Consider the following 57671-nt stretch of genomic DNA (forward strand, 5'->3'; position numbering starts at 1 on the left):
CTCCAGTTCGTCCCCGGTGAGCCGGGCGACCACCAGGGCCTCCCTGCCGTCCTCGGAGCGCAGCGCCCCGGAGCCGGTGTCCCAGTAGGAGGTGACGCCGGTGACACCCCGCTCGTCGGCGAGCCGGGCGGCCAGCTCCCGCCCCTGACGCGCCACGTCGGCGTCGTCGACACCGGCGTCGGCACGGGCCAGCAGCACGAGGTTGGGGCGGGCCCCGGGGAACTCCCGCTCCAGGACGCCCGCGGCGTACGAGGACTCGGAGGAGGGGTCGACGACACCGCCGCTGCCGCCGCTGCGCAGCCGGTCGGCCACGCCGCTGCCGAGGACGACGGCCCCGGCCAGCAGGACCACGGTGAGCACGAGCAGCAGACGGGCACGGCCGGCGGCCAGCCGGGCGAGGGCGGTGAACGCCCCGGAGGGCGGGGCGGTTTCGGGGGGCTGGTTGTCTTTGGTCACTGAGGTCATGGGGGCTCCCGGGACGTCGGGGTGGGTGAGGTGCGTGCCGGGTCGGCTACGGCACCCGCGGCGCCGTACGCGGCCCCGGACGCCCGGGACGCCGACCGGTGCCGTCAGCGGCGGCGCAGGTGGAACTTGCCGGGCGTGGTCGAGGGGACGCCGGTGAGGATCTCCCGGAGTCCGCCGCTGACCACGTAGTCGCCGTACGGCGTCACGGCGACCGTCGTGGGGTCCTCGTGCGGCCAGGTCTGGTCCTGGACGGTGCGCGCGGTGCGCCAGCCGTCGGTGGAGCGCAGCACCAGGACGGCGTCCCGGCTCTGGCGTCCGCCGGAGAGCGACAGGTCGTTGGAGACGACGACCAGCGAGCCGTCGGGGCGCAGGGCCATGCCGTCGAGGGAGGGCGGCGCGCCGTCCAGACGGACCTCGCTGACCTTCGGCCGCGCCGAGCAGGGACGGTCGATGCGGAAGAGGCGGCCGCCCTCGTACTTGCCCATGAGGAGGAAGCCGGCGGGGTGGTGGACGATGCCGTTGGGGCCGGTGTCGGCGGTGGTGAAGCGGTCGTCGCGGAGGATCTGGAGGACCTCGCCGTCGCGGCTCACCGTGGTGACCGTGTCGACGCCGGTGTCGGTGACGTGGATGGTGCCGTTACGGTCCACGGTCAGGTCGTTGGCACGCGGCAGGGGCTGTCCGTCGGACACGTCCACCAGGTGCTGTACGGCGCCGGTGGCGAGGTCGAAGACACCGACCCCGGAGACCGGGGGCAGCGAGGGGTCCACGATGCCCATCAGCCGGAAGAAGTAGTCGGTGTAGGCGGCCAGGACCCGGCGGCGGGGCGCGTCGACCGTGATGCCGAGGACCGACGCCCGGGCGAAGGGGGCCACCAGAGGGGTCACGGTGCCGTCCGCCCGGACCACGGAGATCGTGCCCTGCGCGCTGGACCCCACGAGGAACGCCTTCCTCGTGGGGTCCCAGGCGACGCCCTCCGGGTACAGGCCCGGGGCGGTGACGGTGAGGCTGCGCGGCAGCGGGCAGCGCGCGGGTTTCGCGAACGCCGGCACGGGGGTGGCGGCGAGCGCCCCGCCCAGGCCGGCGGCGGTGGCGACTCTCAGCAGGGTCCGGCGGGAGGCCGAAGCTGACGCGTCCAAGGGGTGCTCCTTCGTACGGGGCGAAGAGGGGAAGTCGGGCAGGCCGGTGCGCGGTGGCGGCGGGCGGGGGCCGTGGGTGCCCCGCCGGGGCAGAGAACGCCGAACCCGGCTGTCCACCGGCCGTGGACAGGGTCGCGAGCCGCTCTGGAGAACCGCTGAACCTCCGCTGAACCGGCGGCGGGCGGGCGGCAGCGCTAGCCGGAGGCCCGCGCGGGGCGCTTTGGCCCGGCGCAAGGCGGCCTGCCTAGCGTCCCGGTCAGGCAGGTCCTGTCGGCACGTTCCCGCCCACCGGGACGACGGGGGCGCGGCGGCAGGGCCCGGCCCACGCAGCGGCGCCGGACAGCGGAAAGCCAGAGGAGACGAGACGCGTGACGGTAGACACCGTGGACATCGAACAGGCCGAGCCGATGCCGGCCGGGATCCGCACCAAGGACGTGCGCCGCCTGGACAGGGTGGTCATCCGGTTCGCCGGGGATTCCGGTGACGGGATGCAGCTCACGGGTGACCGGTTCACCTCCGAGACGGCGTCGTTCGGCAACGACCTCTCCACCCTGCCGAACTTCCCCGCCGAGATCCGCGCCCCCGCCGGCACCCTGCCCGGCGTCTCCAGCTTCCAGCTGCACTTCGCCGACCACGACATCCTCACCCCCGGCGACGCCCCCGACGTCCTCGTCGCGATGAACCCCGCCGCACTCAAGGCCAACATCGCCGACCTGCCCCGCGGCGCCGAGATCATCGTCAACACCGACGAATTCACCCCACGCGCCCTGCACAAAGTCGGCTACACCACCAGCCCCCTCGACGACGGCCAACTGGACGGCTACAGCGTCCACCCCGTCCCCCTGACCACCCTGACCGTCGAAGCCCTCAAGACCTTCGACCTCAGCCGCAAGGAAGCCGAACGCAGCAAGAACATGTTCGCGCTGGGGCTGCTGTCCTGGATGTACCACCGGCCCACCGAAGGCACCGAGAAGTTCCTGGCCGCCAAGTTCGCCAAGAAACCCGAGATCGCGGCCGCCAACCTCGCCGCGTTCCGCGCCGGCTGGAACTTCGGCGAAACCACCGAGGACTTCGCCGTCAGCTACGAAGTCGCCCCCGCCGCGACCGCCTTCCCCCCCGGCACCTACCGCAACATCAGCGGCAACCTCGCCCTGTCCCTGGGCCTCATCGCCGCCTCCCGCCAGGCCGACCTGCCTCTCTACCTCGGCTCCTACCCCATCACCCCCGCCTCCGACATCCTCCACGAACTCTCCCGCCACAAGAACTTCGGCGTCCGCACCTTCCAGGCCGAGGACGAGATCGCCGCCATCGGCGCCGCACTCGGCGCCGCCTTCGGCGGATCACTCGCCGTCACCACCACCTCCGGACCCGGCGTGGCACTGAAATCGGAGACCATCGGACTCGCCGTCTCCCTCGAACTGCCGCTGCTCGTCGTCGCCATCCAGCGCGGCGGCCCCTCCACCGGCCTGCCCACCAAGACCGAACAGGCCGACCTGCTCCAGGCCATGTTCGGCCGCAACGGCGAAGCCCCGGTACCCGTCGTCGCACCCAGGACCCCGGCCGACTGCTTCGACGCCGCCCTCGAAGCAGCCCGGATCGCACTCACCTACCGCACCCCCGTCTTCCTGCTCAGCGACGGCTACCTCGCCAACGGCTCAGAGCCCTGGCGGATCCCCGACACCGACGAACTCCCCGACCTCACCGTCCAGTTCGCCCAGGGCCCCAACCACACCCTCGACGACGGCACCGAAGTCTTCTGGCCCTACAAACGCGACCCCCACACCCTCGCCCGCCCCTGGGCCATCCCCGGCACCCCCGGCCTCGAACACCGCATCGGCGGCATCGAGAAACAGGACGGCACCGGCAACATCTCCTACGACCCCGCCAACCACGACCACATGGTCCGCACCCGCCAGGCCAAGACCGACGGCATCGACGTGCCCGACATCAAGGTCGACGACCCGCACCACGCCGACACCCTCGTGCTCGGCTGGGGATCCACCTACGGGCCGATCACCGCGGCCGTCCGGGAACTGCGGACGGCGGGGGAACCCATTGCCCAGGCCCATCTGCGCCATCTCAACCCCTTCCCCAGGAACCTGGGCGAGGTGCTCTCCCGGTACCGGCAGGTCGTGGTCCCCGAGATGAACCTCGGCCAACTCGCCCTGCTCATCCGGGCGAAGTACCTGGTCGATGTGCAGTCCTGCACCCAGGTCACCGGTTCACCGTTCAAGGCGGGCCAGCTCGCCCACACACTGCGGGAGACGATCCGTGGGAACTGAACTCCGGCTCCAGCCGAAGGACTTCAAGTCGGATCAGGAGGTGCGCTGGTGCCCCGGCTGCGGTGACTACGCGATCCTCGCCGCCGTCCAGGGCTTCATGCCCGAACTCGGCCTGGCCAAGGAGAACATCGTCTTCGTCTCCGGCATCGGCTGCTCCTCCCGCTTCCCGTACTACATGGACACCTACGGGATGCACTCCATCCACGGCCGCGCCCCCGCCATCGCCACCGGACTCGCCACCTCACGACGCGACCTGTCCGTCTGGGTCGTCACCGGCGACGGCGACGCCCTCTCCATCGGCGGCAACCACCTCATCCACGCCCTGCGCCGCAACGTCAACCTCAAAATCCTCCTCTTCAACAACCGCATCTACGGCCTCACCAAAGGCCAGTACTCCCCCACCTCCGAAACCGGCAAGATCACCAAGTCGACGCCGATGGGGTCGCTGGACGCGCCGTTCAACCCGGTGTCGCTGGCTCTGGGCGCGGAGGCGTCGTTCGTCGCACGGACCATCGACTCCGACCGCAAGCACCTGACGGAGGTGCTGCGGCAGGCCACCGCACACCCCGGCACCGCGCTCGTCGAGATCTACCAGAACTGCAACATCTTCAACGACAACGCCTTCGAGGTGCTCAAGGACCGCGACTCGGCCCAGGACGCCGTGATCCGGCTGGAGCACGGGCAGCCGATCCGGTTCGGGGCCGAGCGCTCCAAGGGCGTCGTACGGGACCCGGCGACCGGAGATCTGAACGTCGTCGCGGTGACACCGGAGAACGAGGGGACGATCCTCGTGCACGACGCCCACGCCACCTCCCCCACCACCGCCTTCGCCCTCTCCCGCCTCGCCGACCCCGACACCCTCCACCACACCCCCATCGGCGTCCTGCGATCCGTCCGACGCCCCGTCTACGACACCCAGATGGCCGACCAACTCGACACCGCCATCGACCAGTACGGCAAAGGCGACCTGTCGGCACTCCTCACCGGCAAGGACACCTGGACGGTCGGGCGTTCCGCCCGGCCCGCCGCATCCCCCGCGGCCCATTGACCGCGACCACCCGACCACGACCGTCCGACCACAACCGCTTCACCGCACGATCCCGGGGAGGGACAACATGACGTACGTGATCGCTCAGCCCTGTGTCGACGTCAAGGACCGGGCATGCATCGACGAATGCCCGGTCGACTGCATCTACGAGGGACCGAGGAAGCTCTACATCCAGCCCGACGAATGCGTCGACTGCGGTGCCTGCGAACCCGTCTGCCCGGTGGAGGCGATCTTCTTCGAGGACGACGTGCCGGCCGAGTGGAGCGGCTACCGGTCGGTGGACGCGGAGGTCTTCGCCGACCTCGGATCACCCGGCGGAGCCAGCGCGGCGGGTCCGCTCGCCGCCGACCACCCCCTGGTCTCCGCGCGGGCCGCGTAGACCTCGCGCAGGCCTCGCGCAGGCCTCAGGCAAGCGTCGCACGGGCCTCACGCAGGCCCGCAGTGCCCGGTGTTCGGCCCCTGGATGGCCCGATTCCGCCGTGATACAGCCCGGTTCCAGGCCAGGTACAGGCCGATACCAGTGATCCAGGACACCGTGGAGGCGGTGGCGGAATCTTTTCGCCACCGCCCTGTGGCGTTGTGCGCGCCGGCCTCGTCGGCCGTGCCCCGCGCCGCGCGCACCCCGGGCCATCTCAGAAGGAGCTGCAATGGACATCACCTTCACCTCCCAGCCCGCCGCGTCCACTCCGGACTCCAGAGGTCTCGCCGCACCGCTCCATCTGCTGCACAGACCCGTCACACCGGAGGGCTTCCTGCTGGACGCCACCGCTCCGGTGGAGCAGCACTTCGCTCTCTCCGCCGAACTGCCCACCGGACACGGCACGTTCAACGACGGGCCGGGCACCTTCCACGATCTGCTCTTCGTCGCCGAGACGCTGCGCGAGGCGACGCACTTCGTCGCCCACCAGTACTTCCGGGTCCCCGCCGAGCGCCCCGCGGTCTTCGTCTCCAGCGGGCTCGACGTCCTCGACCTCACCCCGTGGCGTCCCACCGGCGGGCCCGCCCATCTGACCCTGGACATCACCCTGGTCCCCGTGGACGTGGTCAACGGCGTCCCGCGCGGCCTCGACTGCCGTGGTGACGTGGCCATCGACGGTGTCGGGTGTGGGAGCGCTTCCGCGCGGATCCAGTTCCTCATGCCCGGGGTGTACCGGTCGCACCGCGAGGTGGGGCGCCAGGAGAGCCTGCGGAGCACCGCCCCGGTGGTGCGCCCGCTGGCCTCGATGACGGCGGCCTCCCAGGAGGAGCCGCCCGCCGTGTCGCCCGGGTCGGTCGGCCGCCAGGACCCGCGCAATGTCGTCGTGGGACCGCCGCTGCGGGCGCCCTACGGGGAGTTCGTCCTGCCCGTGGCCTGCGATCCCGGTCACGAGGTCTTCGCGGCCGTACCCGGCGACCACGTCCCCGGTCCGGTGTTCCTGGAGGCTTCCCGGCAGGCCTCGCTGCTCGCCGCCGAGGAACTGCACGGGCTGCGTCCCGCCCACGCCATGCTGACCCGGTGGCGGGCGTCGTTCCGCGGTTTCGGGGACGCCGACCTTCCGCTGACCTGCACGGTCGTCGCGGACGAGCCGGTTCGCGACGAGGCGGGCCGGCCCACCGTGCGGTCCCGGCTCGCCTTCAGCCAGGGCAGCCGCGTCCTGTGCACCGCCTCGGCCGTCCTGCTGCAGGACTGCTGACAGCACGCCGCCGCCCGGACCGGCCGACGCTCTCCCCTCCCATCCCACTCGTTTTCCTGATCAAGGAGCTCTCCGATGCGTTTCCGGGTTCTGGGGCCGGTGAGTCTGTCGCCCCGCACTCCCTCCGCGGCGAAACCGCGCGCCCTGCTGGCCACCCTGCTCGTGCAGGCCGGTGAAGTGGTCCCGGTGCACAGCCTGATCGACGAACTGTGGGGGACGGAGCCACCGCGCACCGCGACCACCACCCTCCAGGTGTACGTGTCCCAGTTGCGCAAGGTGCTCGCCGACGGCGGCAGTCCGGCGCCCGCAGGGGAGCTGCTGACCCGGGCTCCCGGCTACCTCCTGGCGGTGCCCGAGCGGGAGTTCGACCTGCCCTGCTTCGAACAGCTGCGGGCCCAGGGCCGCACGGCGTACCAGGAGGGGGACTTCGACGGCGCCTCCCGGCTGCTGCGCGAGGCGCTCGCCCTGTGGACCGGCCCGGCCCTGTCGGGGATCCCGCACGGTGTGCGGCTGGAGTCCGCCGCCATCCGGCTGGACGAGCTGCGGATGGAGGTCCTGGAGCAGCGGATCGTCGCCGACCTGCGGCTGGGCCGCCACCAGGAACTCGCCGGGGAACTGCTGGCCCTGGCCAACGAGTACCCGCTGCGGGAGAGCCTGCACGGACATCTGATGGTGGCGCTGTACCGGACGGGCCGCGGATCCGACGCGCTGAGGGTGTACGGGCGGCTGCGCCACTCCCTCGTGGAGGAACTCGGCGTCGAACCCGGCCCGGGCCTGTCCCGGCTGCACGAACGCGTCCTGCGCCGGGACCCCTCCCTGGACTGGCAGCCACCCCGCGGCACGCGGGACACCGGCCGCGTCGACACGGGCCGCGGGACCGGCGCGCCGGTGCACCCGGGTACGCCCCGGCGTGCGGCGGGGACGGCCGGCGGACCGCGTCCTCTGCCCGGTCCGCCTCCGGCGCTGCCCTCCGCACCGCCCGGGTTCGTCGGCCGGCACGAGGAACTCGGTTACGGGGAACGGGCGTTGCGCGGGAGTGCCGGCAAGCCTCCGGCGCGGGTCCTGGCCGTCTCCGGGCCGGCCGGCGTCGGCAAGACCGCGCTGGCCCTGCAGCTCGCCCACCGGACGGCGGACCTGTTCCCGGACGGCGGGCTGCTGATCGGGCTGCGCGGACCGCAGGGTCGTCCGCTGAGCGCCTCGCAGGCGGGAGCGGCCCTGCTGCGCCGCCTCACCGACGACGTCTCCGACGCCCCGCTCACCGACCCCGAGGAGCTGACGGACCGGCTGCGGCGCGCCCTCGGGGGACGCCGGATGCTGCTGATCCTGGACGACGCCGCCTCGGAACAGCAGATACGACCGCTGCTGCGGGCCTTCGCCGAGGGCACGGTGATCCTCACCGGCCGGCGCCGGGCCGCCGCCCTCGACGGCGCGGAGCATCTGGGGCTGGACGCCGTACGGCCACAGGAGGCGGTGGAACTCCTGCTCGCCGCCGGTGGCGAGCGGATGGCGCAGGACCCGGTGGCGGCCGCCGAGATCGCCCGGCTGTGCGCGTGCTTCCCGCTGGCGCTGCGCGTGGCCGCGGCGGCCCTGACGGCCCGGCCGCACACCACGCCCGCCGCACTGGCGGGCCGGCTGCGCGACGAGCGGACCCGCCTCGGCGTGCTGCGCGAGGGCGATCTCGATCTGCGCTCCAGCCTGCTGACGGGGTACCAGGAGGCCGGGCCCGCGCTGCGGCGCGCCTTCCGTCTGCTGTCGCTGGCTCCGGCCGCCGACTTCACGGGGTGGACCGTCGCGGCCCTGCTCGGCACCGGGCCGGCGGAGGCGGAGGAGACGGCCGAGGAGCTCGTACGGGCCCAGCTGCTGGAGGCCCGGACCGACGGGCAGTCGGTCCGCTACGGCTTCCACTCGCTGCTGCGGGTGCTGGCCACCGAACTGCGGGAGGCGGAACCGGACGCCGCCCGGACGCGACGGGACGCCGTAGAGCGGCTGGGCCGGGCCTGTGTCGCACTGGCCCGCCACGCGGACGGGCGGCTCACCCCGGGTCGGGACTGGCGGTCCCACCCCCTCGACGCGGCTCCCGGGTCCGACGCCGCCGCGATCGTCGGCGCGAGCCCCCTGGGATGGTTCCGCGAGGAGGCCACCGGCCTGGTGGAGACCGTACGGCAGACGCACGCGGCGGGGCTGTGGTCCCTGGTGTGGCAGCTCGCGGGAAGCGCCGCCGGATACTTCCACGCCCGCGCCGCGTGGGAGGAGTGGGAGGAGACCCACCGGCTCGCGCTGGACGCCGCGCGGCGGGCCGGGAGCGTCGAGGCGGAGGCGGTGGTGCAGTACTCGCTGGGCGACCTCGCCTGGCAGCGCCGCCAGGCCGACCGGGCGCTGCGCCACCACACCGCCGCCCAGCACGCGTTCGAGCTGGTCCGCGACCGGACCGGGGTCGCCCGCTGCCGGATCGGCGCGGCCGACGTCCTGCTCGGCCAGGGTCTGCCGGAACCCGCCGCGCGGCGGTACGGGCGGGCGCTCGCGATGTGCTCGGCGGAAGGGGACCTGCGGGGCGAGGTGGCCGCGCTGAACGGGCTGGCCCTGGTGAACCTGCGGCGGGGCCGCCCGGAGGTGGCCATGCGGCATCTGGAGCAGTGCCGGCGGGCCGCGGAACGGCTCGGTGACCGCCGCTGGACGGAGTACGTCCGTCGCACCGCGGCCCGCCTGGCACCGGACTCCTCCCGCCGCCCGTCCCCGCTCGCGCACGCGGTCGAGGTCCGCCCGGGGATGTGGCTCATCGGAACGGCCGGCTCGGCCCTGACCCCGGCGGGGGCCGCCTGACGTCCTGTCCGCCGGCTCCCGGACTCCCGGGCGGCCGGCGGTGTGCGCGGGCCGCGCGGTGCACCTCTCCGGACACCGCGCGGCCCGCCGTCACCCGGTGGCCCGCCCCTGGAGGGGGTGGGCGCCGCGGTGACGGGCGCGGCGGGTGCGCAGCAGCTGCCGCCACTCCTCGGCGCTGAACCGGGCGGGCTCGGTGCGGCGGATGAAGTCGTGGAGTACGCCGAGGAAGCGTTCCGGGTCGGAGTGGAACGGGAAGTGTCCCGCCTCCTCGAAGATCTCCAGCCGGCTGCCGGGCATGGAGACGTGGCCGAGGCCGGCGTGGAGGGCCGGGACGACCATGTCCCGGCCGCCCCACAGCAGCATGGTGGGCATGCCCTGGGTCAGATAGCACCGGTCGAGCAGGGTGCCGACCTGCCCCCGCCAGTCGACGACGGCCCGGAGGGTCCGTACGAAGGCGCTGCGCGAACTCGCGTCCGGCAGGGCGTCGACCACCCTCAGCAGATCCGGCGCGTCGACGCCCAGGCCGGTGTCCAGCGTCTTCATGATTTTGACGAGCATCTGCAACTGCCAGCGCACCGTGGGCAGTTGGAGGGCGGAGAGCAACAGCTCGGCGCCGGGCAGGGTGGCGGCCCGCAGCAGCGGGGAGACCTGGCGGCCGATGCCTCCGCTGCCGACCAGGACCAGGCGCTCGGTGCGCTCCGGGAACTGGTAGGCGAACTGGGCGGCCACCGCGCCGCCGAGCGAGTGGCCGACGAGGGTGGCCCGCTCGATGCCGAGGGCGCTGAGCAGGTCCCGCAGTCCGTTGGCGTACGCCCCGGGTGAGTAGTCGCCGCGGGGTTTGGCCGACGCCCCGTGGCCGAGCAGGTCGGGGGCGACGACCCGGTGACGGGCGGCCAGGCCCGGGATGATGTCGGCCCAGGTCGCGGAGGAGTCGCCGATGCCGTGGATGAGCACCACGGCGGACTCGCCCTTGCCGGCCATCCGGTAGGCGAAGCGGTAACCGTGCAGGTGGCGGGTGCGGACGCGGACCTCGTTGCGGCCCACCGCACGGGGTCCGGGCCGCCCCGGCTGGTGGCTGGGCCGGAAGGCCGAGCGGGCGGTGAAGGGGGCGTCGGCCATGGTTCAGGCCTCCTGCGGAATCGGGTGACGGTCACGGACGGGGCGGCGCGGGACGGGTGCGGACTCGACGACGTCCGGTGCGCCGGGCAGCTGGGCGACGGGGACGCTCTCGGGGTCGGGTTCGGGATCGAGCCCGAGCGACATCAAGGACCGCCACGGCTGCGCCTGCCCGGGGGTACGCGTCCGCCACGGAGCGAACACCTGGGCCTGCGAGGAGGGAGCGCGGAGGGTGTGCACGGAGGACATGACAGCCACCTCTGGATAGGTGTGCGAGGAGGAAGGCGGGATCGCTGCCGCTCGGCCGGGCGGCGTGCGGCCTGGGGAGCCGGCGGACGGGCGGGGACGCGCGCTCGCCGGGAGCCGGCGGACACGCACGAGACCCTCACCCGACCGCGACCGACACTCGGACGCGGGACGCCCACCCGGCGACAGCCGGTGGTCGGCACGCGGGACGCGCACCCGACGGGAGCCGGCGGGCTTGCGCGGGAGGGTCACCCGGCGGGAGCCGACGAACGGACGCGGGACTCCCACCCGACGACAGCCGACGGACGGGTGTGGGACGGCCACCCGACGGCAGACGAGGAACGGACGCCGGACAGTCACCCGGCGGGAGCCGACGAACGGACTCGGGACTCCCACCCGACGACAGCCGAGGAACGGACGCGGGGCGCCCATCCCGAGGGAGCCGACGGACGGGCGCCGGACGGTCACTCGGCGGGGGTCGGCCGTGGCTGCCGGGGCACGGCGTCGGCGTAGCCGGCCGCTCCGGGACCGGCCGGGATCGTCGGACCGGTGCCGGGCGCGGTGGTGCGGGGCGGAGCGGCCACGCCGGCGCCGACCCCGACGGACGGCCCGGCACCGGCTCCCGTCCGGGCGGAGGCACCGGTTCCGGCCCCGACGGACAGACCGGCCGCACCGGTGCCGGTCGCCGCGGGCGGTCTCCCGGCGCTCGTCGTGGGGGCGGCGTGGCGGGGGGCGGACCGGTTCGTGAGGCGGGCCCGTAGCAGCGAGCCGATCAGCCACTTGCGCATGGCCCCCAGGTGCGCCGGGGAGCCGTGCACGTCGTCGAACTCCTTGAATCGCACGCGGGGCAGCGCGGTGGCGAGCAGTCGCCGTTCCGTGGGAGGGATGATCTCGTCGCGGGCGCTGACCACGTACCCGACCGGGATGTCGACCGCGCCCAGGACGTCGGGGCCGAGCGGGAAGTCCGCGAGCAGCGACCGCAGTGCGTCGTCGGAGGCCGCGCCGGTGAGCCGGCGCAGCGTGGCGACGGTGATCCCCGGCACCTCGGGCCACCAGGCGGGATCGGCGAAGAACCCGGCCACCGGGGCGCCCACGGTGTGGACGGAGCGGATGCGCGGGTCCGCGGCCGCCGCGCGCAGCGCCAGGTGGCCGCTGAAGCTGAGGCCGAGGACCGAGGTACGGGTCACCGCGGCGCGGCCGGCCAGCCGGTCCATCAGGAACGGCAGCAGCCGCCAGGAGTCCGCGTGGTAGCGCAGGGTGTTCTCCCCGACGCCGGGCATCTCGGTGACCACCGCCGCGTACCCCAGCCGGGCGAGCCGGGGCAGCAGGGGCGCCCACTGCTCCTTGACGCTGACGATGCCGCCCATGACCACGAGCAGCGGCCGCGGGCGACGCGCGTCGAGCCCGCTCGCCCAGCAGGCGACCGTGCCGTCCGGGTGGTCGAGGACCAGGCGTTCGACGCCCCGTCGGCGACGCCAGTCGTCGAAGGTCCGTACGCAGTTGTCCTGGGCCCGGCGGCGGACGTCGTCGCCGTGGTACGGGAAACGGGCGAGCGCGTAGTGCCGGCAGGCGTCGAGCGGGCGGCCGGCGACGGCCAGCCGGTCGGCCTCGCCGGTCCACACCCGGGCCCAGGACGCGGGGTGCCCGGGCTCGTCGTTGGTGATCCTCGGCAGTACGGCGGCCACCTGCCGGTCGCCGATGCCCTGGCCGCGGGCGTGCAGCCGGGCGAACTCCTTGAGTTCTCCGAGATGGTCCATCGCTGTTCTCCGTCTCCTCCGGGGTGCGGGGCCGATGCCCGGGGGATGCGGCCGGAGGGCTCGGTGGCCTTCCTGGTCGTACCGGCGGCGGGCGGGGCTGTCCGGTCGTACGGCGGGCGGGCCCCCGGCCGGGAGCGGGGGACGTCCCCCGGCTGGGCGGCCCGCCCGGAGACGATGCTGGCCGCCGTCCCTTAAGCCGGGCTGGCGCACGGGTTGCGCCTCGCTAAGCGCCGCGCGGGAGGTGCCGTCGACCGCCCCGGCGGCACACAGGCACCCGCACCCGCACCCGCACCCGCACCCGCACCCGCACGACGGCACACGGCGGCGCGCTGGTACGAAGGGACTCCTCTTCGCACCAGCGCGCCGTCGTCGGCCCTCACCAGTCCAGCAGCTCGTCCTCCCCGTCCCGGTCCTCCGCTTCCGCGTCGTCGCCCAGGGCCTCGGCCACCGCCGCGACCACCCGCGGATCGAGCATGGTGCGCGCGGCCGTGTCCCGTGTGCCTCCGAATCCGGCGTCGCTCACCGCGACGCTGACGACGTAGCCGCCGTCCACGGAGAAGGTGCGGAACTGCCATTCGACACCCGTGCCCGGTGCCCCGTCCGGGGCCAGGACCCGGGCGGGCCGGCCGTCGCCGCTGAAGCCGAAGTCGGTGAAGCGGAACCGCAGCCCCTGCCCGATGGCCTTGCTGTAGGCCTCCTTCAGCGTCCACATGCGCACCAGCGCCGCGCCCCGCCGCTGCGCGGGCAGCCGCTCCAGGACGGTCAGTTCGTGCGGCGTGCAGACGTGGCGGTGCAGCCCGCGCGTGTAGAGCGGACGGTCCGCCCGCTCGGCGTCCACCCCGATCAGCCCTTTGGTGGCGAGCCCGATGAGCAGCAGGTCCTCGGTGTGGCTGAGGCTGATGTCCACCGCGTCGTAGCCCCGCAGATAGGGCCGGCCGGTGGGGCCGTAGCCGAGTTCGACGGCCTGCGGGGGCACGCGCAGCGCCACCGCGGCGGCGAACTTCAGCAGCACCCGGGAAGCGGCGAACCTCGTCCGCACGTCCGGGTGCGTCATCTCCAGGTAGCGGTCCCAGTCCCGGCCCAGCAGGGCGCGCAGCCGCGGGCCGCCCGCCCGGTCCGGCCGCCAGTCGGCGAGCCGGGCGTGCAACACCGCGACCTCGTGCTTCTCCAGGTCCGCGCGCACCTGGTCCCAGGCTCCGTCACGACCGGAGATCCGCACCGGCTCCCCGAGCGATGGGCTGGGTGCCGTCGTCCTCCGCGCCGTCATCGAAGCCCTCCATTTCCTGCTTGAGATCACCGAGTACGTCGGCGGCGGCTCCGCCGTCGATGATCCGGTGGTCGAAGGTGAGTCCGAGCCGCATCACCGGGGCGATCGCCAGCCGCCCGTCCCTGACGACCGGCCGGTCGACGACGCGGCCCGCGCACAGGGTGACGGCGGTGCCTCCGCTGGAGTGGAAGCCGTCGACGGGGCGGTGGCCCAGCGAGCTGACGGCCACGGTGCCGAAGACGCCCGGCCGTCGGGCAGGGTCGCGCGTCGCGGCGGCGAAGGCCAGCCGGCCGAGCGGCACCGGCAGCCGGCCGAGTAGCCGGACACCGCGGAACTCGGCCAGCTGTTCGGTGCCGGGTCCGCGGTAGCGGTCCACGCGCCGCTGGATCTCGTCCAGGCCGGCGCGTTCCAGGGCGGGCAGCAGCGCGGAGAGCACGGTCCGTTCCCCGTCCACGGTGCGGTCCAGCGCCAGTTTGGCGGTGACCTCCGTGAAGCGCAGGGTCCTCGGTCCGCGCAGCCCGAACAGCCGCGCCGGCGCGAGTGCCGCGTTGGCCTCCGGGTGCCGGTGCAGCACCCGGCCGGTGGCGTGCAGCAGATAGGTGACGACCGAGTAGCGCCGCCCGGCGGCCCGCGCCGCCGCGCGGTGGGCCTCGATCCGGGTCATGTCGATGTCGGTGTCGAGGTGGACGGGCCGCTGCCGGGCGGCGTGTTCCAGGAAGTACAGGGTGTGCCTGCGCCGGCGCTCGGGGTGCGCCCGGGCGGGGGCCGGCGGGTTCCCGCCGGCCCCGGAACCGGTCACGGCCGGGCCGCCAGCTGGTAGATCTCGCCGAGGCTGCGGGCCTCCAGCAGCCGGCCCACGGGCAGCGAGCGGCCGGCGGCCTGTTCCAGGGCGGTGACCAGTTTCAGCAGGTACAGCGAGTCCCATTCGGGCAGCTGGTCCAGGTCGGCGGAGACCTGGTACTCCTCCAGCGGCATACCCAGCTCGTCCCTGACGAGACGGACGAAATCGTCGATGGTGTCCATGCGTACGGCCCTCCGGGGCGGGTGTGTGGCGGGACGGGTCTGTGGGGTCGGGTGTGCAGGGGGGTGCGTGGGGGGACGGTCAGATTTTTTCGAGGGCGAAACCGGACTTGATCCACTTGCTGGACTCGACGGCGACCGCCAGCGCGCGCTGCCCCTGGCCGATCTTCTCCAGCAGCGCCTCCAGCTGGAGGAAGGGCAGGGCGTTGCCGTTGTTCCCGGTGTCCGCGACGCAGGACACCTCGACGGCGCCGGGCAGGCCGAGTTCCTCCGCGATCCGCCGTGTCATCCGGCCGGACAGCTGCGGCGGGAGCAGGAAGTCGACCTGTTCGGGGGCCCAGTCGAGGTCCTCCAGCAGCTCCCAGAGGATCTCCACGGCCATGACGGGGACGGACTCCTCGATGGCCTTGTAGTCCTCGCGTACCGCCTGCCGGTCCTCGTGCCGGTCGGCGAGCCCGAACCAGTCGATGATCTGGCCGGGCTCCCGGCCGAGGCCGGTGAACCGGTTGAGGACGTTGCGCAGGGCCAGGCGCTGTCCGCGCGGCTCCGAGGTGACCACGGCGGCGCCCGCTCCGTCGCCGAACAGCACGTAGTTGACGAGGTCGCTGGGGGCGGCCGCGGACAGGTCCCGGTTCAGGTCGAGGTGCTTGCTGCAGACGTCGCCGCCGATCACCAGGCCCGCCGTGTGTCCCCCGCCGGTGACCAGGGTGTGGCCCAGCTGCAGGGCCTGTACGGCGCCGGCGCAGCCTGACTGGAGCTGGTAGGTGGGGATCTGGTCCAGGCCGAGCTGGTCGGCGACGTGGTTGACGGTGGCGGGCATGAGGTGGTCCGGGGTCGCGGTGCCCATGACCACGAAGTCGATCTCGTGCGGGTCGAGACCGGACGCGGCGAGCGCCCGTTCGGCGGCTTGGGCGCACAGGTCGGCGAGCGACCAGCGCACCTCGCCGGTCTCCAGGTCCCGGGCGAAGTGCCGCGTCCGGGTGCCGATGAACACGTCGATCCACTCTTCGTTGACGCCGAGTGTCCTCGCCAGCGCCGCGTTGTCGACCGGGTCGCCCGGCAGCGCGGTGCCGACCGCGGCGAGGTAGGAGACGGGCCCGCCGGGGGCGGAGCCGTGCTGGGTGGGGTGTTCCGACTGCATACGAGCGGTCCTTCCTTGGAGTCCGTCACGGTGCGACGCCCTTGCCGTGACCACGGGGTGGTTACGCGACGGCCGAACCGGCGCGGTCCTGGAGGTAGTCGGCGAGGTCGCCGACCGAGGACAGCCGGGGAAGCAGGTCCTGCACGCTGATCGTCTCCAGGCCGTCCAGCCGTTCCTGGAGCCGGTCCTTGAGTTCCATGATCATCACCGAGTCGAAGCCCAGGTCCTCGTAGAGCAGGGACTGCCGCGAGACCTCGTCCGTGGCGTAGCCGCCCACCTCGGCGACGGCCTCGACGACGGCGCGTGCCACCGGCGTCGCCGACACGTCCTCCGCGGCGGTGGGCAGCACGGCGGTGAGGACGGCACCGTGCGCGGCCGGCTGCTCCCGGGGGTGCGGCGAGCCGGTGTCCGGGCGGTCGGGTACGACGCTGAGGTCGGCCGCCGGAGCGGCCCGTACGGCGGTGCGGGTCCAGAACCGGTGGGCGTCGGAGAAGGCGTAGGGGGCGAGCCGCTGCGGCTGCCGCTCCTCCTGCGGGTAGACGGCGTCCCAGTGGGGGTCGAGTCCGCTGCGGAAGAGTTCGGCCAGCGCCTCGGCGAACGTACGGCCGTCGGCGTCCTCGCCCGACACGGGGGCCACGGCGTGCACCCCGGCTCCGGCGGCGGAGCGCAGGGAGCGCGCCATGCCGCTGAGCACCGGGCGGGGGCCGACCTCCACCAGGTGGGTGGGTCCCGCCTCCAGCAGCCGGGTCATCGCGTCACCGAACAGCACGGGGGCGCCGATGTGTTCGGTCCAGTACTTGGCGTCCATCGGCTCCGCCTCCAGGAGCCGCCCGCGCACGGTGGAGTACACCGGGAGCTTCGGTACTCCGCCGCCGATCTCGTCCGCGAGCGCGGCGAACCGGTCCAGCATCGGATCCATCAGCGGCGAGTGGAAGGCGTGCGAGACCTCCAGGCGCCGGGTCCTGACGCCCCGTCGGGTGAGCTGGTCCTCGATCCGTCCCAGCGCCGCCAGGTCCCCGGAGAGCACGGTGGCCCGGGGGCCGTTGACCGCGCCGATGCCCACCAGGGGGTCGGCGGCGACGAGTTCGGTCAGCTCCGCGAGCGGCGCCCGTACGGCGAGCATGCCGCCGCCCTCGGGCAGCCGCTCCATCAGGGCGCCCCGGGCGGCGATCAGCCGGGCGGCCTGTTCCAGCGGGAAGACCTCGGCCAGGACGGCTGCGGCGTACTCGCCGACGCTGTGTCCGAGCAGCAGCGCGGGCGGCACCCCGAGTTCGCCGAGACTCGCCGCCACGGCGTACTCGACGGCGAACAGGGCGGGCTGGGCCCAGCCGGTGCGGTGCACGGCCTCGTCGCCGGCGAGCAGCAGGTCGCGCACCGAGCCGCCGACGTGCGGGGCGAGCGCCTCGTCGGCCTCGTTGAGGAACCTGCGGTACAGCGGCGACTGCAGGTACAGCCGCGCGGTCATCGCCGGGTACTGCGAGCCCTGGCCGGTGAACAGCAGCGCCACCTGGGGCCTGCCCGCCGTGTTGCCGACGAGCCGGGCCAGCAGGTCGTCGTCGCCGGCGGCCTCGCGCAGCGTCGTGACCAGTTCGCCGGTGTCCCGGGTAGGCACCGCGAAGCGGTAGCGGTGGCCCGTCTTGGTGCGGTTGCTGCTCCAGGACAGCGGGCCCGCCGGCACCCTGCGCTTCTCCAGGGTGTCGGCCTGGACCAGCAGGTTGCGGCGGAGGGCGGCCGTCGAGGGGGCGGTCAGCGTGAAGACGCCGGCACCCAGCCCCGTGGCACCGGTGGTCCGGCCGGTACGCCCCGGCTCGGTGTCCTCCGCCTCCGGGCGCGCGGCGTAGGGCGGCGCGGACTCCAGGACGGCGTGGGCGTTGGTGCCGCCCATCCCGAAGCTGCTCAGGCCGCCGATCGCCGGCCCCGAGCGCAGCCGCAGCGGTGCCTTGAGCAGCCGTATCCCCAGCTTGGCGAGTTTCAGCGCGGGGTTCTCCCGGGCGGCGAACCGGCTGGCGGGGACCGTCTTGTGATGCAGCGACAGGGCGACCTTGATGAGCCCGGCGATGCCCGCGGCGCCCTCGGTGTGCCCGATGTTGCCCTTGACCGAGCCGAGGGCCAGCGGGCGCCCGGAGCGCCCGGCGTGCAGCTGGCCGAGGGCCTTGGTCTCGATCATGTCGCCCAGGACGGTGCCGGTGCCGTGGGCCTCGGTGAAGACGACGTCGGACGGCTCGACACCGGCCCGGCGGTAGGCGGCGGCCAGCACCTCCTGCTGGGACCAGCGGTTGGGGGCGGTGATGCCGTTGCTGCGGCCGTCCTGGTTGACGGCGGTGCCCCGGATCACCGCGTACACCGGCTGGCCGTCGGCGATCGCGTCCTCCAGCCGGCGCAGCACCACCGCGCCGACCCCCTCGCCCCGGCCGATGCCGTCGGCGTCGGCGCTGAAGGGCTTGCACCGGCCGTCGGGGGCGGACAGCCCGGCCTGCGTGTAGAAGATGCCGAGCGCCGGGGTGAGCGCCACGTTGACCCCGGCGGCGATGGCGGTGTCGCACTCCCCCGCCAGCAGCGCGTTGCAGGCCAGGTGGACGGCGACGAGGGAGGAGGAGCAGGCGGTGTCCACCGCCAGGCTGGGTCCCTTGAGGTCGAGGTGGTACGAGACCCGGTTGGCGGTCATGCAGTAGCCGTTGCCGGAGCCGAGCTGGGCGGTGACCTGGGCGTAGTCGGTCATGTGCAGGTGCGCCCACTCGTTGCCCATGATGCCCACGAAGACGCCGGTGTCGGTGCCGGCCAGGCGCTGCGGGGCGATGCCGGCGTCCTCGACGGCACGCCAGGCGCACTGGAGCAGCAGCCGCTGCTGCGGGTCCATCGCGGCCGCCTCGCGCGGCGAGACGGTGAAGAACTCGTTGTCGAAGGCGTCCGGGTCGGAGATGAACCCGCCCTCGGTGGTGTTGGAGTGTCCTTCCGCGCCGGCGCGCGAGTGGAAGTCACGGGCGTCCCAGCGTTGCCGGGGCACCTTCCCCACCCCGTCGCCGGAACGCATCAGCATGTCCCAGTACGCGGCCGGGTCGGGCGCCCCCGGGAACCGGCAGTCGATGCCGACGATGGCGACGGGCCTCATCGATTCTCGCCCTCCATCGCCCGCAGTTCCTCCACCAGGTGCTCGGCCAGTGCCGCGACGGTCGGGTAGTCCCAGGCCACGGTGGGTTCGAGGACGAGGTCGAAGTCCTCCTCGATGTCGCCGCACAGGCTCAGCGCCGCGACCGAGTCCAGCCCGTACTCGGCCAGCGGCACGGTGGGCGAGATCTCGGACGGCGTGCGCCTGAGGTAGAGGGCGATCCGGTCGGCGAGCCAGCTGCTCAGCGACTCGACGGTGTGTGCGGTGTGCTCGTTGTTCGCGGTGCGGTCGGTCGCGGGGACAGTCATGGAAGAACTCCTCGGTGAAGGCGCGTCGGGTCCGCTCGGCCGGCGGTCAGCCGGCCAGCGGGGTGTCGTAGAGGTCGTAGCTGCGGCGTTCGTGGAAGCGCCGGAGCACTTCCTCGTGCACCCGGCCCTCGCACCCGGGCGGCAGGTCGGCCGGGCGCTGCCCGAGCCGGCGCGCGAGCCGGTGCAGTGCGGCGGCCACCCAGGCCGGGTCGGCCAGGAAGGGATCGTCACCGCCCTGTGCCCCGCGCCAGACGCCGAGCACGGACGCGGCCGCGAGGAACACCGCGTAGCGGTCGGCGAGCGCGAAGCTGGCGGGGCTGGCGAGCGCGGTGCGGTTCTGCGGGGAGAGGTTCAGGCTGTCCTCCTGGAGCTGGCGCAGCTGGTCCAGCATCCGCATGACGAGGGCCTGCACCGCGAGTTCCTCGGGGGAGCCGCTGGGCAGCCCGTCGGCGGCGGCGACCAGCGAGGCGCTCAGGCTGTCCCGGCCACTGGCGAGCGCGAGGCTCCCGAAGGGGATGCCGGGCAGCCCCTCCCGCGGCCGGAACAGGCTCTGCGGTGCCTCGTCGCCCGAGAACCAGGCGCGCCGGGCCAGCCGGGACAGCTGCGGGATGATGGTGGCCTGGCAGGCCGCCGAGCCGGCGTGGCCGAGGCTGAGCACCGGCAGGTCGCGGACGTGCTTCTGGAAGAGGCCGAACTCCCCCTCGCGCACGTAGAACCGCGCCCCGAGCACGATCGACAGGTCGTACATGGTGTCGGTGAGCATCTTGGGCACCAGGTACTTCACGGCCGCCGCGTAGACGCTGGTCTCGTCGGGCAGCAGATGCACCGCCCGGGTGCCGACCGTCGCCATGCTGTCGCAGATGAGCAGGTCGAGGAAGGCGCCGGTGAGGGTGGAGGAGGCGTGCGGGATCTCCATCACCGAGCGCCGGTAGAGCTGACGCCCGAGGGCGAACCGCACCACCGTGCGCAGGCTCGTGTCGAGGGCGCCGATGGCCATGCTGGGCACGGCGCTGCGGGTGATCTGGAAGGAGCGCAGCGCCAGTTCCACGCCCTGGCCCCGGGCACCGAGCAGGGTGCTGTCGGGCACCGGGCAGTCGGTGAAGTCCAGCCCGGACAGCCGGCAGCCGCGCACCCCGACGGCGGTGTAGCGGGGCAGGACCGCGAAGCGCTCCCGGTCGAGCTGGTCGCGTTCGACGAGCAGCACCGAGTGACTGCGGCTGCCCGGACTGTCGTCGGTACGGCTGAACAGGGCGAAGGCGTCGGCCCGGTCCGCGTTGTTGATGACCTCCTTGCGGCCGTCGAGACGGAAGCCGCCGGGCACGGGGGCGGCCCGGAACTCGTTGCGCACGAAGTCGTTGCCGTGCGGCAGCTCGTGATAGGCGACGGAGACCTTCGATCCGTCCAGCAGCAGCTCCGCCGTGCGGCGGCGCTGCTCCTCGCTGCCGGCCGTCCACACGTTGACGGCGGCCATGAAGGACGTGATGCCGTAGCCGAGGCCGAGGGCGACGTCGCGCCGGAAGACCTGCCGCATCACGCGGACGAGCGTGTCGAGCCGGTCCAGCCGCCCGCCGAGGTCGGTGGGCACGAACTCGGCGTTGAGGACCACGTCGTCGAGGAGCCGCTCACCGGCGGCGGGCAGTTCCCCGGCCTCGTCGGCGGCCAGCAGTCCGGCGGCGCCGAGCGGGTTGGCGGGGTCCTGGGGGTCTCCGAAACGGTTCTCCAGGTCGGCGATCCTCGCCTGGACCGCGCTCTCGGGCGCCTGATGCGTGGCCGGGTCGGTGACAGGTGCGGTACCGGCCGGGGCTGCCTTGCCGTGCAGCCCCTGGACCGCGGGATCACTCAGCATGACGTCCCCTCGGGTGTCCGGGTGCCGCCGACGGCGGCCCGGTTGTCGGTGTGTCCGTGCGGTACGGCGGCCGGCGGACCGCCGGGTGCGTGGGTGCGCGGGGTGGCACCGCCGGGTGCGTGGGTGCTCCGGGCGTCACCGCCGGGTGCGTGGGTGCTCCGGGCGTCACCGCCGGGTCCCCCGGTGTCCCGCTCGGTGGTCCCGCCCAGGGTGAACGGGATCAGGGAGAACAGCTCGCCCGCCTCCCGCGCGGCCCGCAGCCGCTCCAGCAGCGCGGGGTAGGCGTCGGGGTCCCCCGCGTCCGGCTCGCCCAGCTTCACCAGCAGGCGGTCGAGGGCGGGCCACAGCCACACCCCGTCGCGCCACAGCTCCCCGGTGCGTCCGGCGTCCGCCGCCCGGTGGTTGTACGTCCACAGGCCGAGGCAGGCGGCGCCCGCCAGGCACAGGCCGTAGCTCCGGGCCACGTCGAAGGCGGCGGGCGGGACGTCGGAGACCACGGCGCGGTGCGCGTCCATCGCCTCGTGGACCCGGCCGGTCACGGCGAGCAGTCGCTCCGCCGCCCCGAGCGCGCCCTTGAGTTCCGGCCGCCGGGCGGCCTCGGCGCGCAGTGCCGCGACCGACGTCGGCAGCGTCGCCATGATGCCGCTGCCGCGCCGGGCCACGAGGGAGAGCCGTGCCGGGTCCAGCGGGGGCAGCGGGGTGGCCAGGTCGAAGGCGCGGACGGCGCCCTCCGTGTCGCCGCCGCCGCGCAGCCAGCCCCGCGACAGCGAACGGAACTGGTTGACCAGGGAGTTGAGGTTGACCAGGGTGTTGCCGTCGAAGAGGCCGACGATGCGGTGGTCGCGGTCGACCTTCTGGAACATGCCCCGGGCGTGGACGTCCTTCAGGAAGGCCCGGGCGCCGAGCAGCCGGGTCAGCTCGCCGATCACGCCCTCGGTCCCGGTGGGCACCAGGTACTTGGTGACCGCGGCGGCCACGCTCAGCTCGTCGGGGACGGTGTGCACGGACCGGGCGGCGACCGTGGCCAGTGCCTCCCCGGCCAGGACGTCCGCCGCGGCCGAGGCGAGCACGTGCCGTGCCTGCGGCAGGTCGATCAGCCGCCGTCCGAACAGCTCGCGCCGCTCGGCGAAGTCCAGGGCGATGCCCAGCGCGTGGTCGGCCGCGCCCAGCGACAGCGAGGCGCACATGGTGCGGGTGAGCTGGAGGGCCTTGAGCACGGTCTCGACGCCGCCGCCCTCCCCGCCGACCGCCGCGTCCGCCGGGACCGGGGCGCCGTCGAGGACGATCCCGCTGATGTCGGCGCCCCGGATGCCGTGCGTGCGGATCTTGTCCACGTGCCGGTAGTGCTCCCCCTCGGTCAGCCGCCGCTTGTCGACGAGCAGCACGGTGAAGCCGCGCGGCCCGCCGTCCTCGGAGGTGCGGGTGAGCACCGACAGGAGGCTGCCCCGGGTGGCGTTGTTGATCAGCCACTTCTCGCCGCTGACACGCCAGCCGCCCGCGGGGTCGGCCTCGCACCGCACGTCCCCGGCGAGCAGGTCGCTGCCGTGGGCGCGCTCGGTGAGGGCCAGGGAGACCGGCACCCCGGCCCGGATGTCCGCGGCCAGGCCGCGGGCCTGCTCGGGGGTGCCGGAGATCCAGACGCAGACCCCGCCCAGATAGGTCTTGCCGTGGCCGACGGCGACGGTCAGATCGCGGCGGGCCACCACCCGCATGACCTGCATCACGGTCTCGTAGTCGGTGAGCCTGCCGCCGTACTCGGCCGGGATGTAGAACTCCTGCAGCCCCCAGCCCTCCAGCAGCCGGCAGAGGTCGGCCGGGAACTCCTCGTTCTCGTCCAGTTCCAGGCTGCGGGCGTGGGAGAAGACCGTGCCGGGGGCCTCGGGGTCGCCGAGCAGCGACTCCAGCTCCTGCGCGACTCTGTAGGGAGGATGGTCCACGGCTCAGCCCACCGGTGCCATGGCCGGGTCGGTGGCCGGGGTGCCCTGGGCGCCGTGGGCGCCGTCCGGGTCTCCCTCGACGAGCGAGCGCACCGACGGGTCCAGCACGGAGTGCAGCGCGGTGACCGCTCCCTGGAGGAACAGCTTGCGCATCAGCGTCCGCTGGATCTTGCCGCTGGTGGTCCTGCGCACGGTGCCGGGGCGGACCAGCAGCACGTTGCCCGCCGGGACGGCGAACTCCATGCCGATGTGCCGCTGGATCTGAGTGGCGACGTCCTTCAGTTCCGCGCCGGCCGCAGCGGCCCGGATCTCGTGGATCACCACCAGGTGCTCCTGGCCACCGGTGTCGACGGCGAACACGGCCCCGGCGCCGATCGCCGGGTCCAGGCCGCGCACCGCGCTCTCCACGTCGTACGGGTAGATGTTGCGGCCGTTGATCAGGACCATCTCCTTCAGACGGCCCGTCACGAACAGCTCGCCGCCGCCCAGGACGCCCATGTCGCCGGTGCGCAGCCAGGTGCCCAGCTCCTCCTGGCCGGCGATCCGCGCGCCGAAGATCTCCGCGTTCACCTCCGGCCGCTCCCAGTAGCCGGAGGCCACGCTGGCGCCGCGCACCCAGATCTCCCCGACCCGGCCCTCGGGCCGCTCGGCGAGCGTCTCGGCGTCGACGATCCGCACCTCGAAGTCCTCGGCCAGGGCGACCCCGCTGCTGACCAGGGTCCGTCGCGGCGCGCCCAGGTACGGGCCCGCCAGGGTGCCCTGCTCCAGTCCGGCCGCGTCCACCTCGCGCAGCAGCGCGCCGCGCGTCTTCGGGGTACCGGTGACCAGCAGGGTGGTCTCGGCCATGCCGTAGCAGGGGAACATGGTCTCCGGCCGGAACCCGTAGGGGCCGAAGCGCTCGGTGAACGCCTGCAGGGTCTCGGCCCTGACGGGTTCGGCGCCGTTGCAGGCGGTCCGCCACGACGACAGGTCCAGGCCCTCCAGCTGCGCGTCGGTGACCCGGCGGACGCACAGGTCGTAGGCGAAGTTGGGGCCGCCGCTGGCGTTCACGCCGTACTCGCTGACCAGTTCCAGCCAGCGGGCGGGCTTGCGCAGGAAGGACACCGGCGGGATGAGCACGCTGGTGGTGCCCAGCCACAGCGGCTGGAGGATGTGCCCGATCAGGCCCATGTCGTGGTAGAAGGGCAGCCATCCGCCGATCACCGTGTCGGGGGTGTTGCCGGTGGAGCGGGCGATGGCCGCCTCGTTGGCGAGCAGGTTGCCGTGCGAGACCATCACGCCCTTGGGGGCGCTGGTGGATCCCGAGGTGTACTGCAGGAACGCCAGGTGCTCCGGGCTCAGCCGCGGGTCGCGCCAGGCGGCCGCGTCACCGACGGGCCCCTGGTCGGTGGGCAGGCACACCACGTCCGAGAAACCCTCGGCCGCCAGCCACGCCTCCACCTCCGGGGCGTGCTCGGCGAGGGTCAGTACGGCGCCGACCCGGGCGTCGCGGACGATCCCGGACACCCGGCGGAAGTGCTGGCCCTGCTCGGAGGGCAGCGGCGCCGGCACCGCGACGGCCCCGGCGTACAGGCAGCCCGTGAACGCCTTCACGAAGTCCAGGCCCGAGGGGTAGAGCAGCAGGACCTGACGTCCTGCCAGACCCCGTTCCTGCAGCCAGGACGCGATGTCCTTGGCCGCGCGGTCCAGGTTCCGGTACGGCAGTCGCTCGGGCTCCTTGCCCCGTACGCCGTCCGCGAGGAACACGAACGCGTCCGTGTCACCCCGTTCGTCCGACCGCGTCAGCACGACCTCCGCGAATGAACCGAATTCCGCCACCGTCTTTCCCCTCGCCTCGAAGCGACTCGTATCGCGTTGACATCGGTCGGCCCGGTCGGGCCGACTGTCCGCCGGACCCGTCGTCCGATCGTCGGGTCCGTCTCTAAAGCCCCTCTTGCGGCCGGCGTCACTCCCGCCGGCCGGGGCCGTCCTCCACCCGTCCGTGCCTCTCCAGCTGCGCCCACAGCTCCCGTTCGCGCGGGGAGAGCGGGACATCGGCGACCAGGCGCTCGGGGTGCGCGGGCGGCGGCTCGTCGAGCGGGAGCACGCCGGCCGGTCTCCCGGGGCCCGCGTCGTCGAGCCACCACTGCTTGGCCTGCTCCACGGAGGCCGGCGGCACCATGCCGAAGATGACGGCGAGCGCCCCGAAGCCGTCCACGAAGAACGTGACGACGCCCTTGCGGATCCGTCGCGCCGCCGGGCGCGCGGACCACCACCCGCTGCCGGGCGAAGCGGCCACGCCGGCCGCCTCAGGACGAGCGCCGGGTGAAGTCCGTCCGCAGACGGACGTGCACCGGCGCCGCCGGCAGGTGTTCCTCGGACAGGTCGTGCCGGAACGACACGGTGCCGTCGGCGTCCTCGCGCGTCTCGGCGAAGCCCAGCGACGGGTACAGACCGCGCACCCGGTGGTTCTTGGCCGTCGGACGGTAGCGGGCGTACACGGCGCCCGCCCCCCGGGCCCGCGCCTCGCGCAGCACGGCGGCCAGGCAGGCCTGCTCGATGCCGCGCGCGAACACCCGGCAGCTCAACAGCATGTTGTCGATGTGCCAGCCGCCGCCGTCCGTCCCGCCGTCCGTGCCGACGCCGCTGACCAGGACCGCTCCCACCAGTCCGTTGTCCCCGAACCGGTCGGCGGAGCGGATCGCCAGCACCAGGGCGTCGGCGGACTCGTGTTGGGCCCGCACATCGGCCTGCTGGAGCCGCTCGGTGGTGAGGTTGAACTGGTTGGTGCGCAGCGTCACCTGCGAGACCCGCGGGATCTCGTGGTCGCGCGGGGGCGAGAGCGAGACCTCGACGCCCAGTTCGGCGAGGTATTCCTCCATGGAGTCCGCGCCCTCCAGGAGGTCCTGGCGGGCCACCTCGGTGCGGTACTGCGTCGAGCGGGCCCGGTCCTCGGCGGTCAGCTCCCGTACGTCGAACCAGCCGTCGGCCAGCAGCCGTTCGATGTGCAGGGCGGGTTCCTCGTCGAGCCGGACCACGGCGACGCCGGGCAGGCTGCGGGAGACCAGACCGCACTCGAAGGGCGAGTCGTCGGCGAAGACGAAGCTGTCCACGCCGAGGTTGAGCCGCTGGGCGATCTCCAGCAGGTTCCGGTCCTTGGGCTCCCAGTTGGCGGTGACCTGCACGAAGTCGGTCTCCCGCAGAGCCATGTCGGGGTGCTCGCGCAGCACGGCGCGGACCGGCTCGATGTCGTTCTTGCTGCACACCGCCAGCAGCACGCCCTGCGCGCCGAGCTGCCCGACGGTCTTCTGGAACCGGCCGAACGCCTCGCCCCGGTAGGTGGTGGCGGCGGCGATGCCGTCCGGGCCGTCGTCGCCGAGGATGCCGTCCCACAGGGTGTTGTCCAGGTCGACCACCAGCACCTTCTTGCTGCGCCCGCGCAGCACCCGGGCCAGGTGACCGATCTCCCGGGCGTACCCGGCCAGGAGTTCCTCGCCGAACTGCACCTTGGCGTAGGCGGCGAGCCGGGGCTCGTTGACCGGGCCGCTGGAGGCGACCAGCGGTTCGAGGTCGACGACGTGGACGCGCTCGTGCACGACGGCCAGCCGCAGCAGGCCGGCGTTGAACTCCCGCCAGATCACCCCGAGCCGGGCCCTGGAGCGGGCGTCGACCAGGCGGCGCAGATGGCCGCGCAGCAGGGGGACGGTGTTGAGGACCAGGGTGCCGCCACCGCGCGTGACGTAGCGCTCCACCAGCGAGCTGATCAGGTTCAGCTTCCCGGCGGTGACGCGCTGGACGTCCTCCACCAGCCAGGGGTGCGGGAGTTCACCGAAGACGATCTCGGCGTCCAGCACGCACAGCGCCAGATCGGCGTCGTACATCTCGCTGCCGGTGTTGTGCAGATCGCGGCGCCAGGAGTCGTAGTCGCCCTCGTGCAGCGTCGACAGCAGGCCGTGCCGGGCGAGTTCGGCGGTCAGCGGGGCGGTGAGCCCGCTCAGGGTGGAGCCGCCGGTGACGGCGACGGTGATCGTCTCGGTGCCGGGGTGCTCGCGCAGCACCTCGTCCCGGTCCAGCCGGGACAGCAGCTGCCCGGCTCGCGCCAGGTCGGGTGCCGGAGGTCCGGCGGGGTCCCCCGCCGCGGCCAGTTCGGACAGCAGACCGGGCACCTCGTCGTACGCGTCGGCGAGGCGTCCTTCGGCATGGAGGGCGCGCAGCCGGTCCAGCGGTCCGGTCCGCTCGCCCACGGCGGTGCTCACAACCGTGGCCATGGTGTCTCCATTCACTGAATCGCCCGTCGCTCGGCCCTCCCGGTCCCCCGGGAGCACCGACGCGGGTCCGCACCCCATCCCGGACACGGACCCACCACCACTGCCGGTGGCCGTCCCGAGCGTGCCGAGCGCGTCTTAAGCGCCCCTTGAGCGCTCGGACGGCGCGGGACCTCGGACCGGCGGCCCGCCGTGTGACATCCGTCCGTTCCGTTGCGCCGGCGCGGTGGTCACGACGATCAACGGGAGATGATGATGTGTGGGGAAAGGTGAAGACAGGGGGCAACTGTGGGCGCCGATGGGGTAGTTGGGGACGGCGGGAACAGGGCCCCGTTGCTGGGCCGCTCCGCCGAGCTGGCCCGGTCGGACGCGCTGCTCGACCGTGCGGCGGGCGACGCGGGCGGCACGGCGGAGGGCGGGGAGTTCCCCGACGGCGGCCGTTCCCGGCTCGTCGACATCACCGGGGTGGCCGGCATCGGCAAGAGCCGGCTGCTCGGCGAGGTCTGCGCACGGGCGCGCCGGCGCGGCATGACGGTCCTGCGCGGCAGGGCCACGGAGTACGAGCGGCGGGTGCCCTTCCAGGTGTTCACCGACGCGCTCGCCCACCTCGGCCCCCGCGCCCTGGACGGCTTCCCGGAGGCCGACGCGGTGGCGCCCCTGCTGCAGCGCGGCGGCGCGGTCGACCGTTTCGCCCTGCACCGGTCCACGGCCGTCCTGCTCGCCCGGCTCGCCGCCCCGTCCGGGCTGCTGCTGGCCCTCGACGACCTGCACTGGGCGGACCCGGCGTCACTGGAGCTGCTGGACCATCTCGTACGGCATCCCGTGCACGCCCCCGTCGTCCTGGCCGTGACGCGCCGTGACCGCCAGAGTCCCGAGTCCCTGACCGCCGGGCTCACCCGAGGACGCGACACCGGCGCGGTCGTCGGACTCGCCCTGCGACCGCTGAGCGCACGCGACTGCGCCGAACTGGCCGGCCCCGGCCTGCCGCCCGCCGAGACCGCCGCGCTGTACGCCGCGAGCGAGGGCAATCCGTTCTACTTCCTGACCCTCCTCCAGGCCCACCGCGCGGGTACGGCGCCCGGGTCCGCCGAGCCGCCCGGCCTCGGCACCCTGCTGCTGGACGAACTCACCGTGCTCACCCCCGCCCGGCGCGGCATCGTGGAGGCGGTGGCCGTCCTGGGCGAACACGCCACCCCGGCGATGGTGGGCCGGGTGACCGGCCGCTCCGGCCCCGCGTTCGTCGACGACGTCCACGCGCTCACCCGCCGCGACCTGCTGCGCCCCACCCCACCGGGGCTGTTGACCCTGCGGCATCCGGTCGTGAGGACCCTCGTCCACGAGAGCACGCCCTTCCTGAGGCGCGTCGAGATCCACCGGCTCGCCGCGCGGGAACTGGCCCGGGTGGGTGCCTCGGCCGCCGAGCGGGCCCACCATGTGGAACAGTCGCTGACCTCCTGGGACCCGGCGGCGGTGGCGGTGCTCGACGAGGCCGCCGCGCGCACCGCCCGCACGGCCCCGGCGAGCTGCGCCCACTGGCTCGATGTGGCCCTGCGCCACCTCCCGGACACTCCCGAACACGACGTCCGCAGGCGCGAGTTGGTTCTGAGGCGGGCCCGCGCGCTGGCCGCGTGCGGGGGCCTGCGCGAGAGCCGCACCCTGCTCCAGGAGCTGATCGCCACCCCGCAGGCGCCGCCCGACGACCCGGCCACCGGCGAGGACCAGGGCCTCAGGGTGCGCGCGGTCGTCCTGTGCGCGCTGGTGGAGCGTCATCTGGGGCGCTCCACCGAGGCCGTCGCACTGTTGCGCCGCGAACTGGCCCGCGGCCCCGCGCCGGCCCATGTCGTCCGGCTCGGCCTGGAGCTGGGCTCGGCCGCGCCCCTGGACAGCGCCACCTCGTACGCCCAGGTGCGCACGGAGGTCGAGGCTGCCCTCGCGGCGGCCCGGTCGACGGGGGACGAGGTCGGGGAGGCGGGCGTCCTCTCCGTCGCCGCCCTGGGAGAGGCGTACGAGGGCGACATGAGCGCGGCGCACCGGCTCGCCCGGCAGGCCGCCGCCCTGGTCGACTCCCTGCCCGACAACGACCTCACCGCGCTGTGCGAACCACTGGCCCGGCTCGGCTGGGCGGAGGCGTTCCTGGAGCACTACCCCGACGCGGAGCGGCACGCCGAGCGCGGCCTCGACATCGCCCGCCGCAGCGGTCAGCTCTATGTCGTGCCCCATCTGCTGCTGTGCCTGTCCCACGTCCGGGTCCAGACCTGCCGGATCCCGTCGGCGCTGGAACTCGCCGACCGGGCCGAGGACGTCGCCCGCGGGATCGGCAGCGACCAGTTGCTCGCGTTCGTCCTGGCGAGCAGGGCCGCGGCGCTCGTCGCCGGCTGCCCGCCGGGCGATCCGCGCCCCCTGGCCGTCGCCGAGGAGGCGGTGGCCGCGGCCGGGAACGGGGTCGACTGGTGGGCCTCCACGGCCTGGTGCATCTTCGGCTGGGCCGCGCTCATGGCCGGCGATCCGGTCCGCGCCAGGGACGCGATGCTCCGGGCCGGCGGCCCCGAACTGCAGCGCATCCAGCCCTCGATGCGGCCGCTCTACCTGGAGATCCTGGTCACGTCCGCTCTGGTGACGGGTCTGCCCGAGGAGGCCCGTGGCTGGGCCGAGCGGGCCCGTAAGGAGGCGGAACAACTGGGGCTGCCGATGCAGCGGGCCTCCGCGCTGCGCAGCAGCGCCCACCTGCCGCTGGCACAGGGCGACACGGCAGCGGCGGCGGACCTGTTCGCGGAGGCCGCGGCGGAGAGCGCCCGCTGCGGCGCTGTCTTCTGGGAGGCCCACTCCCTGCTGCTCGGCGCCCCGCTGGAAGCGGCGGCGGGCCGGGGCCGGGACGGCACGCACGCCTGGCTCAGGGGGCGCCGGCTCGCCGAGGCGGGCGGCAGCGCCCTGCTGGTCGGCCTCGCCGACGCCACCCGTCCGCCCGGTGGTGGCGCCGAGGCCCCGTACGGTTCCCCGGACCGCGCCGACGTCACCGAACGGCTGGCCACGCTGACCGCCAGGGAGCTGGAGATCGCCGAGCTGGTGGCGCAGGGGCTCACCAGCCAGGCCATCGCGGACCGGCTCTACCTCAGCCGGCGCACCGTCGAGACCCATGTCTCGCGCACCTTCCGCAAGACCGGGGTCTCCTCGCGTACCGCCCTGGCCGGTCTGATGGCCCGCCGGCGCACCGGGAGCCGCTTCGGGGATGCCCGCGCGGGGCGGGAATGAGCGTGCTCCGGGTGCCCTCGGCGGTGGTCGGTGAGCCCCCGCGCACCGACCACCGCCGTCCCGGCCGGGAGTGTGCCTACCTGACGTCGACGTAGTCGCCGGGCGCCGTCGCGGAGCCGGTCGTGCCGGTGCCGGCGAAGACGAAGCGGTAGTAGCCGTCGGAGCCGGCCCTGGTGGTGGTGCTCAGGGTGCCGGTGCCGCTGGTCCTGACCGTCTTGAGGGTGGTGTAGGTGCTGCTGCCCCTCTTGCGGAACTGCAGCTTCACCGGCTGTTCCCCGTATCCCGCGTTCTTGCCGGTGCTCCAGTTGGCGCGGCTCAGCTTGCCCGTGACCGTGATGGTCCGGCCCGCTCTCACCGGCTCCGGGGAGGCGTTGGCGGTCAGCGCGGCGGCACGCTTCATCCGGGTCCGGGCGACGTCGTCGTCGTAACTGGCGTTCGCGTAGAGGTCGTAGGCGCCCAGGAAGAGTTTCCAGGTTCCCGCGGTGCCGTTGCCGTCCTTGAAGGCGACCGCGGGGTCGATGGTGAAGACCGTGGTGCAGCTGTAGCTGTAGCCGCCCTGGACCGGCGTCTCCGTGCAGGTGGGCAGGGCGTCCGACTCCAGGGCGCCGGTGATGGTGTCCGTGCTCGAACTGTCGGTGCCCTGCCACAGGAAGGCCTGCGTGAGGGCGACGCCCTCCTCGTCGAAGGCGGTGAACGTGACGGGGACGGCCTTCTTGCCCTTCACTCCGAGAACGATGTCCTTGCCCTTGTTGACGACCCCGTTCTTGAAGGTGGTGCCGCCCAGCGCGTCCTTCGGCCGGAGGCTCTGCGAGGTGACCGCTCGCAGATCCGTCGCCGCACCGGAGTGCTCCGCCGCCTGCGCGGCACCCGGAAGAACGAGCGCCGAGAGCACGACGGCGCCGGAGACGACGGTGGCCACAGTGTGTGTACGCAAGTGGTTCCCCCCATGATGAGGTCGGTCGGCCCTGCCGGACTGCCCCCGCGGCAAGGCCCGTTGATGTGGTGAAGAGACCGGCGCCCGCACGCGCGGTGTCCTCGTGAACGCAAGCAAACGGCACGGGGGTCAGGGGCGCGTCGGTAGGAGTACGTATTCCAGGTACGTACTCGACCGGCCAACAGCCCGCCGTCCGCCCGGCCTTCGGATGTGCCGCGTCAGCGGGAGTGGCCGAGTTGGGTGAGGGCCAGGTCGAGCATGTCGGTGAAGAAGTCGACCGCGGTGGAGTCGATGCACAGCGGTGGCTTGATCTTGAGGATGTTGAGATGGTCCCCGGTGGGCTGGACGATCACGCCGAGGTCCAGCACGCGGTCGCAGAGTTCGGCGGTCTCCTCCGTGGCGGGTTCCAGGCTCACGCGGTCCCGGACGAGTTCGAGGCCGAGGTAGAGGCCCGAGCCGTGGACGGCGCCGATGATGCCGTGGCGCTCGGCCAGTGCCTCCAGGCGGGCTTTCAGACGGCCGCCGACGCGGGCCGCGTTGCCCTGGAGGTCTTCGTCGCGCAGGGTGTCCAGGACGGTGAGGCCCACGACGCTGGAGACGGGGCTGCCGCCGGTGGAGGAGAAGAAGTAGCCCTGGTCGCGGTACCGGTCCGCGACGGCCCGGGACGTGATGACGGCGCCGAGCGGGTGTCCGTTGCCCATGGCCTTGGCGACACAGACGATGTCGGGCACGACCCCCTGCTGCTCGAAGCCCCAGAACCAGTGTCCCAGGCGGCCGTATCCGACCTGGACCTCGTCGGCGACGGCCAGGCCGCCGTGCCGCCGTACCGCCGCGTAGACCTGGGCGAGATAGCCGTCGGGCAGGGCGACTCCCCCGGCGTTGCCGTAGAAGGTCTCGCCGATGAACGCTCCCGCCGGGCGGCCGGTGGCGGCCAGTTCGTCGAACAGGGCGACGGCCTCGGGCGCGTAGCGCACGGCGTCCGGTCCGCGGTGGCGGCCGCGGTAGGAGTTGGGCGAGTCCACGGTGTGCACCCAGCCGGGGCGGGTGGCCAGGGCCTCGGGGTTGTCCTGGAGCGAGGTGGAGACCGCGTCGGAGGCGTACGTCCAGCCGTGGTACGCCTCGCGCAGCGCCACGACGTCGTGGCGGCCGGAGGCCCCGATGGCCAGGCGCAGGCCCAGATCCACCGCCTCCGAACCGGAGTTGACGAGGAACACCGTGTCCAGCGGGTCGGGCAGGAGCGCGGCGAGGCGCTCGGTGAACTCCACGACGGAGGCGTAGTGGAAACGCGAGTTGGTGTTGAGCCGGCGCAACTGCCGGGAGACCGCCCGCTCGACGCGGGGGTGGGAGTGGCCCAGTGGTGTGACGTTGTTGACGATGTCGAGGTACGACCGGCCGTCGGTGGACAGCAGATGATGGCGCCAACCGCGCTCGATCCGCGGGGGGTCGGCGTAGTAGTGCCCCTGCACGGTGGCGAACACGGCATCGCGCCGGTCGAGCAGGTCCCGCTCGCCCGTACGGCCGGAGTCGGCCGGGAGACCGAGGAGCGGGGCGGGGTCGGCGGTGAGCGCGAGCCAGCCGGCGGCGTACTCGGGACGGACCAGGCGCGGGACGGCGGGGCCGTCGGCGGCGCGCAGCGCGACGTGGACCGGGGCACCGGCACCGAGGTGGGCGATGTCCTCGCCCGCCCGCACCGTCGCACCGGTCGTCACCACGGGCTGGACCGTGTCGGGGAAGGACAGCGTCAACACCCGTGTGCCGTAGGTGAGTTCCACCTGCCCCGGCCCCGCGGCGAGGACCCTGCCCGCGGCGGGCGCCTGCGCCACGGCGTCCCGGCCGAGCCGGAGGTCGATGCCGGTGGGCACCGTGGCGGCGGACCGCGCCGACAGCGCCGGTGTCCGGGTCAGGCGCGCACGGGCGTACCGGGTGGCGACTGCGGCCGCTCCGTCCGCGAGCGCGGAGGTCGTCAGCCGGGCCTCGGTGCCGGGGTCCGTCCAGGCTCCGTGGTCCAGGCAATCGGCGTCGGTGGACAGGTCGAGGACGGTGATGCCGTCGGCGGCGAGGTCCCGCAGGAGGGGACGTACCGGCACGTCGGCGCGCGCGGTCCGGGTGGGCGTGTCGGCCATGCCACCCGTGCCGGTCGCGTTCCTGACGAGGTGGATCATCACCGCCAGGGGCAGGCTGGTGGCCTGTTCGAATATGCGCCATTCGCGGTCGAGCGCGTCCTTGGCGTAGGCGTTGTCCTCGTCGACGACGGCCTGGTGCCGCCCGCTGGCCACCAGGACGGCGGCGCGCAGCACCACGAGCGGCCACACCGCCTCGGCCTCCTCGGCGCGGAGCGGCCGGACGGCGTGGAAGGCGCGGACGGCCGGCAGGACGTGGTGGGGCTCGATGCCGTCGTGGTGGAGCATCGAGGACAGGGACACGGCGAGTTCGCCGACCGCCCAGCTCGTGGTCACGTCACCGAAGTCGATGACCCCGTCGGGCAGGGGCGGACGGCTGTCGGGCGAGCGGATCAGATTGTCGTCGGTGAGGTCCAGGTGCACGGCCTGCGACGGCAGCGCCGCGGCGAGCCTGTCGACCTGGGCCCAGGCCTCCGCGGTCGCGGCCCGGACGGCGGCGCGCCGGTCGGGCTCGGCGATGTGCCCGGCGAGTTCGGCGACGACGCGATCGGCGTGCCGCGGGTCCCACTGGAGCACACGGTCGAGGCCCGGGTGCCGGAAGTCGCGCAGGGCGGTGCTGGCCCTGCCGGCGATCGTGCCCATGGCCGCCACGGTGCCGGGAGACAGGTGCCGGGGTCCGGAGAGTGTGCCGCCGGGCAGGTGGCGCAGCAGGCGCGCGACGGCCGGACCGCTGTCGGTGTCCACCGTCGTGCGCCGGGGGGAGCCGTCGGGGCGGCGCAGGACCGTGGCGATCCGCAGGTCAGGGCAGGCCGAGGCGATCAGGTCGGCGGCCGCGTCCGCGGCCTCGATCTCCGCCGCGCCGAAGGCGGGGTTCGCGATCTTCAGGATCGCCGCGGGCGTCCCGTCGTCGGCGCGCAGCAGGAAGTTGGCGTCCTGCTGGCTGCCCAGCCCTTGCGCGCGAGCGGTGACGCCGAGGCGTTCGGCGGCGATGCGCTCGGCCTCGGCCGGGGTCAGGCGGGGCGCGGGAAGGGCGCCCTCGGTGAAGAAGTCGATCGTGCGGTGCTCGTCGGGCAGCATGCGGGGTTCCTCGGCTGGTGCGGTCGGACGGACGGGGCTCGGGCGGTGCTCGGACACTGCGCCGCCTCAGTCGACGTGCCACAGGAAGCGGTGGGTGTGGATCCCGAAGTACGGGAAGTTCTCCACGGATGCGACCCCCTCGACGGGCCGCACGACGTCGTTGATGAAATCCAGGAGGTCCCGGGGCCCGGGGCACACCACCTCGGCGAACAGGTCGAAGCCGCCGGCCGTCAGGACCGTGTAGACGACCTCGTCGTGCCGGGACAGTTCGTCGGCGACGGCGCGGGGATCGCCGTCGACACGCAGGCCCAGCAGTGCCATCGCCTGCTGGCCCATGGTCATCGGGTCGGTCACTCCGACGACCTGGACCGCCTTGGTGTCGATCAGCCGCTGCAGCCGGAGTCTCGCGGCCGAGGGCGACAGCCCCACCTTCGGGCCCAGGTCGGCGTACGGGATCCGGCCGTCGACCTGCAACTCCCTCAGGATGGCCCGGTCGATGTCGTCCATGCGGACCTCTCCCCCGTGTGAACGGCAAGCCGTGTGCTTGTTTCAAGCACCATGCCGGATTCAGATGCTCGATTCAAGCGTCTGGACGATGGAATCGAGCAAGGACGAGGGGGCGAGGGAGGAGAGCCCATCGCTTGGAGCGCATGGATCACGCGGATCGCGTGGATCACGCGGCCGGAGACCGGGCCGGTGCGGGGTGTTCGGCGGGGCGACGAGGGTGCCGCGCCGGTCGCGGCGCGGGCGGAACATGCCGCGGCCCGCCGACCGGCCCGAGCCGGTCGGCGGGCCGGAGGCCGCGCCGCGTCCGCCGATTCAGACCGTGGCGGGCTCGTCGTCGAGGCGGAACCTCGGGTCGCCCGGGACGGACGCGAGGAGTCGAGCGGTGTACGGATGGTTCGGCTCGGCGAAGGTGGCTCCGGTCGGGCCGAGTTCGACGAGGTCGCCGTGCAGCAGGACCGCGACCGTGTCGCTCACGTGCCGGACGACGGCCAGGTCGTGCGAGATGAACAGCATCGTCAGCGAGAGCCGGCGGCGCAGATCGGCGAGCAGGTTGAGGATCTCGGCCTGCGTCGTCAGGTCGAGGGCCGAGGTGATCTCGTCGGCGATGACGAACCGGGGACCCGGCGCCAGGGCCCGTGCGATGGCCAGCCGCTGGCGTTGGCCGCCGGAGAACTCGTGCGGGTAGCGGTCCATGCCGTCCGGGTCGAGGCTCACCTGACGGAGCAGCTCGGCGATCCGGGGCCGGACCGGTGCGACCCTGGCCCGGATCGGATCGAGTGCCTCGGCGAGCGACTGCGCGACGGTGCGCCGCGGGTCGAACGAGGAGTACGGGTCCTGCGGGATCATCTGGACCGTCGCGGCTCCCGCCCGTCCGCGTGCGGCGCGCAGCGGGGCGCCGTCCACGAGGATCCGGCCCCCCGACGGCCGGTGGACGCCGACGAGTGTCCGCGCGAGTGTGGTCTTGCCCGACCCGGACTCGCCGACGAGTGCGAGGGTGCTGCCCCGGGGGATGTCGAAGGAGATCCCCTTGAGCACTCTGCGGGCCGCGGCGCCGTGGCCGAGTTCGACGGTGAGGTCCTCGACGCGCAGCAGCCGGTCGGCGGTCCCCGCGTCCGGTGCGGTGGTGGCTGTGGCGGACATCAGCGGCTCCCTTCCGCGGCCGGGGGGCGGCCCGCGGCTGTGTCGGATGGGTCGCCCGCCGGCGCCCCGTTCGGCGGCGTTCCGTCCTGCGGCTTCCGCTTCGGCGGCGTCCCGGTCAGCGGCTTCCGGTTCGTGGGGGCCGAAGACGCGTCGGCCCCCAGCAGGTCGGCCGTCAGCACGTCGGCCACAGGCGCGTCGGCCGACAGGACATCTGCCGAAGGCACGTCGGCCAAAGGCACATCTGCCGAAGGCACGTCAGCCGAAAGCACGCCCGCCGCAGGCGCGTCGACGCCAGGTGCATCGGCCGAAGGCGCATCAACCGCAGGCGCGTCGACGCCAGGTGCATCGGCCGCAGGCGCATCAACCGACCGCGCGTCCGCCGTCCACCGGACCGCGCTGAGCGTCCCGCCCGCCTCGACCGCGGCGGGCGTCGCCGCGAGCAGCGCGCGGGTGTACGGGTGGGTGACGGTCCCCTGCCGCAGGTCACGGCCCGTCGTACGGTCCACGACCCGGCCGCCGTGGAGCACCAGGACGGTGTCGCAGAGCACGCCGACCACGCCGATGTCGTGCGAGATGAACAGCATCGCCGTGCCGTGCTCACGGTTGATGCGGCGGAACTGCCGCAGCACCTCCGCCTGGACCGTGACGTCGAGTGCCGTCGTCGGCTCGTCGGCGATGAGGAGCCGCGGGTTCGTCGTCATCGCGGAGGCGATCGAGGCGCGCTGGAGCATGCCGCCGCTCAGCTCGTGCGGGTGCTGGCGCAGCCGCCGCTCGGGCTCGGTGACGTGGATGTCGGCGAGGGCACGGACCATGTCCCGCGTGGCCTGACGCCGAGGCGTCCCCAGATGCGCCCTGGCCACCTCGGTGAGCTGGGTACCGAGCCGCAGTGCCGGGTTGAACGTGCCGATCGGGTCCTGGTAGACGATGCCGATCTCGGTCGCGAGGCGTCGCTCCGGCGGTGTGCCGAGCAGGTCGAGGTCGCCGAGGGCGAGGCGCGACGCGTGCGCCCGTACGCCCTCGGGGAGCAGGCCCGCGACCGCCATGGCGATGGTGGACTTGCCCGAGCCCGACTCCCCGACGAGGCCGACGATTTGGCCGGCCCCGATGGTGAACGACACGTCGTCGACGAGTGTCCGGTCACCCGCCCGCACGGTCAGCCCGTCGACGGTCAGCAGACCGTCCGGCTCCGCGCCGGCCGTGGCCCCCGCACCGTCCGGTGCCTGGAGCGCGCGGGACTCCTCCGCCGGGCCGGCCGATCCGGCCGCGTCCACCGCCCCGGTCACCGCGGGCGCCGTGCCGCGGGTGCGCGGGTCCACGAGTGAGGCCACGCCGTCGCCGAGGAGCATGGCGCCCACACCGGTGACGATGAGCATGATCGACGGGGCGAGGACGACCGACGGCTGGGCGAAGATCGACGGCAGCGCCTCGTTGAGCAGCCGGCCCCAGTCGTACTGCGGGCTCTGCACACCGAGGCCGACGAAGGACAGGCTGCTGATGTCGAGCAGGGACAGGGTGAAGCTCGAACTGAGGAGCACCAGCAGCGGCCCGCTGATGTTCGGCAGGACGTGCCGGCCCAGGATGCGCGGGCCGGGAACGCCGAGCAGCCGCGCGGTGAGCACGTAGTCCTTGTCCGCGACGGTCGCGGCGAGATTCGCCGTCAGCCGGGCGAACCCGGGGACGCCGGCGACGGCGATCGCGACGATCGCGGACCCCGTGCCCGGTCCGAGCACCGCCGCGATGACCAGGGCGAGCACGAGCGAGGGGAAGGCCACCGCCGAGTCGATGAGCCGCAGACAGGTCTCGCGCAGCCACCCGGGGGCCAGGTGGACGAGCGCGCCGATCGCGACGCCGACGACGAACGAGGCGGCGGTGGCGGCGGCGGCCATGAGCAGGGTGAGCCGGGTCGCGACGAGCGCACGGGCGAGGACGTCACGGCCGAAGGCGTCGGTGCCGAGGAGATGCTCGGCACCGGGCCCCAGCCGGGCGTTGTCGGTGAGCGTCTCGGCGGAACCGCTCAGTACCAGCGGGGCCACGAGGGCCACGACGAGGAGCAGTCCGAGGATCACGGCGCCGGCCAGCAGCGACGGGTTGCGGCGCCATCGGCGCACGGTCGTTCTAGTGGCCACGACGACCTCCCTCAAGGGTGCGGGGGTCGACGATGCCGAGAACGACGTCGACGAGGAGGTTGACGAGCAGGGCGAGCATGCCGACGACGAGGATGATGCCCTGGATCACCGGATAGTCCTTGTAGATGATCGCCTGGACGACCTCGGTGCCGAGGCCCGGATAGGTGAAGACGTTCTCCAGGATGATCGTTCCGCCCAGCAGTGACGTGAGGACGAGTCCGCTCAGGGTGAGGACGCTCGTCACCAGGTTGGGCAGCGCGTGGCGGAGGTGGAGGCGCACGGATCCCAGGCGGTGGCCGCGGGCGGTCCTCATGTAGTCCTGGGCCAGCACCGAGCCCGTCTCCTGCCGGACGACCCGGGCGATGGCGAAGGCCGGGCCGACGCAGAGCGCGGCGATCGGCAGGACGAGCGCGCTCGGTGTCGTGGCGCCGCCGGACGGCAGCAGCCCGAGGCTGATCGAGAACAGGACGATGAGGAGGGTCGCGACGACGTAGACCGGCGCCGACGCGAGGAGTCCGGCGACCGTGCCGAAGCCCACGCCGAGCCGGCGGCGGCGTCCGTCACGGGTGAGGACGCCGACGGCCATGCCCAGGGGGACGGCGATGAGCAGGGAGAGCAGGACGGCCGGGATGACGAGCTGGACGGTGTACGGGAGCCGGGTCGCGACGATGTCCGCGACCGGGGTGTCGAACCGGAACGAGGTGCCGAGCCGCCCGGACGCGATGTCGCCGAGATAGTGGACGAACCGGGTCGCCATCGGCTCGTCCAGGCCCAGTCGTTCGCGTATCGACGCGAGCGTGGCCGGGGACGTGTTGGTGCCGGCGATCGCGCGGGCCGGGTCCCCGGGCAGCAGCGGCACGATGAGGAACGTCACGACGACGAGCAGCAGCATGGACATCAGCAGCCCGCCCGCCCGGCGCACGGCGAACCCGGCCCAGCCACCGCCGAGGCGCAGCCGGGGAACCCGCCGGCCGGCCGCGGCGGGCAGCGGCCCCGTCGGGACCGCGGACCCGGCGCTCACAGCGCCCCCGCGAGCGCCGCGTCGTCCGGGTGCCGCTCGTACCAGCGGAACCGCGGTTCGAGCTGGGCGGACAGCCGCAGCAGCGTGGCCTCGTCGTAGGGCGCGCCGATCAGCTGGGCACCGACCGGCAGCCCGTCCGCGGTCGTGTGGACGGGCAGCGAGATCGCGGGCAGCCCGGCGATGTTGACGAACGCCGTGAACGAGACCATCCGCGTCTCGGTGGCCCGGGGACCGTCCGGGTCGGAGTTCGCCTCGTCGTACACGGGGCCGACCGGCGGCGCCACGACCGCCGTGGTCGGAGTGAGGAGAACGTCGAAGTCCCGGCCCCACTGGGCGACCACCTCGCGGGACTCGGCCTGCAGGCGCGCCGCCGTCCGGGCGTAGTCGCCCGCGGTGACCTCCAGGGCGGTCTCCCGGCGGCGCCGGATGTAGGGGTCCACCGCGTCGGGGTCGTCGACCTCGATGGCGTAGGTGGAGGCACTGATGATCGTCCAGGTGAAGCCCATGATGGCCTCGTAGGAGAACATCTTCGGGCGGGCCTCGACGACGTCGTGGCCGAGGTCGCGCAGTGCCTGCGCGGTCGTCAGCGCCGCCGTGCGGCACTCCTCGTCGACGGGCAGCCCGGTCGGCGCGTCGAGGAGCAGGCCGATCCGCAGCCGCCCGGGGTCGGCACCGACCTCGTCGAGGTAGGGGCGCACCGGTTCGGGCGCGCTGTACCAGGAGAGCCGGTCGCTCCGCCCCATGACGTCGAGCAGGAGGGCCGTGTCGCCGACGGTGCGGGTGATCGCGCCCTCGGTCGTGGAGTGTTCCCAGGCCCGGACGAACGCGGGCACGCGTCCCCGGCTGGGCTTGAGTCCGATGAGGCCGGTGACGGACGCCGGGACGCGGATCGATCCGCCGCCGTCGCCGGCGTGCGCCACCGGGGCGAGCCCGGCCGCGACGGCCGCCGACGCGCCGCCGCTCGACCCGCCCGAGGTGTGGGCCGTGTTCCACGGGTTGCGCGTCTTGCCGTGCCGGGCGTTCTCGGAGACGGTCAGCGCGCCGAACTCCGGCGAGTTGGTCCGGCCGAGGGGGATCGCGCCGGCGTCGAGGAGGAGCTGGACGTCGGGGTCCGTGACCGTCTGCGGGGTGTCCCGGATGGCCAGTGAGGACATCGTGTTGGGCTGTCCCGCGACGGAGCTGAGGTCCTTGATGGGGACGGGGACGCCGTGCAGCGGGCCGAGCCGGTCGCCGCGCAGCACCGCCCGCTCGGCCCGGACGGCCGCCGCGCGTACGGCGTCGGCGTCGAGCCAGACGACGGCGTTGACGGCGGGGTTGATCCGCTCGATGCGGTCGAGGTAGGTCTCGGCCACCTCCACCGGGCTGACCTCTTTGGTGCGTATGAGGTCGGCGATCTGCTGGGCGGTGCTGAAAGGGTCGATCACCAGGGGGCTCCTGTGTCGGAAACGGGGCACGGGGGATGCGGGGCGTCGGAGCGGCACGGGCGGCCCGCCGGGTACGGGACGGGGGCCGACCGCGTGGGCCTGCGCGGCGGTGCACGGGCGGTCTGTCCGTCAGCCGGTGATGCTCAGCCGTGACGCTCAACCGGTGATGCGCAGGATCGGGTCGTCGAGCGAGCCGCCGAGCATCTGCGCGCCGAAGCCCTTGCGCAGTGCGTAGATGAAGGGGTCGTTGACCAGCGGCACCGCGTCCACCTGTGAGATCAGTGCCTTGGCCGCCTTCTGGTAGGCGGCGCAGCGGGCGCCCTCGTTCGTCGCCTCGGCGCCCTGGGCGAAGGCCTTGTCCAGCACGGGGTTCTTCACCGCGCCGAGGTTGCCGCCGCCCTCGGGCACGGTCGGGCCCACGAAGTGGCCGAGCGGGTTGGCGAGGGTGCCGAGGAAGTTGAGGTCGGCGAAGACCGTGAGGTCCCAGGCGTCGGGCTTGCCGAACACGGTCCCGACCCAGGCCCCGACGTCGACGTTGGCGAGGGTGACCTCCGCGCCCGCGGCCCGCAGCGCCTCCTGGATGTACTGGTTGCCGGCGCCGGCGGGCCCGACGACCTGGGGGCCGACGAGGCGGATCTTCTTGCCCTTGAGCACGGCGGCCGCCGCGTCCTTGTCCTTCGGTACGAGGAACGAGGAGCCGGGGTCGTTGCAGGGGATGTTCTTCTGCACGAACATCGTCGACGGCTCACCCGTGTCCTTGGAGACGACCTTGGTGAAGGCGGCGCGGTCGACGGCCTGGGCGACGGCCCGGCGGGTGTCGACGTCCGCGAAGACCGTGCCGGGGCGTTCGTTGAAGAGCAGGTAGAAGTCGGAGAACCGGCTGATGCTGACGCTGCGGCCGTCCACGCCGTCGAAGCGCGGGATGCCCGAGGCGTCGATCTTGCCGATGTCGAGCTGGCCGCTGGTCACGAGGTTGCCGGTCGCGGTCGGGTCGGGCGAGACCAGGTACTCCATGGTCGTGGCGACCTTGCCGGGGATCTTCGTGCGCCAGGCCGGCCATGCCTTGTACTCCGGGCGGAGCGTGTAGGAGTACGAGACGCCCGACTGGGACTTCCCGAGAAGGTAGGGGCCGGACTGCGAGCCCTTGGCCTTTCCGGCGGCGAGGGCCTTGAGGTCCTTGAGCCCGGCCGGGCAGACGATGCCCGTGCTGGCGACGGACAGGCCGGTGACCATGTCGCCCCACGGCCTGGTCAGCGCGATCTTCACGGTGTGCGCGGCGTCGTCGGCGGTCACCTTCACCGTGTTGCCGGGGCCGAAGACCGTCGGGAGGTCGGGCGCCGCCGTCTTCGGGTCGGCGAAGCGGTCGAGGGAGGCCTTGACGATCGTCGGCGTGATCGGTGTCCCGTCGGCGCACGTGGCGTCGGTGCGCAGGGTGAAGGTGGCCGAGGTCGGCGTGTTCTTCCATTCGGCGGCGAGCCCGCCGACGAGCCCGCCGTCGTCCTTGCGCACGAGGGTGTCGTAGCTGTTGCGGGCGAGCAGGTAGTCCGGCAGGGACAGGGCCTTGGCCGGGTCGAAGCCGGCCGGCACGTCGATCGTCGTCCGGATCCTCGTCGTGGCCGCGGCATCGCCGCCGCCCGGATCTCCGGACGTCGAGCCCGTGGTGGTGCAGCCGGCGAGTACGGCCGTCATGGCTACGGCCGCGGTCACCGGGACCGCGCGGGTACGGGTGTGGCGCATGGGTGCTCCTGGAGAGGGGTGTCGCGCTCTGCGCGGGTCGCACGGGATCGGGCGGGACGAGCGCGAGCAGTTCGGGGCGGAGGCGGTGCGCGCGGCGCTCGGCGGACGCTGCGTGGGAGCGAACCGTGGAGCACTCGGTGGGGAGAGGATGCAGCCAAGTGAACGGCGTAGTCAATAGCGTTAACTATCTTTGCTCGCGCCGAGCCGGAACGTGGCCGGACGGGAGGAGGGGCGAGGCCTGGAACGCGGCTGGACGGGAGGAGGGGTGAGATACCTGGAACGTGGCTGGACGGGCGCGGTGAGCCCGGACCGTCGCCGCGCGGGAGCGGCGACGCCCGGCTGATGCCGACACGGGAACGGCAAAGCTCGGCTGATGCCGCACGGAGCGGCAAAGCCCGGCTGATGCCGCGGGCGCGGAGCGGCGAAGCCCGGCGGAGGGTGCACGGGAGCGGCAAGCCCGGCTGGTGCCGCACGGAGCGGCGAAGCCCGGTTGATGCCCCGCCGGAGCGGCGAAGCCCGTCGGAGGGGGCGCGTCAGTCGCGCGGGAGCGCCGCCGCCTCCGCCTGGAGGGCCGCGAGGAGGATGTCCATCTGCCGGTGGAAGACATCGGTCATGTCGATGCTGCGCAGGTGCTCCTTCGCCGCCTCGGCGTAGGGGTAGGTGGCGGGGTTCGCAGGCTGGTACTCCTGCACCCAGTTCACCTCGGCACCGAACCGCTGGTTGACGAGCTGCCAGGCGTTGTTGCTCGCCACGGCGAGGACGAAGTTCGCGAACGCCTGATAGTGCAGGACTGCCGCCCGGCCGCGCCAGCCGCCGCGGTGGAACGCTTCCAGGATGGCGTCGACGGCGCGCAGTTCGTGCACGCCCCGGGTGACCCTCCCCATGCACAGCGCGGCGGCGGCCGGGTGGTCCAGGGCGGTGTTCCAGGCACGGATCGCCAGGTCCCGCAGCGACTCGGCCCACGACTCGCGCGGCTCGTACCCGTCGAGGGAGAGCCGGTCGAGCTCCTCCGCGACGGCGACCATGATGTGGTCGCGACTCGCGAAGTGCCGGTAGACGGCGGTCGCGGAGGCGGACAGCTCCTGGCCGAGCCGCTGGAAGGTCAGCGCGTCCGGCCCGTCGTCGTCGAGGATCCGCAGCGCGGTCGCCACGATGAGCCCCTGGGAGAGGGTTCCCCGTTGGAGCCGCTTCGTCGACCGGCCACCAGCCGCTGCCACTCGAACGCCTCCCTCGGACGGACGGCGAGCGCTCGCCGCCGCGGCCTGCGCCTCTTCACCGGCGACCGCGGGGCCAGCCTATGCGACCGATTTCGAGCGGGTCTCCAGGGCTCACTCACCGGAGTCCGAGGCCCGCGACCACCCCTGCGCTCACGCCGACGCGGGGCCTGACGTACCCCGCCGGTCACGACCGTGGACTCGCCCCGCCGACGGCGGCCGCACGCGCTCGAAGCGATCGCCCGGACAACGGGACATCCGATGCGCACAGCACGACTCGACGTGAACCCGCGTCCCACAATCGTCCTGCCGATCGTCGACACCTGATCGACAGGACGCTCACGCGGTCACCTCGACCAACAGAAGCGCTGGTCAGAAGGATTCTTCTCGCGTAGCGAGTGGTGGGGCGGGTGGGACTCGAACCCACGGCCGACCATCCCCGCATACGCAGGGCCGACTCGACCGTCTCGGAGCCCTCGACGCCAGCCTTGGAGCTATCCCCGTGCGCGGGGCCGGCTCATTGAGGGTGTCCAGGAGATCATCCGCCCCAGAGGGCGATACATGACTTGATGTCCGCATTGCCCTCCTCGCTGACCGGCCGGCTCGTCGACCGGTACGGCCGTACGCCGAAAGCCGCAGCCCCCGGCCTCACCCTCCTCGTCGCCGGAATCACCGCCGCGGCGCCTGCCGCGGCTGGGCAGGAACCTGGGCCTCGTCTCCGGCACCCGCGACGATTTCCATGGGTTCAGAGTTCGGCGACGACGCGTCGTAGCGTGCCCGGCGCGATGCGCAGCATGGCGGGCATGACTTTCGTCTGACCGGGGAACGCCATGTTCCGCCCCCGCCGAAGAGCTTTCATCGTGACCGCCGCCACCTGTGCGGGAGTCAGTTTCTTCCCCGTGGCTTCGGCGTTCATGGGCGTGTCCGTAGACGGTGGGAGGACCTCGAGGACATGGGTGCCCTGCGGGGCGAGTTGACGGCGCAAGCCGTCCGCAAAGCCGTGCAGGCCGGCCTTCACCGCGCCGTGGGTGGGCGCGCGAGTGGGCGAGACCAAAGCGAACCCCGAGGTGATGAAGACGATCGCGTCGGGCGATGGCCATCGCTCGAGCACTTCACCCGTCAACTGGATGGGGGCGGTGAGGTTCAACGCCACCTCGGCATCGAGAGTCGCATTGGGGTTCTTGCCGGCTGCATAGTCTCGTTCCTCGAACGTACCGGCGTTGTTGACCAACACGTCCAGACGCCCGAAGCGATCGGCGACTGCTTGCAACAACGCCGCCCGGTCAGCCGCGTTCGTCACATCAGCCCGCACGGCCAGCGCCTGCGGGTGTGCCTGCGCGAACCGGTCAAGCGCAGCCTGCGAACGCCCGCAGACGACGACAGACGCCCCGAGCCCCACGAAGGACTGCGCGAGGCTCAAGCCGATGCCTGAGGTTCCGCCCGTGATGAGCACGGTCTGCGACATGATGCCGCCTCTCTGTATACCGTACCGATTGGTACGAAACACGTTAGCACATCCGTACCGATCGGTATCGAAGGGGTAGGATGAAGGAATGAGCTCGACGACACCGGTCCCTCCTGGCAGGCCTCGCGCGTTCGACATCGACGAGGCACTCGATCGTGCGGTCCTGGTGTTCTGGTCAAAGGGTTTCGAGGGCGCCAGCCTTGACGACCTCACCGAAGCGATGGGTATCAGCCGCCCCAGCCTGTACAGGGCGTTCGGCAACAAGGAAGACCTCTTCTACAAGGCGCTGGAGCGGTACACCGAGGGTTTGACCTCCTACTTCGCTCGGGCTCTGGCAGAACCCACAAGTGGAGCGGTGGCTACTGCTGTGCTCCGAGGGACGGTCGAGGCGGCAACCACGCCGGGACTCCCCACGGGCTGTCTTGGCGTGCTGGGTGCGTTGGCCACCGGGGATGAGAGCCGCCCGGTCCGAGACGCACTCATCGCATGGCGCGAGGAGGGGATAGCCCACTTGACGCGCCGGTTTCAACAGGCGGTGGACGCCGGTGACCTTCCGCCTTCCGCGGATCCTCATCTGCTTGCGCTCTACCTGAGAACAGTCGCCAACGGGATTGCCGTCCAGGCCGCGAGTGGCAGTTCCCGCCCTGAGCTGCTGCAAGTCGCGAACCTCGCGTTGGGCAGCTGGCCAAGGCTGTAGTCAGTTGGTTGGCCCGGGATCTGCGCACGTACTTCGACTCTCCGTGGTTCGCGCGGGGCCGGCGTGACCGGCGCGACGCGTCCATGGATGGCCGGGCGGCGTACGAGTGGTGGCGTCGTCGCGACGAGCGTGGACCTCGTCCGTAGGACACGAGCTGGGACCGGGAGGTGTCCACGGTCAACGGGCTCACGGAACCGCCGCGACGGGTGGAGGAGCTGCGGGTGCGTCACCTGGAGCGGTACCTGATGTCGACGCGGCAGACGTGCGGGGAGACGCCAGCCCGCCGGAACCCGTACGAGGAGGCCATCCGCCGGCTGACCCTCGAGAACGTCGCCCTGCGCAGCGGCGGCACCGTTCTTCCGCTGCCTACCCGCAGCACGCCCGCGCCGTCCTGACTCCGACACCGCCCCCGGAGGCGTCTGGCGTGCGAAGGGACGCTGGGCGTGGCGCGCAGCCAACTACCGATGATCAACTGTTCATCAGGCCGTGCGTGCCGGCGGCATCCCGGCTCCCGCCCTTGTCGCGTCGGTGCCCCAGCTGGCCAGCAGTCGTAGTGCCTCCGCTGACGGGGAACCGGGTTCGGCGTGGTACGTCACGAGCATCCGTTCGTGGGCGTCGGCCTGGTGGAACGACTCGAGGCGGAGGTCGAGTTCGCCGACGAGCGGGTGGTGCAGGCGCTGGATGCCGTGGCACTTCTCCTTGACGTCGTGGGTGGCCCACAGCCGCCGGAACTCCTCGCTCTTCACGGAGAGTTCGCCCACCAGAGCGGACAGCCGGGGGTCGTCCGGATGGGAGCCGGCGTCCATGCGCAGCTGAGAGACGACGTCGTTCGCTTTGTGCTCCCAGTCCACGAACAGGTCGCGGTACTCGGGCCTCAGGAACACCAGCCGCGCCCAGTTCCGCTCGTGCGCCGGCAGCTCGGCCCAGTCACCGAAGACCGCCGCGGCCAGCCGGTTCCAGGCGAGGATGTCCGAGCGCCGCCCCACGAGGATCGCCGGGACGCCGTCCATGGTGTCCAGCAGCGTCCGCAGGGGGCCTCGCACCTGCTGGGCCTGGCCGGCCGGCTTCTTCTTGTGCTTTTTCGGCTTCGCCAGGTGCGTGAGATGGGCGTGCTCGGCGTCGCTCAGCCGCAGCGCGCGGGCGATGGCGTCGAGGACCTCCGCCGACACATGCCGCCCGTTGCCCTGCTCCAGCCGCGTGTAATAGGCCACCGACACTCCGGCCAGCTGCGCCAGCTCCTCGCGGCGCAGCCCCGGCACCCGCCGGTACCGTCCGAAGTCCGGCAGGCCCACGTCCTCCGGCTTCAGCCGGGCCCGTCGTGTGCGCAGGAACTCGCTGAGCTCGGCACGCGGGTCCAGCGCGCCGGCGGCGGGCTCGTGCACCGGTTCGAGGTATTCGTCCATGCCTCGAGTATCCACGGCCGGACGCACACCAGCCTGACCCAGCCAGTGGTAGGCATCGCGGGCATACGCAATGCCGTGACCTGGGTGAATACCGGATCGTCCAGCACGCTGGAGACCGTGCCCGGCTGGAAGGCAGCCGGGGCGTGGCTTGCATCAAGAACGGAGCACACCCCATGACCGCAACACAGGGGACCGAGTCGAGGACCCACCAGACGGAAACGGCCGCGGAGGTGGTCGGCCGTCTTCGTGCGACGTTCAACACCGGCGTCACCCGCGGACTGGACTGGCGCGTCAACCAGCTGCAGCGGCTGCGGGCACTGCTGGTCGAAAACGAGCAGGAGCTGATCGAAGCGCTCTGGGCGGATCTGAGGAAGAACGCCGCCGAGGCGAAGACGCAGGAGATCGACTTCACCGTCGCCGACATCGACGAGACGCTGGTGAATCTCGAGAGCTGGCTTCAGCCTCGCCCGGTGGAGGTTCCTGCCCACTTCGGTCCCACGACAACGGCGTACACCACGTACGACCCGCTCGGGGTCGTCCTGGTGATCGCTCCCTGGAATTTCCCGCTGCACCTTCTCATCGACCCCATCATCGGCGCCCTGGCCGCCGGAAACACCGTGGTGGCCAAGCCGAGCGAGATCTCGGTGAACACATCGGCGGTGGCTTCACGCCTCCTGCGACAGTACTTCGACGCCGACGTGCTCACCGTGGTCGAGGGGGGCGCCGAGGAGACCACGGCCCTCCTGGCACAACGCTTCGACCACATCTTCTACACCGGAAATGGCACCGTCGGCCGGATCGTCATGGCCGCAGCCGCCAAGAACCTCACCCCCGTCACACTCGAACTCGGAGGCAAGTCACCGGTCTTCGTGGCGCCCGACGCCGACGTGGACGAGACCGCCAAGCGGCTGGTCGGCGCCAAGTTCGGCAACGCGGGGCAGCAGTGCATAGCCCCCGACTACGTACTGGCCGATCCGGCCACCGCCGCCGCACTGGTCCCCGCCCTCCGCGCGGCTATCGAAGCCCAGTTCGGCACCACCCCGCAGACGGCAGCCGACTTCGGCCGGATCATCAACGAGCGGCACTTCGACCGGCTCACCCGCCTGCTGGACTCCGGCCGGGCGGCGGTGGGAGGCCGGCACGACCGCGACGACCTGTTCATCGCACCGACCGTGCTCACCGATGTCGACCCCGCATCGCCGGTCATGCGGGAGGAGATCTTCGGCCCGATCATCGCCGTCGTGGAAGTCGAAGACCTCGATGCCGCCATCGCCTTCATCAACGAACGCGACAAGCCCCTGGCGCTCTACGCCTTCACCACCTCCGAGGCCACCAAGTCGCGCCTCCTGAACGAGACGTCCTCCGGCGGCGTCGCCTGGGGCCAGCCGGTGATGCAACTGCTCATGACCGGCCTGCCGTTCGGTGGCGTCGGCGAAAGCGGCATGGGCCGGTACCACGGCCGGTACTCCCTCGAGACGTTCAGTCACCTCAAGGCCGTCGCGGACGTACCGCTCAACTAGCCTCGCGGTTTCGTGAAGCAGGCTGTCCGATGGGCGATCGGCCGGCGGAAGCGCCTCAGGCCGAGAACGAGGATCGCTGATATCGCTGTTCCCGCCACTGCCCAAAGCGCGTTCCAGGTGAAGCCGTGGATCGGTCCTCTTCGCGGGGGCGCGTCGAGGGAGTCGGTCGCGGCGCGGCCTCCAGACACCGATCCGTACCGACTCCGGCGGCGGCACCCATGACTTCGTCAGCCGGCCGGCCGCTGATCGTGCGCAAGGAGCGAACACCCTTACTCCGGAGGGCAGTTGTGCTTGGAACGGCGTCGACGCCGACGCCGACGGCATGCGGCTCTCGCCGCGTTCGCCGCCAACCCCGTGCCTGCCCGAGGAGCGCATCCGCGCCACCGCCGGGCAGCGTGGATCCCCTCTGCGTCGCAGACATTCATCCCGTTTACCACCGCACTAAAGAAAGAAACCCATGACTGTCAATATTTCAGAAGTTTCGCCCGCTTCTTCGCTTTTCTCCGCCGTCTCTCTCGGGAAGATCGAGCTCGCCAACCGCATCGTCATGGCACCGCTGACCCGGGTCCGGGCCGGTTCCTCCGGCATCCCCGGGGACCTCATGGTCGAGTACTACCGGCAGCGGGCGAGCGTCGGAATGATCATCACCGAGGGCACCTACCCCGACCACGCGTCGCAGGGGTATGTCGGTGAGCCGGGCATCGCCACCGACGAGCAGGCGGCCGGCTGGCAGCGGGTGTTCGAGGCGGTGCACGCCGAGGGCGGCCGCATCGTCCTGCAGATCATGCACGCCGGCCGCGGCACCCACCCCGACATCAACGGCGGCCGCCGTATCCTCGCCCCCAGCGCGATCGCCATCGACAACAAGACGTTCACCGAGAAGGGCGAGCAGCCCTACCCCGTACCGGAAGCAATGACCACCGCAGAGATCCGGGCAGCCCGGGAGGACTTCGTCGCCGCGGCCCGCCGAGCAATCGACGCGGGAGCGGACGGCGTGGAAATCCACGGCGCCAACGGCTACCTGCTCCAGGAGTTCCTCTCCCCGGCGGCCAACCAGCGCACCGATGGCTACGGCGGCTCGCCGCAGAACCGTGCCCGCTTCGTCGTCGAGGTCGTCACGGCGGTCGCCCAGGCCGTCGGTGCCGAGCGGGTCGGGCTGCGGATCTCGCCGGAGGTCGACCTCGGGGACGTCTTCGAGACCGACCGGGACGACGTCCTGGCCACCTACGGCACCCTGCTCGACCGACTGCGCCCGCTGGGCCTGGCCTACCTCTCCGTACTGCACGCCGAGCCGGGCGGCGACCTTGTGCAGGAGCTGCGGCGGCGCTTCGGCGGCAAGCTGATCGTCAACAACGGCCCCCTCGGCGGGGGGCAGACCACCCGCGAGCGGGCGCTCCGGCAGATCGAGGCCGACCACGCCGACGCCGTGGCCGTGGGCCGGGCCCTCATCGCCAACCCCGACCTGGTCGAGCGCTGGCAGGGTGGCCACCCGGAGAACGAGCCGCGGCCGGAACTGTTCTACGGGCCGGGCGCCGAGGGCTACACCGACTACCCCTTCCTCGAAGCGGCTTGAGGCCACGGTCACGCCTGTCCATGCGGCAGCCCCACTCACCCCATGGACAGGCGCCCGACCAGCGACACTGTGCCCGCCCCTTTGCACCCCCCGGCCACACCGGCGATCACGCCCCGCTGCGGGCACGGCAGGTCTGCGAGGCGATGGACATGGAGACCGCGCCCAACAACATCAACAACACCCGCCTGGAACTCAAGCGACTGACCGCCCGCGGCATCCTGGTCGAGACCGAGCGGGGATTGTTCGCCCAGCCGCGGCCATAGCTGCCCGGCGGCCCTCGGAGCAGCCTGCCTACCCCAGCCGACAGGGCAATACGGACATCAAGTCACGCACCGCCCTCCGAGAGCGGCACCAAAGGACGAGCACCTCGTACGGAACGGGGTGAACGTCCACAGTCGTCTCCGCGCACCCCGAGTGTCCCCTGGTGCTGTTTCCTGTACGGGCCGTTTCTCGCCGCCCCGAGGTCGGCGGCTACGCCGCGATCCATGGGGCGCCCAGCGCCCTGATCATCGTCCGCCACCGGCTCCCGACACCCAGAGGTCACCGGGCGACACCACCTCCGGATCCTCGCGTCCAGCCAGCGTCCAGAATTCGACGCCCAGACGCTCGCACAGCCCACGACGCCATCCTCCAGCCGTGGGCTGATACGTCTGCACAGGTCAGAGCGACCTCAACCAACGCTGATGGCAGCGGAGTCGAACTCACGAGCAGCGGATTCCACCCCGTGGACCAACACCCTGAATCCGCACCCCAGATGAGGCGTTTCCGCAGGTCACAGGGGTGCATAGTGGGGCGGGCGGGACTCGAACCCACGGCCGACGGCTTATGAGTCCTTTGAGGATCTTGGCGGTCCTTGCCCATCAGCGTGCGTTTCACGATATTTTTGCTGGTCAGGCTGGGTGCGCCGCGCCTCCGCCTCTGCCGGTCTGCTCCTATCCTTGCGTCCCAACTGCGTCCCGATCTCACCCCCGGGAGGGCCAGGGAAACCGAACTTTCGGGCGATAACGCCAGCTCGGAGGTGGGTTTCGAACCCGTCCGCAGCGGATCGCCCTTCCCATGGGCAGACCTCCGCGCCCAGCGACGCATGGCCGCGCGAACCCACCTACGCCGATTCGGTGCACTGGCCGAACACCATCACGCCGGTTCGGTGAACTGGTCGAACACCGTCACGGCGGCGCGGGTGGCGAGGGACCAGCGGTCCTCTCCTTCCGGGTCCTCCAGGTTGGGGTGTCCGGCGATCCAGCGCATGTGGAAGCCGTCGAGCAGGGCGGCGATGGTGGTGGCGAGGTGCTCGACCTTGTAGGGCGCGCGCATGCGCAGCCCGTAGGCGTCCAGCAGCGCCTGGTACGCCTCGCAGGCGACCTCGGTGAACGACTCGCCATAGTGCCCCAGGGCGTCGCGGACGCGTGGGTTGGCGGCGCTGGCGTAGAAGCCGAGCAGCACGCGGTAGATCGGGTCCACGCGGTGGTTCTCGTGGTTGTCCGCCAGGACGTCGTTGAGAGCCTCCTGCCAGGTCGTGCCGCTGTCGACCGCCTCCTTGAAACGACGGATGCTCTCCGGCAGCCCCGGGACCAGTTCGGCCTGTCGGCTGGTGAGGTGGAAGAGGAGATCTGCCTGGAAGTCGGCCTGCGCGGGCCAGATCTGGTAGATGGATCCGGTCGTGATCGCCGGTGCCGTGTCGTCGCCCAGCCTCTCCCGCATGATGCGGGTGGCCTCCTCGGTGACCCGCTTGACGCGGATATGAGCAAGGGCTGCGGAGACAGCCGCCTCACTCGTGTCAGAGGTGCCGGCGCAGACGAGTTCGGTGGCCGCCTCCAGCATGAGAGCCCGGGTCTCTTCGGGTGTGCGCCGAGGGAGCCTGCGTCTCACGGCGTCCGCCGCCATGTCCTTCCCCTCCCGTTGCGTGATCGTTAATTCGGCGTGAACCGGGGCGTTGACAGGGCGCCAGCGTACACCTAGATTCCCGATCCGTAAGAAAGTTACGAAACTCGAAAGCGCCGATCACCTGGCCTTTCGAAGCACCTCGGGCTGGACCCAGGCACCGGTCATCCCTGTGCGCCCTCCTGCCCTCCTCTGCCTTCCGCGCTCTCCCCGCATGCCGTGCCGGGCACCGCCCTGCCGTTTTCCGATCCTGGAGGATCCTGCATGCCCGCAACCTCACGTCCCCTGAGACTCGGCCTCGTCTCCGCCGCCATGGCGCCCCTGCTGGGCATCGCCGCATGCGGCGGATCGGGCACCAACGCACCCTCGTCGTCCGGCGCCTCCGGGGGTGGCTCCTCCGCGAGTGCGGACTCCCGCTCGGCGAGTGACGTCGTGACCGACTACCTCGGCTACGTCGGCGGAAAGGCGGGGAAGGCCGACGCCGGGCTCGACCCGGTCACCCTGGGCTGGGTGAACGTCGAGGGCGGCCCCGGCGGCAACCCCGAGGCCACCCTGGGTGCCCGTGCCGCCGTGAAGTACGTCAACGACAGGTTGGGCGGTATCGGCGGGCACCCGCTGAAGCTGAACGTCTGCACGGTGGTGTCCGCCGAGGAGGAGGGGCAGAAGTGCGGCCAGCAACTGCTCGGCGCCGAAGAGGTCTCCGCCATCGGTGTGGGCAACCTCTACCTCGGAGACGCGTCCTTCAACTCCGTGATCGCGGGGAAGAAGCCCGTACTGGTCGGAGTGGCGACGGGCCCGACCATGCCCACCGCGAAGAACACCTTCAGTACGTTCGGCGACCTGCCGCACATCTTCGGTACCTGGGGCACGTACGCCCGTGACGCACTGAAGGCGAAGACCGCGGCGGTGATCCACACGAACACGCCCGGCGACAAGATCGCCTCCGGGGCCGCGGTGAAGGGCCTGGAAGCCGCCGGTCTGAAGGTGAGGTCCGTCGGATTCGACGCGCAGTCCACCGATCTGATCGGCCCGGTCACCGCGGCCGGGGCGAACACCGCAGATGTCGTGGTGCCCATCTCCGTCGGTGGCGGATGCGTCGGGATCGCCAAGGCACTGAAGCAGCTCAATGTCACCAAGCCGGTGGTCTCCACGCCGCTGTGCATGTCCCCCGATGTCGCCCAGGGACTCGGCGGGGACCTGCCCACCTGGACGTACGGCGTCGCCCAGACGCTGCCGACGGATTCCTCGGCCGCCGACTCCAAGGCGTTCCTGAAGGCCTCGGCGCAGGCGGGGCTGGACAAGGACGACCAGTCCAAGGTCTTCGCGCCGCTGGGCTGGAGCACGGTCCTGACGTACGCGAAGGTGCTCAACGCCATCGGCCCGGACAAGATCACCCCCGCGTCGGTGACCGAGCAGCTCAAGAAGTTCCCCGGGCCGGTCGTCATGGGCGCCGCCGAGGTCAAGTGCGGCAAGTACCCGGACGCCCTCGCCGTCTGCAACGACCAGGCGAGGTTCTACCGGTACGAAGGCAAGGGCCAGTTCAAGCCCCTGACCGACTGGATCCGCCCGCCCCAGTGAGCCCCAGCCCGCCCCGCCGCCGCCGCTGAGGCCGCAGCCCTCGCGGGACGCGGCCTCAGCAGCACGGACTCGCGGATGTGCGTGCTCATGACAGGAGTCATGAATTGGAACAGATCCTGCTCTTCGCCTTGCTCGGCCTCGGCCAGGGGGCACTGATCGCCGGCATCGCGCTCGGCGTGGTGGTCACCTACCGGGGCTCGGGCGTCATCAACCTGTCCACCGGCGCGGTCGCCATGACCTCGGCCTATGCCTTCTGGGCCCTGACCACCGGTTTCTTCGGGTTCACGCTGCCCGTGGGACTCGCTCTCGCCGGTGCCCTCGCAGTCGCACTCGCCGTCGGAGTCCTGACAGAGGCGGCGGTCTTCAAGCCGCTACGCACCGTCTCGCCCCTGGCCAAACTCGCGGCATCCCTCGGCATCCTGCTCACCCTGCAGGCCACCGTGCTCCTGGTCTTCGGGGTGCAGCCGAAGCAGGCACCGAGCATCCTTCCGGCCGACACCGTCACCATGCTGGGCGTCACCACACCCTCCGACCGCTTCGTCCTGGCCGGACTGGTCGTCGTGATCGCCCTGGTCCTGGGTGCCCTGTACCGGTGGAGCCGCTTCGGCCTGGCCACCCGCGCGGCCTCGGAGAACGAACAGGCCGCTCTTCTGGCAGGCCTGTCGCCCAACAGCGTCTCGATGGCCAACACACTCCTGGCCGCCCTGGTCGCCGGGCTCCTCGGTGTCCTGGCCGCGCCCATCGTCCAGGTCGACTCCATGACGCTGCCCCTGCAGGTGGTCCCGGCCCTGGCCGCCGCCCTCTTCGCCGGTTTCACCTCGCTGTGGATCGCCTGCACCACGGGCATCCTCATCGGAGTGCTCCAGTCGATCGTGTACTACCTGTCCACGCAGAGCTGGTTCCCGACCGACAACGGCAACGCCATGCCCGGCCTCCAGCAGCTCCTCGTCTTCCTCCTGATGGTCGTCGCCCTGTACGTGCGCGGCGCCGGTCTGCCGCGCCGCGGTGAACTCGTCGAACAGCGGCTGCCCGCGGTGCCCCTGCCCGAGCGGCTGCTACGTCCCGCCCTGATGGCCGCCGCGGTCGCCGCCGCCGCACTGACAGTGCTCCCGTTCGACTTCCGCCAGGCACTCACGAACTCGATGATCGGCATGGTCATCGTCCTGTCCTACGTCGTCATCACCGGCTACGTGGGACAGATCTCCGTGATGCAACTCGCGCTCTCCGGAACCGCGGGCTTCGTCCTCTCCCACCTCTCGGTCCGGTTGGGGATCCCGTTCCCGTTCTCCGCCCTCGGCGCGATGCTGCTGGCCACACTGCTCGGAGTGGCCGCGGGCGTCTCCGCCCTGCGGGTGCGGGGTGTGAGCCTGGCCGTCGTCACCCTGGCCGCGGCCCTGGCCATGGAACAGGCGCTGTTCAACAACACCTCGTTCGGCGGAACGGCCGGAGTGTCCGTACCCCCGCCGCGCCTGTTCGGGATCGACCTCGGACCGAAAGCGGACTTCCGCGGTCTGGACGGCAACGAACCCAGCCCCATGTTCGGCTTCCTCGTCCTGGCCGTCACCGTCGCCCTCGGACTGTACGTCGCCCATCTCAGGCGCACCGGACTCGGCCGCCGGATGCTCGCCGTCCGCTCCAACGAACGCGCCGCGGCGGCAGCCGGTGTCGACGTGCGGGGCGTGAAGATCGCCGCGTTCGCGATCAGTTCCTTCATCGCCAGCGCGGCCGGCACCCTCTACGGCTACAACTTCGGCTCGGTCAGCGCCGCCCGGTTCACCGCGCTGGCCGCCCTCGGGCTGATCGGTTTCGCCTACATCGGCGGCATCACCATGGTGTCCGGAGCCGTGATCGCGGGGCTGATGTCCACCGAGGCGCTGCTGCCCCACGCGCTGGACAAGTGGTTCGGGATCAAGGGGACCTGGGCCCTGCTCTTCGGCGGCGTCTCCCTGATCGTGACGCTGATCGCCAACCCCGACGGCATCGCGGGCGCCGCTCACCGCCGGAAGACGGCGAAGAGGGCGAGACGCGCGGCGGCCACGACAGGGCCACCGTCCGACAGCGCGGCCGCCGTCGGCTCCCCGCGGATCCACCTCGGCCGTACCGCTGCCGACGCCAAGGAGGTCGCACCGTGAACGTGCTCTCTGTCCAGCAGCTGGGCGTCAGCTACGGCGGCGTCCACGCGCTCAACGATGTCTCCCTGGAGGTCGGCGAGGGCCAACTCGTGGGGCTCATCGGCCCCAACGGGGCCGGCAAGACCACCTTCGTGGACGCCGTCACCGGCCTCGTCGCCTCCCGGGGAAGAGTGGAACTCTATGGCGAGGACCTGACCGGACGGCCGCCCCATGTACGAGCCCGCCGAGGACTCGCCCGCACCTTCCAGAGCAGTGAACTCTTCGAGGACCTCACGGTCGCGGAGAACCTCCAGGTCACGGCGGACCCTTCGACGTGGTGGACCGCGCTCGGCGAGACCTTCGGCCGCCGCCCGTCCCCGAACCCCGCTGTCGGGGAGGCCCTTGCGGCCCTGGGACTCGAGGACCTGGCCGACGCCTCGGCGCACGAACTGTCCCAGGGCAGACGCAAACTCGTCGGTGTGGCACGGGCCTTGGCAGCCCGGCCCCGCATCATCTGTCTGGACGAACCCGCGGCCGGCCTGGACACGACGGAGAGCGCCGGACTCGGACGCCGACTGCGCGCGGTCGCCGACGCCGGCACCGCGCTGCTCCTCATCGACCACGACATGAGCCTCGTGATGGGCGTCTGCGACCACGTCGTCGTACTGGAGTTCGGGAAGGTGATCGCCTCCGGGACGCCGGCACAGGTCCGAACCGACCCCGCCGTCGTCACCGCCTACCTCGGGGCATCCACCGCCCGGCCCGCCACCGCGTCCGGCACGTCGAACGCCGGCTCCGCCAAGACCGTCACCAGCACCCCGGAGACACCATGAGCACCCCAGTCCTGGAGGTGGCCGGCCTCACCGCCGGATACGACGGAGCCCCCGTCGTCCGCGGGATCGACCTCGAAGTGGGCGCGGGAGAGGTCGTCGCCCTCCTCGGGGCCAACGGAGCGGGGAAGACCACCACGCTCAAGGCCGTCTCCGCCCTGCTGCGCCCCCTCGCCGGCACGATCACGTTCAACGGAACGGACCTCGGCAGGATCCCGGCGGCGACCCGCGCCCGCCTCGGCATCGCCCACGTTCCGGAAGGACGAGGCATCTTCTCCGGCCTCACGGTGGCGGAACACCTGCGCCTCGGTCACCGGGGCGAGCGCCTCGACCACTCGGCCGCCCACCGTTACTTCCCCGCCCTGTCCCGCCTCCAGGACCGCAGGGCAGGACTGCTCTCCGGCGGCGAGCAGCAGATGCTCGCCATGGGACGAGCCCTGGCCCGCGGCCCCAAGCTGCTCCTGCTCGACGAGCTGAGCCTCGGCCTGGCACCCATCATCGTCGAGGAGTTGCTGCCCATAGTCAGGCACTATGCCGACGACACCGGCTGCGGAGTGCTGCTCGTCGAACAGCACGTCGGCCTCGCCCTCGACATCGCCGACCGCGGCTACGTCCTCTCCCACGGCGAGATCACCACGCACGCCACGGCCCG

General features: G+C 72.6%; 43 protein-coding genes (2 of these 43 running past the window's edge). 15 read left to right on the forward strand and 28 right to left on the reverse strand.

Translation table 11 applies throughout. From position 1 onward, the window contains the following. On the reverse strand, positions 1–465 hold the beginning of the coding sequence (locus H4687_RS15260; RefSeq protein WP_046916417.1) for an MMPL family transporter. Its footprint begins 1893 nt before the window's first position; 465 of the gene's 2358 nt are visible here — the first part of the coding sequence; it begins with the start codon at positions 463–465; its stop codon lies off the left edge, out of view. Positions 466–569: 104 nt separating this feature from the next. Beyond that, on the reverse strand, positions 570–1601 hold the full coding sequence (locus H4687_RS15265; protein WP_046916418.1) for an SMP-30/gluconolactonase/LRE family protein: 1032 nt from the start codon (positions 1599–1601) through the stop codon (positions 570–572). 407 nt (positions 1602–2008) lie between these two features. Here H4687_RS15265 and H4687_RS15270 point away from each other — a divergent pair, with 407 nt between their 5' ends. The 5 genes from H4687_RS15270 (at position 2009) to H4687_RS15290 (ending at position 9424) form a co-directional block, all read left to right on the forward strand. Continuing rightward, on the forward strand, positions 2009–3883 hold the full coding sequence (locus H4687_RS15270) for a 2-oxoacid:acceptor oxidoreductase subunit alpha (RefSeq protein ID WP_225967526.1): 1875 nt from the start codon (positions 2009–2011) through the stop codon (positions 3881–3883). After that, positions 3873–4931, forward strand: coding sequence for a 2-oxoacid:ferredoxin oxidoreductase subunit beta (locus H4687_RS15275; protein ID WP_192781674.1), 1059 nt, complete (start codon positions 3873–3875; stop codon positions 4929–4931). Before H4687_RS15270 ends, H4687_RS15275 begins: the two co-directional genes overlap by 11 nt. Positions 4932–4998: 67 nt before the next feature. Beyond that, positions 4999–5310, forward strand: coding sequence for a ferredoxin (fdxA, locus tag H4687_RS15280; RefSeq protein WP_005478968.1), 312 nt, complete (start codon positions 4999–5001; stop codon positions 5308–5310). 268 nt (positions 5311–5578) lie between these two features. Further along, on the forward strand, positions 5579–6604 hold the full coding sequence (locus H4687_RS15285; RefSeq protein WP_046914472.1) for an AfsA-related hotdog domain-containing protein: 1026 nt from the start codon (positions 5579–5581) through the stop codon (positions 6602–6604). 75 nt (positions 6605–6679) lie between these two features. After that, positions 6680–9424 carry an AfsR/SARP family transcriptional regulator gene (locus H4687_RS15290; protein WP_046914473.1) on the forward strand — a complete coding sequence of 915 codons (2745 nt, stop codon included), beginning with the start codon at positions 6680–6682 and terminating at the stop codon, positions 9422–9424. Between the two features lie 90 nt (positions 9425–9514). On the opposite strand, the gene H4687_RS15295 is transcribed toward H4687_RS15290, so the two are convergent. From H4687_RS15295 to H4687_RS15360, 14 genes are all read right to left on the reverse strand, one after another. Next, the gene (locus tag H4687_RS15295; RefSeq protein WP_046914474.1) at positions 9515–10543 is read right to left on the reverse strand and encodes an alpha/beta fold hydrolase; all 1029 of its coding nucleotides are present in this window, start codon (positions 10541–10543) and stop codon (positions 9515–9517) included. Between the two features lie 3 nt (positions 10544–10546). Further along, complete coding sequence (locus tag H4687_RS15300) at positions 10547–10789, reverse strand: hypothetical protein (RefSeq protein ID WP_046914475.1); 243 nt, start codon at positions 10787–10789, stop codon at positions 10547–10549. A 461-nt stretch (positions 10790–11250) separates the two neighbouring features. Continuing rightward, entirely contained in the window at positions 11251–12543 is a 1293-nt protein-coding gene (locus H4687_RS15305; protein ID WP_046914476.1) for an alpha/beta fold hydrolase, read from the reverse strand. A 376-nt stretch (positions 12544–12919) separates the two neighbouring features. After that, positions 12920–13762 carry a 4'-phosphopantetheinyl transferase family protein gene (locus H4687_RS15310; RefSeq protein WP_005478976.1) on the reverse strand — a complete coding sequence of 281 codons (843 nt, stop codon included), beginning with the start codon at positions 13760–13762 and terminating at the stop codon, positions 12920–12922. Then, complete coding sequence (locus H4687_RS15315) at positions 13743–14609, reverse strand: 2-oxo acid dehydrogenase subunit E2 (protein WP_046914477.1); 867 nt, start codon at positions 14607–14609, stop codon at positions 13743–13745. Before H4687_RS15315 ends, H4687_RS15310 begins: the two co-directional genes overlap by 20 nt. Continuing rightward, positions 14606–14833, reverse strand: a complete 228-nt coding sequence (locus H4687_RS15320; protein WP_005478980.1) for an acyl carrier protein — start codon at positions 14831–14833, stop codon at positions 14606–14608. Before H4687_RS15320 ends, H4687_RS15315 begins: the two co-directional genes overlap by 4 nt. Positions 14834–14912: 79 nt before the next feature. Then, positions 14913–15971, reverse strand: a complete 1059-nt coding sequence (locus tag H4687_RS15325; protein WP_046914782.1) for a 3-oxoacyl-ACP synthase III family protein — start codon at positions 15969–15971, stop codon at positions 14913–14915. 61 nt (positions 15972–16032) lie between these two features. Next, positions 16033–19080, reverse strand: a complete 3048-nt coding sequence (locus H4687_RS15330; protein WP_046914781.1) for a type I polyketide synthase — start codon at positions 19078–19080, stop codon at positions 16033–16035. Beyond that, positions 19077–19385 carry an acyl carrier protein gene (locus tag H4687_RS15335; RefSeq protein WP_005478986.1) on the reverse strand — a complete coding sequence of 103 codons (309 nt, stop codon included), beginning with the start codon at positions 19383–19385 and terminating at the stop codon, positions 19077–19079. Before H4687_RS15335 ends, H4687_RS15330 begins: the two co-directional genes overlap by 4 nt. A 46-nt stretch (positions 19386–19431) precedes the next feature. Further along, the gene (locus tag H4687_RS15340) at positions 19432–21231 is read right to left on the reverse strand and encodes an acyl-CoA dehydrogenase family protein (RefSeq protein WP_046914780.1); all 1800 of its coding nucleotides are present in this window, start codon (positions 21229–21231) and stop codon (positions 19432–19434) included. Next, positions 21225–23168, reverse strand: a complete 1944-nt coding sequence (locus tag H4687_RS15345) for an acyl-CoA dehydrogenase family protein (protein ID WP_046914779.1) — start codon at positions 23166–23168, stop codon at positions 21225–21227. Before H4687_RS15345 ends, H4687_RS15340 begins: the two co-directional genes overlap by 7 nt. 3 nt (positions 23169–23171) lie before the next feature. Beyond that, the gene (locus tag H4687_RS15350) at positions 23172–24986 is read right to left on the reverse strand and encodes a fatty acyl-AMP ligase (protein WP_046914778.1); all 1815 of its coding nucleotides are present in this window, start codon (positions 24984–24986) and stop codon (positions 23172–23174) included. 127 nt (positions 24987–25113) lie between these two features. After that, the gene (locus H4687_RS46405) at positions 25114–25446 is read right to left on the reverse strand and encodes a DUF6059 family protein (RefSeq protein WP_046914777.1); all 333 of its coding nucleotides are present in this window, start codon (positions 25444–25446) and stop codon (positions 25114–25116) included. 10 nt (positions 25447–25456) lie between these two features. Next, positions 25457–27415, reverse strand: a complete 1959-nt coding sequence (locus H4687_RS15360; protein ID WP_046914776.1) for an HAD-IIIC family phosphatase — start codon at positions 27413–27415, stop codon at positions 25457–25459. A gap of 330 nt (positions 27416–27745) precedes the next feature. On the opposite strand from H4687_RS15360, the gene H4687_RS15365 reads away from it, so the two are divergent. Further along, positions 27746–30661 (forward strand): helix-turn-helix transcriptional regulator, encoded by a 2916-nt coding sequence (locus tag H4687_RS15365; protein ID WP_046914775.1) that lies wholly within the window; start codon positions 27746–27748, stop codon positions 30659–30661. A gap of 76 nt (positions 30662–30737) precedes the next feature. Here the strand turns inward: H4687_RS15365 and H4687_RS15370 are convergent, their stop codons facing one another. The 10 genes from H4687_RS15370 to H4687_RS15415 all read right to left on the reverse strand — a co-directional run bounded on the left by H4687_RS15370 (position 30738) and on the right by H4687_RS15415 (position 45426). Then, on the reverse strand, positions 30738–31595 hold the full coding sequence (locus tag H4687_RS15370) for a hypothetical protein (RefSeq protein WP_192781675.1): 858 nt from the start codon (positions 31593–31595) through the stop codon (positions 30738–30740). 218 nt (positions 31596–31813) lie between these two features. Next, entirely contained in the window at positions 31814–34792 is a 2979-nt protein-coding gene (locus H4687_RS15375; RefSeq protein ID WP_046914773.1) for an aminotransferase, read from the reverse strand. A 66-nt stretch (positions 34793–34858) separates the two neighbouring features. Further along, on the reverse strand, positions 34859–35299 hold the full coding sequence (locus tag H4687_RS15380; RefSeq protein WP_046914772.1) for an Lrp/AsnC family transcriptional regulator: 441 nt from the start codon (positions 35297–35299) through the stop codon (positions 34859–34861). 312 nt (positions 35300–35611) lie between these two features. Beyond that, complete coding sequence (locus H4687_RS15385) at positions 35612–36439, reverse strand: ABC transporter ATP-binding protein (RefSeq protein WP_046914771.1); 828 nt, start codon at positions 36437–36439, stop codon at positions 35612–35614. Beyond that, on the reverse strand, positions 36439–38565 hold the full coding sequence (locus H4687_RS15390) for a dipeptide/oligopeptide/nickel ABC transporter permease/ATP-binding protein (protein ID WP_046914770.1): 2127 nt from the start codon (positions 38563–38565) through the stop codon (positions 36439–36441). Before H4687_RS15390 ends, H4687_RS15385 begins: the two co-directional genes overlap by 1 nt. After that, the gene (locus tag H4687_RS15395; protein WP_046914769.1) at positions 38555–39586 is read right to left on the reverse strand and encodes an ABC transporter permease; all 1032 of its coding nucleotides are present in this window, start codon (positions 39584–39586) and stop codon (positions 38555–38557) included. Before H4687_RS15395 ends, H4687_RS15390 begins: the two co-directional genes overlap by 11 nt. Next, the gene (locus H4687_RS15400) at positions 39583–41010 is read right to left on the reverse strand and encodes an amidase (protein ID WP_046914768.1); all 1428 of its coding nucleotides are present in this window, start codon (positions 41008–41010) and stop codon (positions 39583–39585) included. The genes H4687_RS15395 and H4687_RS15400 overlap by 4 nt, the downstream gene beginning before the upstream one ends. Positions 41011–41166: 156 nt before the next feature. Beyond that, a complete protein-coding gene (locus tag H4687_RS15405) occupies positions 41167–42747 on the reverse strand; it encodes an ABC transporter substrate-binding protein (protein ID WP_046914767.1) in 1581 nt (526 codons plus the stop codon). Between the two features lie 533 nt (positions 42748–43280). Beyond that, positions 43281–43964, reverse strand: a complete 684-nt coding sequence (locus tag H4687_RS15410; RefSeq protein WP_233443354.1) for a TetR/AcrR family transcriptional regulator — start codon at positions 43962–43964, stop codon at positions 43281–43283. 742 nt (positions 43965–44706) lie between these two features. Then, positions 44707–45426 (reverse strand): SDR family NAD(P)-dependent oxidoreductase, encoded by a 720-nt coding sequence (locus tag H4687_RS15415; protein ID WP_050398252.1) that lies wholly within the window; start codon positions 45424–45426, stop codon positions 44707–44709. A gap of 88 nt (positions 45427–45514) precedes the next feature. Here H4687_RS15415 and H4687_RS15420 point away from each other — a divergent pair, with 88 nt between their 5' ends. After that, complete coding sequence (locus tag H4687_RS15420; RefSeq protein ID WP_046918963.1) at positions 45515–46123, forward strand: TetR/AcrR family transcriptional regulator; 609 nt, start codon at positions 45515–45517, stop codon at positions 46121–46123. A 167-nt stretch (positions 46124–46290) separates the two neighbouring features. Then, positions 46291–46518 carry a hypothetical protein gene (locus H4687_RS15425; protein ID WP_046918964.1) on the forward strand — a complete coding sequence of 76 codons (228 nt, stop codon included), beginning with the start codon at positions 46291–46293 and terminating at the stop codon, positions 46516–46518. 84 nt (positions 46519–46602) lie between these two features. Here the strand turns inward: H4687_RS15425 and H4687_RS15430 are convergent, their stop codons facing one another. Continuing rightward, on the reverse strand, positions 46603–47526 hold the full coding sequence (locus tag H4687_RS15430) for a helix-turn-helix domain-containing protein (RefSeq protein ID WP_046918965.1): 924 nt from the start codon (positions 47524–47526) through the stop codon (positions 46603–46605). A 173-nt stretch (positions 47527–47699) separates the two neighbouring features. On the opposite strand from H4687_RS15430, the gene H4687_RS15435 reads away from it, so the two are divergent. The 3 genes from H4687_RS15435 to H4687_RS15445 all read left to right on the forward strand — a co-directional run bounded on the left by H4687_RS15435 (position 47700) and on the right by H4687_RS15445 (position 50882). Continuing rightward, positions 47700–49046 (forward strand): aldehyde dehydrogenase family protein, encoded by a 1347-nt coding sequence (locus H4687_RS15435; RefSeq protein WP_046918966.1) that lies wholly within the window; start codon positions 47700–47702, stop codon positions 49044–49046. 457 nt (positions 49047–49503) lie between these two features. Then, the gene (locus H4687_RS15440; protein WP_046918967.1) at positions 49504–50619 is read left to right on the forward strand and encodes an alkene reductase; all 1116 of its coding nucleotides are present in this window, start codon (positions 49504–49506) and stop codon (positions 50617–50619) included. Between the two features lie 20 nt (positions 50620–50639). Continuing rightward, positions 50640–50882 carry a hypothetical protein gene (locus H4687_RS15445; RefSeq protein WP_159026258.1) on the forward strand — a complete coding sequence of 81 codons (243 nt, stop codon included), beginning with the start codon at positions 50640–50642 and terminating at the stop codon, positions 50880–50882. Positions 50883–51753: 871 nt separating this feature from the next. Here H4687_RS15445 and H4687_RS15450 read toward each other — a convergent pair. Further along, positions 51754–52440, reverse strand: a complete 687-nt coding sequence (locus tag H4687_RS15450; protein ID WP_046918968.1) for a hypothetical protein — start codon at positions 52438–52440, stop codon at positions 51754–51756. 324 nt (positions 52441–52764) lie between these two features. Between H4687_RS15450 and H4687_RS15455 the strand changes: the two genes are divergently transcribed. From H4687_RS15455 to H4687_RS15470, 4 genes are all read left to right on the forward strand, one after another. Then, the gene (locus H4687_RS15455) at positions 52765–54078 is read left to right on the forward strand and encodes an ABC transporter substrate-binding protein (protein WP_046918969.1); all 1314 of its coding nucleotides are present in this window, start codon (positions 52765–52767) and stop codon (positions 54076–54078) included. 104 nt (positions 54079–54182) lie between these two features. Then, the gene (locus H4687_RS15460; RefSeq protein ID WP_046918970.1) at positions 54183–56210 is read left to right on the forward strand and encodes a branched-chain amino acid ABC transporter permease; all 2028 of its coding nucleotides are present in this window, start codon (positions 54183–54185) and stop codon (positions 56208–56210) included. Continuing rightward, the gene (locus H4687_RS15465) at positions 56207–57022 is read left to right on the forward strand and encodes an ABC transporter ATP-binding protein (RefSeq protein ID WP_046918971.1); all 816 of its coding nucleotides are present in this window, start codon (positions 56207–56209) and stop codon (positions 57020–57022) included. Before H4687_RS15460 ends, H4687_RS15465 begins: the two co-directional genes overlap by 4 nt. Beyond that, positions 57019–57671: the 5' portion of an ABC transporter ATP-binding protein gene (locus tag H4687_RS15470; protein ID WP_046918972.1), read on the forward strand. 61 nt of this gene lie beyond the right edge of the window; 653 of the gene's 714 nt are visible here — the first part of the coding sequence; the start codon lies at positions 57019–57021; its stop codon lies off the right edge, out of view. Before H4687_RS15465 ends, H4687_RS15470 begins: the two co-directional genes overlap by 4 nt.

The sequence above is a fragment of the Streptomyces stelliscabiei genome, from assembly GCF_014873495.1.
In the GTDB taxonomy this organism is placed as follows: Bacteria; Actinomycetota; Actinomycetes; order Streptomycetales; family Streptomycetaceae; genus Streptomyces; species Streptomyces bottropensis.

Bases quoted from the DNA above. Each gene is read 5' to 3' on its own strand.
- H4687_RS15285 (WP_046914472.1), top strand. From the start codon at position 5,579: ATGGACATCACCTTCACCTCCCAGCCCGCCGCGTCCACTCCGGACTCC.
- H4687_RS15405 (WP_046914767.1), bottom strand. From the start codon at position 42,747: ATGCGCCACACCCGTACCCGCGCGGTCCCGGTGACCGCGGCCGTAGCC.
- H4687_RS15385 (WP_046914771.1), bottom strand. From the start codon at position 36,439: ATGTCCGCCACAGCCACCACCGCACCGGACGCGGGGACCGCCGACCGG.
- H4687_RS15340 (WP_046914780.1), bottom strand. From the start codon at position 21,231: ATGCTGAGTGATCCCGCGGTCCAGGGGCTGCACGGCAAGGCAGCCCCG.
- H4687_RS15335 (WP_005478986.1), bottom strand. From the start codon at position 19,385: ATGACTGTCCCCGCGACCGACCGCACCGCGAACAACGAGCACACCGCA.
- H4687_RS15330 (WP_046914781.1), bottom strand. From the start codon at position 19,080: ATGAGGCCCGTCGCCATCGTCGGCATCGACTGCCGGTTCCCGGGGGCG.
- H4687_RS15445 (WP_159026258.1), top strand. From the start codon at position 50,640: ATGCGGCAGCCCCACTCACCCCATGGACAGGCGCCCGACCAGCGACAC.
- H4687_RS15440 (WP_046918967.1), top strand. From the start codon at position 49,504: ATGACTGTCAATATTTCAGAAGTTTCGCCCGCTTCTTCGCTTTTCTCC.
- H4687_RS15325 (WP_046914782.1), bottom strand. From the start codon at position 15,971: ATGCAGTCGGAACACCCCACCCAGCACGGCTCCGCCCCCGGCGGGCCC.
- H4687_RS15420 (WP_046918963.1), top strand. From the start codon at position 45,515: ATGAGCTCGACGACACCGGTCCCTCCTGGCAGGCCTCGCGCGTTCGAC.
- H4687_RS15290 (WP_046914473.1), top strand. From the start codon at position 6,680: ATGCGTTTCCGGGTTCTGGGGCCGGTGAGTCTGTCGCCCCGCACTCCC.
- H4687_RS15430 (WP_046918965.1), bottom strand. From the start codon at position 47,526: ATGGACGAATACCTCGAACCGGTGCACGAGCCCGCCGCCGGCGCGCTG.
- fdxA (WP_005478968.1), top strand. From the start codon at position 4,999: ATGACGTACGTGATCGCTCAGCCCTGTGTCGACGTCAAGGACCGGGCA.
- H4687_RS15375 (WP_046914773.1), bottom strand. From the start codon at position 34,792: ATGCTGCCCGACGAGCACCGCACGATCGACTTCTTCACCGAGGGCGCC.
- H4687_RS15380 (WP_046914772.1), bottom strand. From the start codon at position 35,299: ATGGACGACATCGACCGGGCCATCCTGAGGGAGTTGCAGGTCGACGGC.
- H4687_RS15295 (WP_046914474.1), bottom strand. From the start codon at position 10,543: ATGGCCGACGCCCCCTTCACCGCCCGCTCGGCCTTCCGGCCCAGCCAC.
- H4687_RS15320 (WP_005478980.1), bottom strand. From the start codon at position 14,833: ATGGACACCATCGACGATTTCGTCCGTCTCGTCAGGGACGAGCTGGGT.
- H4687_RS15300 (WP_046914475.1), bottom strand. From the start codon at position 10,789: ATGTCCTCCGTGCACACCCTCCGCGCTCCCTCCTCGCAGGCCCAGGTG.
- H4687_RS15435 (WP_046918966.1), top strand. From the start codon at position 47,700: ATGACCGCAACACAGGGGACCGAGTCGAGGACCCACCAGACGGAAACG.
- H4687_RS15305 (WP_046914476.1), bottom strand. From the start codon at position 12,543: ATGGACCATCTCGGAGAACTCAAGGAGTTCGCCCGGCTGCACGCCCGC.
- H4687_RS15270 (WP_225967526.1), top strand. From the start codon at position 2,009: ATGCCGGCCGGGATCCGCACCAAGGACGTGCGCCGCCTGGACAGGGTG.
- H4687_RS15415 (WP_050398252.1), bottom strand. From the start codon at position 45,426: ATGTCGCAGACCGTGCTCATCACGGGCGGAACCTCAGGCATCGGCTTG.
- H4687_RS15360 (WP_046914776.1), bottom strand. From the start codon at position 27,415: ATGGCCACGGTTGTGAGCACCGCCGTGGGCGAGCGGACCGGACCGCTG.
- H4687_RS15450 (WP_046918968.1), bottom strand. From the start codon at position 52,440: ATGCTGGAGGCGGCCACCGAACTCGTCTGCGCCGGCACCTCTGACACG.
- H4687_RS15455 (WP_046918969.1), top strand. From the start codon at position 52,765: ATGCCCGCAACCTCACGTCCCCTGAGACTCGGCCTCGTCTCCGCCGCC.